This is a genomic window from Lactimicrobium massiliense (assembly GCF_900343155.1).
GTDB classification, from domain to species: domain Bacteria; phylum Bacillota_I; class Bacilli_A; order Erysipelotrichales; family Erysipelotrichaceae; genus Bulleidia; species Bulleidia massiliensis.
The window spans coordinates 115,344-172,881 of record NZ_OUNG01000003.1; the positions used below are offsets into that span (position 1 = coordinate 115,344).

Annotated in this window: 59 protein-coding genes and 3 tRNA genes (2 of these 62 only partly in view); 16 read left to right on the forward strand and 46 right to left on the reverse strand. The window is 48.0% G+C overall.

All coding sequences use genetic code 11. The features are described from left to right. From glgB (DHU66_RS06330) to DHU66_RS12540, 7 genes are all read right to left on the reverse strand, one after another. Window positions 1-702, reverse strand: the beginning of a protein-coding gene (gene glgB / locus DHU66_RS06330; RefSeq protein WP_108775037.1) for a 1,4-alpha-glucan branching protein GlgB. The gene continues 1,299 nt to the left of window position 1, outside the view; the window shows 702 of its 2,001 coding nt (coding positions 1-702); it begins with the start codon at window positions 700-702; its stop codon lies beyond the left edge, outside the window. 134 nt (window positions 703-836) lie between these two features. Further along, a tRNA-Leu gene (locus DHU66_RS06335) sits at window positions 837-918 on the reverse strand. 42 nt (window positions 919-960) lie between these two features. Further along, window positions 961-1,281 (reverse strand): branched-chain amino acid transporter permease, encoded by a 321-nt coding sequence (locus DHU66_RS06340; protein ID WP_108775038.1) that lies wholly within the window; start codon window positions 1,279-1,281, stop codon window positions 961-963. Further along, the gene (locus tag DHU66_RS06345) at window positions 1,278-1,964 is read right to left on the reverse strand and encodes an AzlC family ABC transporter permease (RefSeq protein ID WP_108775039.1); all 687 of its coding nucleotides are present in this window, start codon (window positions 1,962-1,964) and stop codon (window positions 1,278-1,280) included. Before DHU66_RS06345 ends, DHU66_RS06340 begins: the two co-directional genes overlap by 4 nt. A gap of 83 nt (window positions 1,965-2,047) precedes the next feature. Further along, entirely contained in the window at window positions 2,048-2,179 is a 132-nt protein-coding gene (locus DHU66_RS12535; protein ID WP_277009231.1) for a hypothetical protein, read from the reverse strand. Window positions 2,180-2,211: 32 nt separating this feature from the next. After that, entirely contained in the window at window positions 2,212-3,048 is an 837-nt protein-coding gene (locus DHU66_RS06350; RefSeq protein ID WP_108775040.1) for a patatin-like phospholipase family protein, read from the reverse strand. Window positions 3,049-3,205: 157 nt separating this feature from the next. Continuing rightward, on the reverse strand, window positions 3,206-3,328 hold the full coding sequence (locus DHU66_RS12540; protein WP_280952626.1) for a hypothetical protein: 123 nt from the start codon (window positions 3,326-3,328) through the stop codon (window positions 3,206-3,208). 176 nt (window positions 3,329-3,504) lie between these two features. Here DHU66_RS12540 and DHU66_RS06355 point away from each other — a divergent pair, with 176 nt between their 5' ends. Then, window positions 3,505-4,368 (forward strand): AraC family transcriptional regulator, encoded by an 864-nt coding sequence (locus DHU66_RS06355; RefSeq protein ID WP_108775041.1) that lies wholly within the window; start codon window positions 3,505-3,507, stop codon window positions 4,366-4,368. A 32-nt stretch (window positions 4,369-4,400) separates the two neighbouring features. Next, a complete protein-coding gene (locus DHU66_RS06360; protein ID WP_108775042.1) occupies window positions 4,401-5,372 on the forward strand; it encodes an MYG1 family protein in 972 nt (323 codons plus the stop codon). A gap of 41 nt (window positions 5,373-5,413) precedes the next feature. On the opposite strand, the gene DHU66_RS06365 is transcribed toward DHU66_RS06360, so the two are convergent. The 9 genes from DHU66_RS06365 to DHU66_RS06405 all read right to left on the reverse strand — a co-directional run bounded on the left by DHU66_RS06365 (window position 5,414) and on the right by DHU66_RS06405 (window position 15,695). Beyond that, on the reverse strand, window positions 5,414-6,262 hold the full coding sequence (locus tag DHU66_RS06365) for an ABC transporter permease (RefSeq protein WP_108775043.1): 849 nt from the start codon (window positions 6,260-6,262) through the stop codon (window positions 5,414-5,416). A gap of 1 nt (window position 6,263) precedes the next feature. Continuing rightward, window positions 6,264-7,220, reverse strand: a complete 957-nt coding sequence (locus DHU66_RS06370) for an ABC transporter permease (RefSeq protein ID WP_108775044.1) — start codon at window positions 7,218-7,220, stop codon at window positions 6,264-6,266. After that, window positions 7,217-8,203 carry an ABC transporter ATP-binding protein gene (locus tag DHU66_RS06375; protein ID WP_108775045.1) on the reverse strand — a complete coding sequence of 329 codons (987 nt, stop codon included), beginning with the start codon at window positions 8,201-8,203 and terminating at the stop codon, window positions 7,217-7,219. The genes DHU66_RS06370 and DHU66_RS06375 overlap by 4 nt, the downstream gene beginning before the upstream one ends. Next, window positions 8,196-9,176, reverse strand: a complete 981-nt coding sequence (locus tag DHU66_RS06380; protein WP_108775046.1) for an ABC transporter ATP-binding protein — start codon at window positions 9,174-9,176, stop codon at window positions 8,196-8,198. The genes DHU66_RS06375 and DHU66_RS06380 overlap by 8 nt, the downstream gene beginning before the upstream one ends. Window positions 9,177-9,241: 65 nt before the next feature. After that, window positions 9,242-10,861, reverse strand: coding sequence for an ABC transporter substrate-binding protein (locus DHU66_RS06385; protein WP_108775047.1), 1,620 nt, complete (start codon window positions 10,859-10,861; stop codon window positions 9,242-9,244). Between the two features lie 30 nt (window positions 10,862-10,891). Then, window positions 10,892-11,479, reverse strand: a complete 588-nt coding sequence (locus DHU66_RS06390) for a C39 family peptidase (RefSeq protein ID WP_108775048.1) — start codon at window positions 11,477-11,479, stop codon at window positions 10,892-10,894. Next, window positions 11,448-12,632, reverse strand: a complete 1,185-nt coding sequence (locus tag DHU66_RS06395) for a M20/M25/M40 family metallo-hydrolase (RefSeq protein WP_167836295.1) — start codon at window positions 12,630-12,632, stop codon at window positions 11,448-11,450. The genes DHU66_RS06390 and DHU66_RS06395 overlap by 32 nt, the downstream gene beginning before the upstream one ends. Window positions 12,633-12,839: 207 nt before the next feature. After that, window positions 12,840-14,318, reverse strand: a complete 1,479-nt coding sequence (locus tag DHU66_RS06400; RefSeq protein WP_108775050.1) for a C69 family dipeptidase — start codon at window positions 14,316-14,318, stop codon at window positions 12,840-12,842. A gap of 33 nt (window positions 14,319-14,351) precedes the next feature. Then, the gene (locus tag DHU66_RS06405) at window positions 14,352-15,695 is read right to left on the reverse strand and encodes an MATE family efflux transporter (protein ID WP_108775051.1); all 1,344 of its coding nucleotides are present in this window, start codon (window positions 15,693-15,695) and stop codon (window positions 14,352-14,354) included. 160 nt (window positions 15,696-15,855) lie between these two features. Between DHU66_RS06405 and DHU66_RS06410 the strand changes: the two genes are divergently transcribed. Next, window positions 15,856-19,338 (forward strand): ABC transporter ATP-binding protein/permease, encoded by a 3,483-nt coding sequence (locus tag DHU66_RS06410; protein WP_108775052.1) that lies wholly within the window; start codon window positions 15,856-15,858, stop codon window positions 19,336-19,338. A 78-nt stretch (window positions 19,339-19,416) separates the two neighbouring features. On the opposite strand, the gene DHU66_RS06415 is transcribed toward DHU66_RS06410, so the two are convergent. After that, window positions 19,417-19,815, reverse strand: a complete 399-nt coding sequence (locus DHU66_RS06415; protein WP_108775053.1) for a hypothetical protein — start codon at window positions 19,813-19,815, stop codon at window positions 19,417-19,419. Between the two features lie 93 nt (window positions 19,816-19,908). Here DHU66_RS06415 and DHU66_RS06420 point away from each other — a divergent pair, with 93 nt between their 5' ends. Then, complete coding sequence (locus DHU66_RS06420; protein ID WP_108775054.1) at window positions 19,909-20,997, forward strand: CobW family GTP-binding protein; 1,089 nt, start codon at window positions 19,909-19,911, stop codon at window positions 20,995-20,997. After that, a complete protein-coding gene (locus tag DHU66_RS06425) occupies window positions 20,997-21,938 on the forward strand; it encodes a TIGR03943 family putative permease subunit (protein ID WP_108775055.1) in 942 nt (313 codons plus the stop codon). The genes DHU66_RS06420 and DHU66_RS06425 overlap by 1 nt, the downstream gene beginning before the upstream one ends. Before the next feature lie 34 nt (window positions 21,939-21,972). Here DHU66_RS06425 and DHU66_RS06430 read toward each other — a convergent pair whose 3' ends face one another. The 6 genes from DHU66_RS06430 to DHU66_RS12180 form a co-directional block, all read right to left on the reverse strand. After that, a complete protein-coding gene (locus tag DHU66_RS06430) occupies window positions 21,973-22,230 on the reverse strand; it encodes a hypothetical protein (RefSeq protein ID WP_108775056.1) in 258 nt (85 codons plus the stop codon). Window positions 22,231-22,336: 106 nt separating this feature from the next. Beyond that, window positions 22,337-22,891, reverse strand: coding sequence for a TetR/AcrR family transcriptional regulator C-terminal domain-containing protein (locus DHU66_RS06435; RefSeq protein WP_108775057.1), 555 nt, complete (start codon window positions 22,889-22,891; stop codon window positions 22,337-22,339). Window positions 22,892-22,894: 3 nt separating this feature from the next. Beyond that, entirely contained in the window at window positions 22,895-23,458 is a 564-nt protein-coding gene (locus DHU66_RS06440) for a manganese efflux pump (RefSeq protein WP_167836296.1), read from the reverse strand. A gap of 251 nt (window positions 23,459-23,709) precedes the next feature. Further along, the gene (locus tag DHU66_RS06445; RefSeq protein ID WP_167836297.1) at window positions 23,710-24,336 is read right to left on the reverse strand and encodes a pentapeptide repeat-containing protein; all 627 of its coding nucleotides are present in this window, start codon (window positions 24,334-24,336) and stop codon (window positions 23,710-23,712) included. Window positions 24,337-24,400: 64 nt separating this feature from the next. After that, a complete protein-coding gene (locus DHU66_RS06450) occupies window positions 24,401-25,567 on the reverse strand; it encodes a DUF5011/hyalin repeat domain-containing protein (RefSeq protein ID WP_108775060.1) in 1,167 nt (388 codons plus the stop codon). 205 nt (window positions 25,568-25,772) lie between these two features. Beyond that, window positions 25,773-25,931 carry a hypothetical protein gene (locus DHU66_RS12180; RefSeq protein ID WP_167836298.1) on the reverse strand — a complete coding sequence of 53 codons (159 nt, stop codon included), beginning with the start codon at window positions 25,929-25,931 and terminating at the stop codon, window positions 25,773-25,775. Window positions 25,932-26,026: 95 nt separating this feature from the next. On the opposite strand from DHU66_RS12180, the gene DHU66_RS06455 reads away from it, so the two are divergent. The 3 genes from DHU66_RS06455 to ftsH all read left to right on the forward strand — a co-directional run bounded on the left by DHU66_RS06455 (window position 26,027) and on the right by ftsH (window position 28,200). Then, window positions 26,027-26,100, forward strand: a tRNA-Arg gene (locus tag DHU66_RS06455). A gap of 23 nt (window positions 26,101-26,123) precedes the next feature. Next, a tRNA-Pro gene (locus tag DHU66_RS06460) sits at window positions 26,124-26,197 on the forward strand. A gap of 146 nt (window positions 26,198-26,343) precedes the next feature. Further along, on the forward strand, window positions 26,344-28,200 hold the full coding sequence (gene ftsH / locus DHU66_RS06465) for an ATP-dependent zinc metalloprotease FtsH (RefSeq protein WP_425349071.1): 1,857 nt from the start codon (window positions 26,344-26,346) through the stop codon (window positions 28,198-28,200). A 114-nt stretch (window positions 28,201-28,314) separates the two neighbouring features. On the opposite strand, the gene DHU66_RS06470 is transcribed toward ftsH, so the two are convergent. From DHU66_RS06470 to DHU66_RS06495, 6 genes are all read right to left on the reverse strand, one after another. Beyond that, window positions 28,315-29,367 carry an IS1595 family transposase gene (locus tag DHU66_RS06470; RefSeq protein WP_108773885.1) on the reverse strand — a complete coding sequence of 351 codons (1,053 nt, stop codon included), beginning with the start codon at window positions 29,365-29,367 and terminating at the stop codon, window positions 28,315-28,317. A 143-nt stretch (window positions 29,368-29,510) separates the two neighbouring features. Next, the gene (locus DHU66_RS06475; protein WP_108775062.1) at window positions 29,511-29,822 is read right to left on the reverse strand and encodes a glutaredoxin domain-containing protein; all 312 of its coding nucleotides are present in this window, start codon (window positions 29,820-29,822) and stop codon (window positions 29,511-29,513) included. Continuing rightward, window positions 29,822-30,265, reverse strand: a complete 444-nt coding sequence (gene rpiB / locus DHU66_RS06480) for a ribose 5-phosphate isomerase B (protein ID WP_108775063.1) — start codon at window positions 30,263-30,265, stop codon at window positions 29,822-29,824. The genes DHU66_RS06475 and rpiB overlap by 1 nt, the downstream gene beginning before the upstream one ends. Continuing rightward, the gene (locus DHU66_RS06485; RefSeq protein ID WP_108775064.1) at window positions 30,262-31,017 is read right to left on the reverse strand and encodes a prolipoprotein diacylglyceryl transferase; all 756 of its coding nucleotides are present in this window, start codon (window positions 31,015-31,017) and stop codon (window positions 30,262-30,264) included. The genes rpiB and DHU66_RS06485 overlap by 4 nt, the downstream gene beginning before the upstream one ends. A gap of 82 nt (window positions 31,018-31,099) precedes the next feature. Next, window positions 31,100-31,726 carry a DUF308 domain-containing protein gene (locus DHU66_RS06490; protein ID WP_108775065.1) on the reverse strand — a complete coding sequence of 209 codons (627 nt, stop codon included), beginning with the start codon at window positions 31,724-31,726 and terminating at the stop codon, window positions 31,100-31,102. A gap of 87 nt (window positions 31,727-31,813) precedes the next feature. Next, window positions 31,814-32,563, reverse strand: coding sequence for an EFR1 family ferrodoxin (locus DHU66_RS06495; protein WP_108775066.1), 750 nt, complete (start codon window positions 32,561-32,563; stop codon window positions 31,814-31,816). Window positions 32,564-32,648: 85 nt separating this feature from the next. On the opposite strand from DHU66_RS06495, the gene DHU66_RS06500 reads away from it, so the two are divergent. Continuing rightward, window positions 32,649-33,584, forward strand: a complete 936-nt coding sequence (locus DHU66_RS06500; RefSeq protein WP_108775067.1) for a D-2-hydroxyacid dehydrogenase — start codon at window positions 32,649-32,651, stop codon at window positions 33,582-33,584. 48 nt (window positions 33,585-33,632) lie between these two features. Here DHU66_RS06500 and DHU66_RS06505 read toward each other — a convergent pair whose 3' ends face one another. Further along, on the reverse strand, window positions 33,633-34,535 hold the full coding sequence (locus DHU66_RS06505) for a phosphoribosylaminoimidazolesuccinocarboxamide synthase (RefSeq protein WP_245309423.1): 903 nt from the start codon (window positions 34,533-34,535) through the stop codon (window positions 33,633-33,635). A 26-nt stretch (window positions 34,536-34,561) separates the two neighbouring features. Then, window positions 34,562-35,098, reverse strand: a complete 537-nt coding sequence (locus DHU66_RS06510; RefSeq protein ID WP_108775068.1) for a TetR/AcrR family transcriptional regulator — start codon at window positions 35,096-35,098, stop codon at window positions 34,562-34,564. A gap of 133 nt (window positions 35,099-35,231) precedes the next feature. On the opposite strand from DHU66_RS06510, the gene glgB (DHU66_RS06515) reads away from it, so the two are divergent. Further along, window positions 35,232-37,019, forward strand: a complete 1,788-nt coding sequence (gene glgB / locus DHU66_RS06515) for a 1,4-alpha-glucan branching protein GlgB (RefSeq protein WP_108775069.1) — start codon at window positions 35,232-35,234, stop codon at window positions 37,017-37,019. A gap of 8 nt (window positions 37,020-37,027) precedes the next feature. On the opposite strand, the gene DHU66_RS06520 is transcribed toward glgB (DHU66_RS06515), so the two are convergent. The 7 genes from DHU66_RS06520 to DHU66_RS06550 form a co-directional block, all read right to left on the reverse strand. Next, window positions 37,028-38,914 carry an EAL domain-containing protein gene (locus tag DHU66_RS06520; protein ID WP_108775070.1) on the reverse strand — a complete coding sequence of 629 codons (1,887 nt, stop codon included), beginning with the start codon at window positions 38,912-38,914 and terminating at the stop codon, window positions 37,028-37,030. Beyond that, complete coding sequence (locus tag DHU66_RS06525) at window positions 38,911-39,126, reverse strand: hypothetical protein (RefSeq protein ID WP_108775071.1); 216 nt, start codon at window positions 39,124-39,126, stop codon at window positions 38,911-38,913. The genes DHU66_RS06520 and DHU66_RS06525 overlap by 4 nt, the downstream gene beginning before the upstream one ends. Beyond that, a complete protein-coding gene (locus tag DHU66_RS06530; protein WP_108775072.1) occupies window positions 39,110-40,030 on the reverse strand; it encodes a metallophosphoesterase in 921 nt (306 codons plus the stop codon). The genes DHU66_RS06525 and DHU66_RS06530 overlap by 17 nt, the downstream gene beginning before the upstream one ends. Beyond that, window positions 40,027-40,440, reverse strand: coding sequence for a hypothetical protein (locus DHU66_RS06535; protein ID WP_108775073.1), 414 nt, complete (start codon window positions 40,438-40,440; stop codon window positions 40,027-40,029). The genes DHU66_RS06530 and DHU66_RS06535 overlap by 4 nt, the downstream gene beginning before the upstream one ends. Before the next feature lie 108 nt (window positions 40,441-40,548). Then, on the reverse strand, window positions 40,549-41,538 hold the full coding sequence (gene pta, locus DHU66_RS06540; RefSeq protein WP_108775074.1) for a phosphate acetyltransferase: 990 nt from the start codon (window positions 41,536-41,538) through the stop codon (window positions 40,549-40,551). 117 nt (window positions 41,539-41,655) lie between these two features. Then, window positions 41,656-43,005, reverse strand: a complete 1,350-nt coding sequence (locus DHU66_RS06545; RefSeq protein WP_245309425.1) for an MATE family efflux transporter — start codon at window positions 43,003-43,005, stop codon at window positions 41,656-41,658. A gap of 35 nt (window positions 43,006-43,040) precedes the next feature. Further along, complete coding sequence (locus DHU66_RS06550; RefSeq protein ID WP_108775076.1) at window positions 43,041-43,853, reverse strand: hypothetical protein; 813 nt, start codon at window positions 43,851-43,853, stop codon at window positions 43,041-43,043. Between the two features lie 82 nt (window positions 43,854-43,935). On the opposite strand from DHU66_RS06550, the gene DHU66_RS06555 reads away from it, so the two are divergent. Further along, window positions 43,936-45,105, forward strand: a complete 1,170-nt coding sequence (locus DHU66_RS06555) for a pyridoxal phosphate-dependent aminotransferase (protein WP_108775077.1) — start codon at window positions 43,936-43,938, stop codon at window positions 45,103-45,105. A gap of 126 nt (window positions 45,106-45,231) precedes the next feature. Here the strand turns inward: DHU66_RS06555 and DHU66_RS06560 are convergent, their stop codons facing one another. Both DHU66_RS06560 and DHU66_RS06565 read right to left on the reverse strand, forming a co-directional pair. Then, the gene (locus DHU66_RS06560; protein WP_108775078.1) at window positions 45,232-48,024 is read right to left on the reverse strand and encodes a DUF3427 domain-containing protein; all 2,793 of its coding nucleotides are present in this window, start codon (window positions 48,022-48,024) and stop codon (window positions 45,232-45,234) included. A gap of 6 nt (window positions 48,025-48,030) precedes the next feature. After that, entirely contained in the window at window positions 48,031-48,462 is a 432-nt protein-coding gene (locus tag DHU66_RS06565; protein ID WP_108775079.1) for a GtrA family protein, read from the reverse strand. Between the two features lie 93 nt (window positions 48,463-48,555). Between DHU66_RS06565 and DHU66_RS06570 the strand changes: the two genes are divergently transcribed. Further along, window positions 48,556-49,821, forward strand: coding sequence for a methionine gamma-lyase family protein (locus DHU66_RS06570; protein ID WP_108775080.1), 1,266 nt, complete (start codon window positions 48,556-48,558; stop codon window positions 49,819-49,821). A 55-nt stretch (window positions 49,822-49,876) separates the two neighbouring features. Here the strand turns inward: DHU66_RS06570 and DHU66_RS06575 are convergent, their stop codons facing one another. From DHU66_RS06575 to DHU66_RS12465, 5 genes are all read right to left on the reverse strand, one after another. Next, window positions 49,877-50,635, reverse strand: a complete 759-nt coding sequence (locus DHU66_RS06575; protein WP_108775081.1) for an SDR family NAD(P)-dependent oxidoreductase — start codon at window positions 50,633-50,635, stop codon at window positions 49,877-49,879. Continuing rightward, window positions 50,635-51,192 (reverse strand): elongation factor P, encoded by a 558-nt coding sequence (gene efp / locus DHU66_RS06580; protein ID WP_108775082.1) that lies wholly within the window; start codon window positions 51,190-51,192, stop codon window positions 50,635-50,637. The genes DHU66_RS06575 and efp overlap by 1 nt, the downstream gene beginning before the upstream one ends. Window positions 51,193-51,364: 172 nt before the next feature. Next, window positions 51,365-53,086 carry an ABC transporter ATP-binding protein gene (locus DHU66_RS06585; protein ID WP_108775083.1) on the reverse strand — a complete coding sequence of 574 codons (1,722 nt, stop codon included), beginning with the start codon at window positions 53,084-53,086 and terminating at the stop codon, window positions 51,365-51,367. Window positions 53,087-53,366: 280 nt separating this feature from the next. After that, the gene (locus tag DHU66_RS06590) at window positions 53,367-53,969 is read right to left on the reverse strand and encodes a uracil-DNA glycosylase family protein (protein ID WP_108775084.1); all 603 of its coding nucleotides are present in this window, start codon (window positions 53,967-53,969) and stop codon (window positions 53,367-53,369) included. A gap of 264 nt (window positions 53,970-54,233) precedes the next feature. Continuing rightward, window positions 54,234-54,413 (reverse strand): hypothetical protein, encoded by a 180-nt coding sequence (locus DHU66_RS12465; RefSeq protein ID WP_245309427.1) that lies wholly within the window; start codon window positions 54,411-54,413, stop codon window positions 54,234-54,236. A 1-nt stretch (window position 54,414) separates the two neighbouring features. Between DHU66_RS12465 and DHU66_RS06595 the strand changes: the two genes are divergently transcribed. From DHU66_RS06595 to DHU66_RS06605, 3 genes are read left to right on the forward strand one after another with little or no spacing between them, the layout of a single operon-like run. Next, complete coding sequence (locus DHU66_RS06595; protein WP_245309429.1) at window positions 54,415-55,008, forward strand: class I SAM-dependent methyltransferase; 594 nt, start codon at window positions 54,415-54,417, stop codon at window positions 55,006-55,008. 4 nt (window positions 55,009-55,012) lie between these two features. Next, window positions 55,013-55,651, forward strand: coding sequence for a class I SAM-dependent methyltransferase (locus DHU66_RS06600; RefSeq protein ID WP_108775086.1), 639 nt, complete (start codon window positions 55,013-55,015; stop codon window positions 55,649-55,651). Continuing rightward, a complete protein-coding gene (locus DHU66_RS06605; protein ID WP_108775087.1) occupies window positions 55,648-56,445 on the forward strand; it encodes a hypothetical protein in 798 nt (265 codons plus the stop codon). Before DHU66_RS06600 ends, DHU66_RS06605 begins: the two co-directional genes overlap by 4 nt. Window positions 56,446-56,599: 154 nt before the next feature. On the opposite strand, the gene DHU66_RS06610 is transcribed toward DHU66_RS06605, so the two are convergent. Next, a complete protein-coding gene (locus DHU66_RS06610; protein ID WP_108775088.1) occupies window positions 56,600-56,824 on the reverse strand; it encodes a phospholipase D-like domain-containing protein in 225 nt (74 codons plus the stop codon). A gap of 113 nt (window positions 56,825-56,937) precedes the next feature. On the opposite strand from DHU66_RS06610, the gene DHU66_RS06615 reads away from it, so the two are divergent. Beyond that, on the forward strand, window positions 56,938-57,538 hold the 5' portion of the coding sequence (locus DHU66_RS06615) for an IS1595 family transposase (protein ID WP_108773885.1). Its footprint extends 452 nt past the window's final position; 601 of the gene's 1,053 nt are visible here — the first part of the coding sequence; its start codon is at window positions 56,938-56,940; the stop codon falls past the right edge of the window.

Below are 57,538 nucleotides of genomic sequence, written 5' to 3' on the forward strand. Positions count from 1 at the left end.
ATGACGGGATGTCGGTGCATAATAGCCAGATACCTGATAGCCCCAGGATCCATCAAACGGATGCTCGGCAATCCCCATCAGCTCCACATGCGTATAGCCCATCCACTTCACATAGTCCACCAGCTCTCTGGCCAGCTTGCGGTAGTTGATAAAACCATCCGGATTTTCCGGCGTCACTTCCTTCTTCCAGGAACCCAGATGGCACTCATAGATTGCCAGCGGCTGCCGGTACGTATCCTTGGACGCACGGTCTTTCATCCAGGCTTCATCATGCCAGATAAACGAATCAATATCGGCTGTTTTCGATGCTGTGCCCGGTCTTAATTCAGCCGAGAACGCATACGGATCTGCCTTGAAGATCGTATCGCCGCTCTGTGTTTCAATTGCATACTTGTACAGCTCACCAAAATCCATATCCGGCATAAAACCTTCAAAGATGCCGGATGTCTCCAAAGGCATCATGTAGTTTCTGCCAGGCTGCCATTCATTGCGGTCACACACAATCGACACTGCCTTTGCATGCGGTGCCCACACAGCAAAATGCATACCGGATACACCATTCAGCTTTGCCTTATGTGCACCCATCTTCTGATAGCACTTATAATTTCTGCCTTCACCAAACAGATACCGATCCATTTCCGTAATAAAAACAGGATCCAACGGTACTGCAGGTTTCTTGCCGGCTAATGATTTGTCTGCCATGATCATGCCTCCCTCAAGCACTCATTTATATTTCAATTTCTGAATATACTGTATCATATTTTGAACGGGAAAGAGAGGGGTTACATGAGACAAAAGCAAGAAAAAAGCGCAGCCACATGACTGCGTCTTTCAAGTGCACCGGACAAGACTTGAACTTGCACGGGTTGCCCCATACGCCCCTCAAGCGTACGTGTCTGCCGATTCCACCACCGGTGCGTGCCGAATCATTATAGCACGTGGTACGATTCCGTCAAGATGCTACAGCAGGTACAGCAGTGCAATGTATACTGCTGTTCCTGCAAAAACAGACAGAATCGTATTGTGCTTCCAGGCATGCAGTGCCATGACGCTGCCGCAGCCTGCAATTGTCGCAGCCCACACGGTCCAGTCCGCGCTTAATGTATCCTTAAGACCATAAACCACAAGCACTGCCATGATCGCAGCCGGCAGTACCATGGCCAGCCGTGAAAGGATCGGTGACATTTTGCCGTCACGGAAAATGGCAAATGGCAAAGCACGCAGGCTGTAAGTCACAATGGCAGAGAGCAGTATGGCAAACAATGCATAGGAATTGTTCATGCGTGCCTCCTTTCATTGCGTGCCAGCAGGATGCCGCTGGTCAGAATCAGGGATGGCAGAATGAAACGGGACGGACCAAAGGCAACCAGGCAGCCAATCGCACATGCAAAGCCTGTCAATGCCGGTATATGATCCTCTGCTTTCTGCCACTGGTCCATGACGATGGTCAGAAACAGTGCTGTCAGTGTGAAGTCAATGCCGCGGATGGAAATCGGCAGTAAGGAGCCTGCCAGGGCACCGGCAAAAGTGCCCAGAATCCACCAAAAATGAGACAGGAAAGCAATTTCCTTCATTGCCGCATACTTGTCCACATGATCCGGATATCGGTCAATAGAGCTGTACAGAGAGTACGTTTCATCGGTCAATGTGCCAACCATATAGGGAAACATCTTTCCGCAGCTGCGGAAATCATCCAGAAATGACAGGGAATAAAATACCTGACGGCTGTTCATGAACAGTGCTGTCAGAACAATGGTTAACAGCGGTGTGCCGGCAGACAGAAACGATGCCAGCACAAACTGAAAGGCACCTGTGTAGACAAACACACTGGCCAGTACGGCATCATACCATGGAAAGCCATTCTGGCTCATCAACAGGCCGAAGGACATTGCCACAAAAAAGTAAGAAACCGCAATGGGTGCGGTTTTCATCAGTGCAAATTTCAGTGTTTCATTCCGTTTCATTGCATCGATTTTATCAGGTATCTATAGTTTTTTCCTATATTTTTTCCTGATTACTGGCAATAAAGAAAAGGATCTTTCGTTCCTCACTTCTTCTCTTCATCGTTTTCAACGGCTGTCAATGCGCCGGTCCAGATAAACACGGTCATGATCACCAGCAGAATGATCAATGCAATGATGCCAAATACAATACCCAATGCAATTCCCTGTTCGCTCATCGTCTATTGCCTCTTGTCATTAGTATAGCATTTCATCCCGCAAAGTCCCAGATCGAATCCGCATCATGGAAGCCTTTGACATACAGATCCTTGATTGCTGCTTTGTCCTTGGTCAGTGTCTTCATCTGACCAATAGAATCCGGTGCCACAATCAGTACTTTGCCTTCCTTTTCCAACGCAAAGCATTCCTGCAGCTTCTTCTGATACAAAGGAATCCGGTTTCTCATGTTTTCTGCTGCCACCGGATACTTATGTTCCAACAGCTTTGCAAGCCGCACATCACTCTCATTGGAACGCACTTCATCCCGCGGTCTGGTCAGAATCACCACAATTTTGTCACAGCCTGCTTTAAAGCAGTGTTCATAAGGAATCGGATCACTCAGTGCTCCATCAAACAGCAGATGGTCACGGTATGGATACGGCTGATCTGCCACCGGCACACAGCAGGATCCCTTCAGGAAACCAAGATCATTGCGCTGATAATCCTTTTTGGCATAATACACAGGTTTCCCGGTCAAAGCATCCGTTGCCACAACCGCAAAATCTGCTGGATTATTCATGATGCCATCATAGTCAATCGGATACTCACCGCCATCATCTGACAGCGTTCCATAAATATAATCCAGGCCCAGATAGTCCTTTGTCCTGAGAAAATTAGCCAGACTCATGTATTCCTTCCGGAATGTGTATTCTGTATAGAAGGTATAGTTTCTGCCCATCTGGCCGGCAAGATAGCTCAATATATTTGCACTTCCCGCCGATACGCCGGCACCATAATCAAAGTGAACCCCTTTGCGCAGACAGGCATCCAGCACACCGGCACCATAAGAACCGCGCAGGCCGCCGCCAACATCAATCACACCAATCATGACAATCTCCTTTTGTTCACAAAATTATCGCAACTGACATGCACTTTCAACAACAAACAGCCGATTATGTCATCACTGATGCGATCTGCGGCATGAAGATCTCTGTGATTTCAGCACAGTGACATCAGAAAGAAGTCAGCACTGCAGATCTGCATCCTTACCACCAGATGATTGCGATACCGGAATACCTGTTATCCCGCAGCTTTCTGCAGGCTGCCACAGCCGCAAGTGAGAACAAGGCATAAAAAAATGCCGCATCTTCGGCATGAACTTTCCACATCACAGCCCTTTCAGCAATCCGGGCGGCTGGCTTCTCCCCTTCGCATATCAATCGTTTGTATCTCACGAAAGATGTTTCTCTTTCGGCACGAATTAGTATACGCAGATACTCCTCAACGCATTAGAACATTATAACCGGAAAAGTTGTAAAATATTGTCAGATTCGGGGGAGGAAAAATGAGTGAAATCAATGATGCACTGCTGCCGGCAGTGATGATGATCCATCATGTCAAGCCGGAAGACAGTACTGACTGGACGTGGCACGAAGAAATGGAAGTCGGCATGGTATTGGAGGGGACCATGACGCTTCATGTGGAAGATCATACCATACATCTTATGCCGGGGGATGGTTACTTTATCAACAGTCAGGCGCGCCACCGCTTTATCAATCAAGGAAGCACATATACGCTGCTGTACAATATCCGCTTTGCACCAAGACTGGTCGGCGGATCGCGTGACAGCATTTACTGGCTCAATTACATCAATCCGATTGTGCATAACCGCAATTATGCCTTTGAGCATCTGCACCATGATCAGGACGCTGACAAGGAAAGCATCACGCACATGGAAGCTGCCTTTGCCATCATGCAGTACCGCACAACCGGCTTTGAATTCCTGCTGCGCAATGAGCTTTCTTTCATCATACTTGACCTGTACGGCCGCCAGAACGTCGTTCATACTGGCCTGAGTCAGAAGGATATGCGCAATGAACTGCGCATCCGGCAGATGCTGGACTGCATTGAAAACAACTATACCCGTCAATTATCAGTTGCCCAGATTGCTGCAGCAGCAGATATCAGTGTCTCGGAATGTATCCGCTGCTTCAAGGCAACCATCCATACGACGCCTGTGCAGTATCTGCTGCAGTACCGCCTGCTGAAGGCAAGTGAGCTGCTGAAGCAGACAGATATGAATATTACAGATATTGGTACATCCTGCGGCTTCTCGGAAATGAGCTACTTTACCAAGTGCTTCCGCCGCCAGTACCATGCCACTCCATCCCAGTGGCGTAAAAATGCACTGGCAGCCAGAAAAGAATGAGATAGAATACATACAAAGATCGGAGAACATGCATGTACCAGAAAAAGAAACTATATACCCATGATGGCATTTTTCATGCGGATGATGTCTTTGCGGCGGCTTTGATTTCCCTGATGTGCCAGGAGATTGAAGTCACCCGCGGACCGGATACGAAGATTCCTGAAAACAAGGATGGCTGGATCATCTTTGATATCGGTGAAGGAGAACTGGACCACCATTCTCCCGAAAACAAGGAAGCCAACGGCACCCATCCCGGCACGGACATTCCTTATGCGGCCTGCGGCCTTGTCTGGAGGAAATATTACCGTGAAATTCTGGAAGCGCAGAACTGCCCTGAGGAATACTATGACCAGGTCTATGAGCGCCTGGAAAGCTCCCTGATCATGGGTATTGATGCGGCTGACAATGGCTATAATCCGCTCAAGGGAGCCCTGGAAAAGATGCCGAACATTCCGGCAGACCAGCAGAAAGAACTGCTCAGTGTCCAGGGAACCGGCTTTACAATCACCCAGATGATCAAGGACTTCAATCCAGCCTGGAACTCTGACTATGACTACTACAGTGCCTTTATGGATGCCCTGAGCTTTGCCAAGGATATCCTGCTCAACCGTCTGGATTCCATCATCAGTTCTCTGGATGGAAAAGATTACGTCCTGCAGTGCATTTCCTACTCTGCCAACCACATCATGATCATGAACCAGTTTGCACCATGGGAAGGCATCCTGACCAGGATGAAGAATGACCCTAAGGCAAAAGACATCTGGTATGTCGTCTATCCTGCCCTGCGCGGGGGCTGGAATGTGCAGTGTGCTCTCAATAACATCGATGACCGCAAGAGCTACCGCCATCCTCTGCCGAAAGAATGGTACGGCCTGCGCTATGAAGAACTGCAGAAAGTATCCGGTGTGGAAACTGCACAGTTCTGTCATGTCTCAGGCTTCCTGGCAGGATGTGAAACCGAAGCAGATGCGCTGCAGATGGCAGCCATAGCCTGCAGTCACTGATCAGAAGCATAAAAAAGAACGCCGCCGGCGTTCTTTTCATATTACTCAACTGCATTTGGATCCATCGCATCCCGCAGGGCATCACCGACAAAGTTGGTGCATACAACCAGGATGACAATCATTAATCCCGGTGGAAGCCATAGCCACGGCATACTTGTCAGTACGGTGATGGACTGGGCACCATTGAGCATATTGCCCAATGACGCCTGCGGAGGCTGGATGCCCATGCCAAGGAAGGACAGCGATGCTTCATCCAGGATGGAGATCGCCATGACGCCTGTGCCGAAGATCAGAATCGGTGCAAAGCAGTTAGGCAGGATTTCCGAAAACAGAATATAGGATTTCGGCATGCCGGCAATCTCAGAGCTGTGCACAAAGTCCTTCTCACGCAAAGAGAGCACTTCGCCGCGCACCAGTCTGGCTACCCCCGGCCAGTCGATCAGTCCCAGGATGATGATGATCATCCACATGCCCGGCTTGAAAATGACGCCGGCAACCAGGATTAACATGATGTAGGGAAATGACATGATCATGTCGGTAATCCGCATGATGATCATATCCACTGCACCGCCAAAGTAACCTGCCAGCAAGCCCAGCACGGTACCGATGGAGGTTGCCAGCAATGTACTCAATACGCCAACCGTCAAAGAGACTCTGGTGCCATACAGCAGCCGGGAGAAGACATCTCTGCCCATCTGGTCAGTACCCAGCCAGTATTCACCGGTCGGCGCACTGGAGAAAGCAGGGTTGATGGCATTGGGATCATGACGGGCAAGCACTGGTGCCAGAATGGCAGTCAGAATGATGATGCCAAGGATGATCAAAGAGACAACACCGGCTTTATGCCGCTTGAAGCGGCGCCACACACTGTGGGCAAAACTCTCGTGCATGTCAGTCCTCCTTTCCCAGCTTGACCGTTGGATCTACGACCGCATAGAGAATATCGGTCAGAATGTTGGCAGCCAGCACGACCACTGCTGATAAAAGACAGGTTGCCATGATGACCGGATAGTCTCTTTGCAAAATGGCATTCATTGTCATCAGGCCAAGACCTGGCCAGGAGAAGATCTGCTCAATGATGATGGAGCCGCCAAATAATCCTGGAATCTCCATGCCAAACACGGTCACAATCGGAATCAATGCATTGCGCAATGCATGCTTGTAAATCAGAATTCTTCTGCCGACGCCCTTTCCTTTAACGGTGCGCAGATAGTCCTGGTTCAATATTTCCAGCATGGCAGAACGGATGTAGCGGATATCATTGCCTGCCTGGCCAAGTGCCAAGACAAGTGCCGGCAGAATCAGATAGCGCAGCTGCACGCCATTGCCGGGATCAGACAGATTGCGCATACCGGAGCTTGGCAGGATGCCCAGCTTGACACAGAACAGATCAATCAGCAGCAGTGCCATGAAGAATCCCGGCACCGACTGGCCCAGAAATGCCAGTGAAACGATGGAATAGTCACGCTTTGTATGGGCATGAACCGCACTGTAGATGCCAAAGATGATTGAAATCGTCATTGAAATCAGCAAGGCGGTTCCCATCAGGATCAGGGTTGGTCCAAGATGTGAAAGCATCATGGAACTAACGGACTGATAAGATTTGTAGGAATAGCCGAAGTTGCCGGTCAGGATCTGCCTGATCCAGATGAAGTACTGCTGCCATGCCGGCTTGTCCAGGCCAAGCTGGGCAGCACGGATCGCCAGGGCTTCTTTGGATACTTTTGGTGAGCCGGCCAGAATCTCAATGGGATTTCCGGCCATATTCATCAGGATGAAGTCAATGACCGTAATGCCGATCAGGGTGATCAGGCCATAGAACAGTCTTTTGCCAATGTAGCGGATCATTTCAGCACCCCTTCCACCTTGAAGCAGGCAGCCTGATGGCCATTGCCATAGTCTTTCATTTCCGGCACCTTTTCAAAGCACATCTTCTTTGCAAAAGGACAGCGCGGCGCAAACTTACAGCCGATACCGGCATCCTGCGCCGCATCAACCTCACCTGCCATGATCTTGTCATCTGACATTCTCTGATCCGGATCTGCCACCGGCACCGCATCAATCAGGCCGATGGAATATGGATGCAAAGCATGGTGGAACACATCCTGGCTTGTGCCGATCTCCACAATTCTGCCTAAATACATGACCGCAATCCGGTCCGACACATAATGCACAGCACCAAGGCCGTGGGCGATGAAAAGATAGGAAACACCGGTTTCCTTCTGGATCCGGCGCAATAAATTCAGAATCTGTGCCTGAATGGACACATCCAGTGCCGATACCGGCTCATCACATACAATCAGCTTTGGCTGCAGAGACAGTGCTCTGGCAATGGAAATACGCTGTCTCTGGCCGCCGGAGAATTCATGGGGATATCGATATGCGGCATCTGCAGGCAGGCCGACCATATCCAGCAGATCTTTGACCTTCTGCTGCACATTGCTCTGATCCGCCAGATGATGGTACAGCATTGGCTTGCTGAGGATATCATAAACGCGCTTGCGGGGATTCAAAGAGGAATAGCTGTCCTGAAAGATCATCTGCAGTTGGGTGCGGATCGGAGCAAGCTGTTTTGCACTCATACTGCCGATATCATGGTCCAGGAAGGTCACCTTGCCGCCATCAGGCTTTTCAATGCCGACAATCATTCTGCCGGCTGTTGACTTGCCGCAGCCAGATTCTCCCACCAGGCCAAGCGTCTCTCCTTTGCCAATTTCAAAGGAAATCTGATCCACGGCCTGAATATATTTCCGGTTCTTTTTCAGCACGGCAGATCCTTCCGCTTCATACCGTTTGGAAAGATTCTCTACCTGCAGTACGGTCTCACTCATCCAGCTCACCTCTTTGTGACCGGATGCACGCTGCCCAGTGTCCCGGTGTCTTCTCAAATAATGACTGCTTTGCCTTGCACGCTTCTGTGGCAAAGGCACATCTTGACGCAAAACGGCATCCCGTCATGCTTGTATAATCCTGCGGCACACTGCCGGGAATGGAATACAGCTGACGATCCTGCTGGTCATGAATATCCGGCACGCTGGCAAGCAGAGCCCGGGTATAGGGATGCTGGGGGTGATGATAGAGCTCACGGACATCCGCAATTTCGACAAACTGGCCGGCATACATGACCATGACCCGGTCCGCATTCTGGGCAATCAGACCCAGATCATGACTGATCAGGATGACAGACATGCCCAGCTTGCTGCGAAGATCACGAATAATCTTCATGATCTGTGCCTGGATGGTCACATCCAGGGCCGTGGTCGGCTCATCCGCAATCAGCAGGCGCGGATGGCAGGAAAGCCCCATGGCAATCATGACTCGCTGCCGCATGCCGCCGGAAAACTCATACGGATAGCTGCGGTACGCATCCGCAGGATCCGGAATGCCGACTTTGTCCAGCCATTCCAGGGCAATCTGCTTTGCCTTCTTCTTGTCAGGCTCTACATGATGTCGGATTGCTTCAGACATCTGTGAACCGATTGTAAACACCGGATCCAGTGAAGCAAGTGCATCCTGATAGATCATGCAGATGTCCTTTCCCCGGATCTGGTCCAGTTCCTTGTCTGACATGGCGAACAGATCTTTGCCATCAAACATTGCTTTGCCTGAGATCACGGATCCATTCTTTGGCAGCAGTCCCATGACCGAAAGGCTGGTCACTGACTTGCCTGAACCGGATTCTCCGGCAATACCGAGAATTTCACCCGGTGCTACATGAAACGAGATATGATCCGTGACAATACGGTCGCCGAAATCACTGCGAAACCGCACCTGCAGATCTGACACATCCAGCAGACTATCCATAAGTCTCTCCTGTTCTAATAAGGCAAATGCGCCGGGGAAGTTCCCCAGCGCAGCATTGCCATATGTTATTGCGCAATCTCCCAGTCCTGGATATTGTTGAAGGCACCAAAGAATGTCGGTGAGGCATTCTTGATGCGGTTGTTCACACTGCCCGAATTGGACATGAAGTACAGCGAGAACAGCGGCACTTCCTGTTCCAGAATTTCATCCAGCTGCAGATAGATGCTTGTCAGCTCAGCAGTATCTGTTGTTTCCTGGGTCTTTGCAAAGAGCGCATCCACTTCATCATTCTTCCATCCGCCGGTCCAGCTGTCATCCGCATCAACCAGATACGTGCCATCGGCGTAGTAGTCTGACGGTGTGATTGTATACTGAACAGAGAAGATATCAAAGGAATTGCTTGCCGCAGTTGACATCAATGTCGAGAAATCAACGGTATTGATGTTTATGGTGACACCAACCTGAGCCAGTTCTTCCTTGATGACCTGAACAGCACGGGTCATGGATGTATCAGAACTGGATACGTACCACTCAAGAGACTTACTGCTGTCCCAGCCGGCTTCTTCCAGAAGCTTTTTGGCATTGTCAGGATCATACGGAATGGTTGGCTTGGAAGCATCATAATACGGTGAATGAGAACCAACGAATCCATCGACGATCTCACCCTTGCCGCCGAGAATCTGATCCAGAATCGTATTGCGGTCAATAGCCTCTACAATAGCCAGACGGACTTTGGCATCCGGTACATTCTTGGTATTGAAGAATGTCATCTCATCCGTGATCGGATCAGAATACGTTGTTGTCACATTGCTCAGACCTTCCAGCGTCTTGCGGTCTTCCACCGGCATATTGGAGAAAGCAGGATGTGTCAGATCAATCTCACCAGACTGCAGACCAGCCAGCAGAGAAGAAGAATCCTCAATGCGGATATTCATCTTGGCAATCTTTGGTGCACCGGCAAAGTAATTCTCATTTGCCTCGTAAGTGACATAGTGGGCAAAGTCTTCACTTGTTGCCTTGTAAGGACCGGACACAACCGTCGGTGCATTGAACCAGTCACTTGTCAGCAGCTCATCATCCGGTGTATCTTCCAGTGCATGCTTGGGCAGAATCAGCAGCCATGTACCGATGTTATTCAGGAATGTATTCAGGCCCATCTGACTCTTCATGACAATATCGAGATTCTTGTCATCTGTCTTGACCAGGCCTTCCAGAGAATCTGCACCCTCCGGGGACAGGTTGTCATCAGAAATACCCTTGACATTGGCAAAGCTGATATACGGATTGGCAACCGCCGGTGCTGTCATCTTCAGAATCGTCCAGATCACATCATCAGCAGTGATATCCTGGCCGTCAGACCACTTGGCATCATCCTTGATATGAATGTGGAATGTGAGATTGTCATCCGTGGTAATCGGATCTGCAATCATGCCGTACTGCTGATAATCCTTGTCCAGTGAGATCAGCGGCAGGAATTCAAAGCTTGTCGCATAGTAGTTCACAAAGGTCATGTCCATGTTCAGTGGATTCAATGTGCTCAGGGTATCGGTAACACCAATGTTTACCGTGTCTGATGCAGCAGCAGAGGCAGTTGCCTGGGTGGAAGCACTCTGGCCGCAGGCAGCCAGTGACAGCGACAACACTGCTGCCAGGGCACCTGTGACAACTTTCTTAAAACCTTTCATCTTTTTTTCTCCTATATGTTTTATATTTTGTTACGCATCACAACTGAATACAAGCGCGATGCGCTCATCCATCTTTCCAAATGACCACCATTCGGTGTCATTGCGATCCATATAATCTGCTTTGACCTCCACATTGTAAGAATGCGGATGATCATACGTCCATGTCACCCCTTCATGATGATACGGCTTCTCTGGGATATACGGGTCAAACAGACGCACTGTATCATCCTTTTCCCCCGTCATCAGCACATAGTGAGCCACGTCAACCATGACCTTGGCAACTACAGCACCGCCATTGTGCAAGGCATTCTGGATCAAAGCATTGTGCGTATTGACATCTGTATCCAGGACCACATCCACATGGTAAGGAAGATGATCCTTTTTGGCAATGTCATTGAACTTGCCGGCAAAAGTCATCATTGCATCATCTGAAGTGCCATGTACGGAAACCGGTTCCCTGGTACCGTGGGCATGATAGCCATCCAGGCAGATGTTCATGATGGCACAGAGTACTTCCTGCGGCATCTTTTCACGCTCCATCAGGAAAGCCATTGCATTGCGCAAAGATGTCGGACCGCAGTCATATTCACTGATCTGATACTGTAACGGCAGCTTCATCTTTCTCATCCTCCTCCATCGTCATCAGATTCATCACAATACGCGCCACCTGAACCATATCAGAAATGCGCGTATACTCATGCACGGTATGACAGTTGTACATCGCACTGGCAATCACAATTCCCCTTCCCCCATGCTGGGCAAACTGGTTATTGTCACTGCCGCCGAAACTCCCGCTCAATACAGGCTTGATGCCTGCTTTTTCACAGGCTGCTTCATACCGTTTCACAACTGGTTCTTTCTCATCGATACAATACTCATGCAGAGCGATCTCATAGTCTACAGATGCCTTTGCCCCAATCTTTTCAGCACTTTCAGCCGCATTGTCCTGAATCTTCTTCAGCAATGACAGTGCCTTTTCATGATTGCGGCTGCGCAGCTCACCTTTCATCACCACATGATCAGGTACTGCATTGACAGCTGTACCGCCGCTGATCATGCCGATATTCAGCACCGTAACCGGATCCACCCGGCCAATCGGCAGGGAATGAATCAATTCAGCCGATGCCGTCAAAGCATTGATGCCCTTTTCCGGATTGAAGCCGGCATGCGCGCTGCGGCCCCTGATATCCACTGTAAAGGAAATCAGCGTCGGCTCCCACAAAGAAGCTGTACCAACCGGTGCTTCCAGGTCCAGTGTATAAGCCTGTCTGGCCTTCAAAAGGGAGAAATCAAACTTTCGTGATCCCTTGTCAAAGGCTTCTTCACCAAAGGTGATCAGAAATTCAATGGTCCTGTGAGCTGTATGGCTTTCCTGGATACATCGGATGGCCTCGACGATCTCAGCCAGACCGCTTTGATCATCGGCCCCAAGCACCGTATTGCCGGCACTTGTGATCGTGCCGTCTTCATGCAGTACTGCATGGCGTCCATACGCAGGCTCCACCGTATCCAGATGGCCCATGAACAGAATGGGCTCACCCGGCAGAGTGCCCAGCCAGCAGCCATACAGATTGCCCGTCTGAGAACCATAATACTTGTTGGCATCATCCTCATGAAGCACAATGCCAAGATCCTGAAATACCTGCTTCACATAAGCAGCCATCTCACCTTCATGAAAGCTTGGCGAATCAATCTTTGTAAATGCCAGAAACTGATCTGTCAGACGATTTGCATCCGGTAATGTCATACCGCTCTCCCCTTTCTTTCCCATAAACATAAAAAGGCGGAAGCCTGCGCTTCCGCCTGAAATCTCCGTATCGTACGAATATCAGCCAAAAACCACGCAGAATCTTAGCGCGTCAGTTTTCATATTCATACAGCATGTACAGAGTCTGTTCGTTTTCATTTCGCTATTATTTTACTGGATTCGACTTCCATGTCAATGAAAAAGATACATGCATGAAAGAATCTTTTTGCATCAGTTGTCAGAGAGCGAGTAAGAATTTTTCATGCCGTTGCTTGCCGCATACAGTACCTTGTCCAGCACAGCATCGGTTTCCTTCTTTGCCATTGCCGCAATCTCTTCATTGGCCTTCTCATTCAGCTTCGCAGCCTCACCAGGATTCGAAACATCCTGATGCAGCCCGTCATACTGCTTGATCAGCTGGTGGCCAAGCGAGAGCACCTTCTCCTGATAACGCTCCACATGCACAAAGGCAGTATGGTAGCTGGCATCACACAATGCTGCGATCAGACGGTTGGACCAGTAGAAGTTGTCCGTGCTGACTGTCTTTGTCGTATTGGCAAAGTAATCCGGTGTTGTCTCCACATTGCCATAGAACGGCACAATGGCATTGAAGGCATTGGAACCTTCCGCAATCCACTCAATGCTCTGGTATTCCGCAGGCATGTATCCACGGATCTGGAACAGGCCAAGGAAATCATTGCGGTTGATGCCGATCGAGCGGTACGCACCCATGCGGGTACGATCCATATGGCTGCCATACGGATCATATTCCGTATTCTGATAGTGGCCGGACAGCACATATTTCACATCTTCCACCGTAACTTTTCTTTCCGGTACCAAAGACCACGGCAGATCATCGCTGGTCGGGCCAAAGTCTGCATCTTCTCCATCCCAGCGGTATGTATGCGGATTCAAAAAGCGTTCCATCCACCATGCCCGCGGCGTGTTGTAAACATGATCCGCATCACTGTGGGAACCGAAGGAAGCACGCGGATCAAAATTGCCATCCAGGCTGAGATCCAGGAAATTATCCTGCACAAAGTTCTGCAGATCCGCACTGCACATATAGTCCTTCTGCGCACCATAGGCATCCGCAAAGTCAAAGGCATCAATGCCAAACTGATTCGGCATGACAACATAGCATTCATCCGGCACCCTTCTGGCAATCCAGTGATGGCCGCCAATCGTTTCCAGCCACCAGATCTCATCATGATCGCTGAAGGCAATGCCATTGCTTTCATAGGTGCCATATTTTTCCAACAGGCTGCCAAGACGTCTGACACCTTCACGGGCAGAATGAATATAGGGCAGCGTTAACACAACAAGGTCCTCTTCGCCAATGCCGCCGGCGGTTTCCTTGCCGTCTGTCTTCTGCAGCGTAACCAGCGGATCAGCACCTAATACACGCTCATTGGACGTGATGGTCTCGGTGGCAGTCATGGCCACATTGGCCGCATTGACGCCAGCTGCTGCCCAGATGCCGCTGCCATCCACCGCATTGGGCATCGCCGTATAGCGCATCGGATCATCCGGCAGATCAATCTCGACATGAGAGATCACCGAACGGTAATGACGCGGCTGTTCCTGCGGATGCACAACCACAAACTTCTTCGGCATGAAAACACCGGAAGGTGAATCATCATTGCGGGCAATCATAGTTGACCCGTCATATGTTGCTTTTTTACCAACTAACAATGTTGTACAAGGCATTATTGTATTCCTCCTGAAAACAATGCAATTGTATCACGCACGCTGCTGTCCAAGGCCGTTTTTGCGCATCACAACATACATCACGGACATGATGGCAAGCGTCACAATCCAGCTCATCGGATACGCCCGCAGCAGAACATCAAATCTCTGATGACTCTGGAAATACGTATAGATCCAGGTAATACGCACCCCGCATACACCAACCAGCGTGACAATCGCCGGTTTCATCGATTCACCATATCCACGCATCGCCCCTGAAATCACATCAATTGCCCCATTGAGAATCTCATAGGGCAGAATTCCTTCCAGACGCATCATCCCATATTCAATCACCGAAGGATCCGGATTAAAGATATGCAGCAGAGGCCTTCCCAACGCCACCAGCAGCATCGATACAGAACCACCGATCACAATACTCTCCAGAAGCGACCACTTCAGAGATTCACGGCAGCGCTTCAGATCGCCGGCACCATAATTCTGTCCCACAAAAGTCGTGCATGCCTGGGCAAAACTGTCAACCAGATAAAAACCGATGATTTCCAGATTGGCAGAAGCGCTTGAGCCTGCCACAACATCGGTGCCAAGTGAATTGATGCCGGACTGAATAATGATGTTGGAGACGGAAAAGACCATGCCCTGAATGCCGGCAGGCAGGCCGATGCGGACCATTTCACGGATGATACTTCCATTGATATGGAAACGGCTGCGGGAAATGGTCACCGGCAGCCTGCCCCTGCACAGGCAGACAAACAGAACGGCAGAAGAAATGACATTGGAAATAACCGTTGCCGTTGCCACACCGTCAACCGTCATATGAACCACCAGGACAAAGAAGAGATTCAGGAAGACATTGACAATGCCCGAGGCAATCAGGGCATACAGAGGGGTTCTGGTATCCCCCTGGGACTGAAAGATGGCAGACTCGAAGTTGTACAGAAGAATAACCGGCATGCCAATCAGATAGACACGCAGATACAATACCGCCATAGAAAGAACATCTGACGGAACAGACATGGCACGCAGAATCATGCGGGCAAAGGCCTCCCCGAAGATGGTCACAATGACGCCGCTGATCAAGGCGACCAGAATTGCTGTATGCACGCTGTTCTCTACCTGTTCCCGGTTCTTCTGACCGGTAAAGCGGGATATGACAACATTGGCACCAAGGGCAAGCCCCATGAACAGTGTAATCATGATATTGATTACCGCCCCGTTGGCACCTACCGCCGCCATCGCTTCCTTGCCTACAAACTGCCCCACCACAGCCACATCTGCTGCATTGAACAGCTGCTGCAGAATGCCATTGAAAGCCAGCGGCATCGCCAGCAGCAGTATCTGCACCTTCAGATTCCCCTGTGTCAGATCATTCTTTTTCATTTTGTGCACCCCTCTCCTCGTAAAAAAAAAAAAAGCACGTTAAGTATATACCAGAAACATGTCAGCCGGCCGGATCTGCATGAGTGTTTCTGAAAGCTTTCTTAAGAACAAACCGGCTGTGAACATGCTACACTATGGAACGCAACAGGAGGTTTGGGGTATGCTGCAGATCAGAAATGTCAAAAAGGAATACAGAACCGGTGATTTGGTTCAGAAAGCACTGGATGGGGTCAGCGTCAATCTGCGCGACAATGAGTTTGTAGCGATTCTTGGTCCTTCCGGATCCGGAAAGACAACCCTGCTCAATGTCATCGGCGGCTTAGACCGCTATGACAGCGGCGAGCTGATTATCAACGGTCTGACCACCCGTAAATATAAAGATAAGGATTGGGACTATTACCGCAACCATATGATCGGCTTTGTCTTCCAGAGCTATAATCTCATTCCCCATCAGACCATTCTTGCCAATGTTGAGCTCGCTCTGACAATTTCCGGCATTTCCGGCAAAAAACGCCATGACCGGGCAGTCAAAGCATTGGAAAAAGTGGGTCTGGGAAATCAGATCCACAAGAAACCCGCCCAATTGTCAGGCGGCCAGATGCAGCGCGTCGCCATTGCCAGAGCCCTGGTCAATGATCCACAGATCGTCCTGGCAGATGAACCTACCGGCGCCCTTGATTCCGAAACAAGCATTCAGGTCATGGAACTGCTCAAGGAAGTTGCCAGGGACAGACTGGTTGTCATGGTTACCCACAATCCGGATCTTGCCCATCAGTATGCCACCCGCATCATTACCATCAAAGACGGACATCTGATCAAGGATACCAATCCATATATCATCGAGAATGAACAGGCCATTGTTAAAAAGACCGGTAAATCTTCCATGAACTTTCTGACCGCCCTGCAGTTGTCCTTCCAGAACCTGCGCACCAAGAAAGCCAGGACCCTGCTGGTCTCCATTGCCGGTTCCATCGGCATCATCGGCATTGCCCTGATCATGTCCATCTCCAATGGCGTCCAGATCTACATCCGCAGAACAGAACGCGAAACCATGAGTGAATATCCCCTGCAGATCAATGAGCTTGGCATGGATATGGATGCCATGATCAACGGTGCCAGGAGTGATTCCGAAAGTCAGATGAGTGCCACTGCCGATCCCGATGCCACTGGCGCAGAGGTAAAAAACACCCTGGCAAGGCAGAGCCAGGAAACATCTGACAATGACCTATCTTCATTGAAGACGTATCTGGAAAGCAATGAAACGATCCAGGATCATGCCAGAGCGATTGAATACAAATATGGCATCACCCCGAGAATCTATCTTGTCCAGAATGACAAGGACTATCTGGTCAGTGCAAATGCTTCTTCCAGCATGATGATGAGCTTCTCGGGCAGCAGTTCTGATTTTTACCAACTGCCAGCGGCCTCAGATCTTTACAGTGACCAGTACAATCTGGAAACAGGCCATTGGCCAGCCAATGCCAATGAAGCAATACTGGTATTGAACAATGATGGCTCCATCAACGATACACTGCTGTATGAACTTGGCATCAAGGATTACAGCGAGTATGAACAGATCCAGCAGGATCAGGAGAACAACAAAGCTGTTTCGATAACAGAAGATGACAACATTTACAGCTATGACAAATTCATTGGCTGCAGCTTCAAAGTTATCTCCCCAAGTGATCTGTATCAGTACAACGCAGAAAACAATGTCTATGTCGACAACAGCTCTGATGAAGAGACATTGAAAAATGCAGTAAACAATGGCATTGATCTCACGATCGTTGGTGTGGCAGTGCCTAAGAGTGATGTCAAAGTCACAAGCCTTTCCACCGGTGTCGGCTATACCAATGATCTGACCCAGGAAGTCATCAAACGGGCATCACAGTCTGATGCCGTCAAGGCACAGCTTGCCAATCCCAGCATCAATATCTTCACCAACAAGTCGTTCAATGATGAAAAAAACAGTGACTTCTCTCTGGAAAATCTGATCTCAGTAGATACCGATGCATTGACCAATGCCTTCAGTATCAATCCTGATAACCTGCAGCTTGACTTTGATCCAGGCCAGCTGAATTTCGATAACATTGATCTTTCAAATCTGATTGACACCAATGCACTGCAGAAAGCCACCCCGCAGTTTACAACAGATCAGCTCAACAACATCCTGAAAAAAGCCAATCTGACCATCACCCAGGATAATCTGAAAACATTATTCACAGATCTCTACCAAAGCTATACAAGCCAGAATCCCGATACACTTTCAGGCTTCGCCTCCTCCTTCTCCAGCTGGATCCAGTCGGATGAAGGAAAAGAGGCATTCAAACAGGCTGTGGCGGCGATCATTCAGAAAGATGCCAGCGGCACCTTACAGCCTGATAACCTGCAGAAAGTCATTACAAGCATCATGGAAGGCTTCCCGGAGTATGTGATCAAAAACAACCTGGCTGACAAAACATTTGCAGAGCAGTTAGAAGCATACCTCTCTGATGACAGCACCAGAAAGACCATGCAGGATGAAGGAACAAAGATGAAGGATGCCATCAGTAATCTTGATCTGAGTGATGATGATATCAAAAACATCATCTCAGCCTTCACCAACAGCTACAACGACTACGCTAAGAAAACTGAAGGTGCTGTATCAACAGATGATGTGATCAGCTCCTTCCAGACCTGGATGAGCTCAGAACTGGCATCAGATGTCCTGAAGAAAGACATTAACAAGTTCATCGATCTGGATGCTCTGCAGAATGCCTTTGTGCAGGAATTCAATGATTCCATGAGCAATTACAGCAATACCATTGCAGATCAGATCCAGAATGCAATGACAAATGTCATGAGCCAGGTTATGACACAACTGTCAGATACCATGTCCAGCAGCATGACAAGCCTGATGTCACAGATGTCCAACATGTTCAATATTGACACGAATGCGTTTGCCAACATGATCCATATCAACACAAGTGCATCCAGCCTGCAGTCAATGCTGTCAAGCATGCTGTCCACAACAAAGACAACCGCACAATCCAACCTTGCAACATTGGGATATGCAGATCTCAACAAGCCAACGGAAATTGATATCTATCCCAATGACTTTGATGCCAAGACCACAATCAAGAATGTCCTGAATGACTACAACCAGCAAATGAAAGACAGCGGCCAGAATGACAAAGTCATCATCTACACAGACCTTGTCGCCACCATGATGAAATCCGTCACCGACATCATCAACACAATATCCCTTGTCCTGATTGCCTTTGTAGCCATCTCCCTGATCGTATCCTCTATCATGATCGGTGTTATCACCTACATCTCCGTACTGGAAAGACGAAAAGAGATTGGCATTCTCAGAGCACTCGGTGCCAGCAAACATAACATTACCGAAGTCTTCAACGCAGAAACATTCATCACAGGAGCATTAGCCGGCATCATCGGCATCACTGCTGCCCTGCTCATCCTGATCCCAGGCAACAAAATCATCCACCATGTTCTCTCCACCACAGAAATCAACGCCTCCCTGCCAATTACAGCAGCCATCGGCCTCATCGCACTATCCATCCTGTTAACACTTCTCGCAGGACTGCTGCCATCACGCAAAGCCGCAAAGAGCGACCCCGTAGCAGCACTGAGATCTGAATAACCCATATAAAATAAGGGACTGATTTCCACTGAAGTGAACCCCCTAAGTTGTTGTCCAACTGAGGGGGGTTCACTTCAATCATTCCACACAGTCAAATTCTTTTAGTAATTCAGGAGATGTGTAGTGAAGACCATCTTTTTCCTGATCTCCATGTGCCATAGACATTGTATCTGTATAAGTCAGCCTGATAAGATCATCATTATTATCTGGAAAAGAAATTCTCACAACCCATTGCAGCAGTGTAGTGCTTCCATCCTGCACCAGAACATTATTATTTTCAGACCACTTGGCTACTCCAAAATGTCCATGAGAAATTCTTTCTTGATCTTTTGCCAAATACCTGTCATCTTCAGTAAAGGTATTTTCAACTGTGGCACTGTTTTTTCCATCAGGAATTTTCACATCATCAAATGGTGTCTGGTATGTGATCTGATATTCCTTTTTTTCAGTCGGTATGGATAATGGAATAACATGCATTCAATTTTTTGATTTTGTAAAAAACAGCACTTCATTTTGAGAAATTGACAGACTGCCTATAATAATAAAGGTTACTGAAAAGGAGTGAGTTACATGAGCAAAGTAGATATTATTTCCGGCTTTCTCGGCGCCGGCAAAACAACTCTGATACAGAAATTATTAAAGGAATCTCTGCAGGGACAGAAAGTCGTCCTTGTCGAGAATGAGTTTGGTGAGATCGGTATCGATGGCGGGTTCCTCAAGGAGGCCGGCATCATTATCAATGAAGTCAACGGCGGCTGTATCTGCTGCACCCTGCAGGGTGATTTCCAGCAGGCACTGAAGAAGGTTCTGCAGCAGTACAATCCGGACCGCATCATCATTGAGCCGTCTGGTGTCGGCAAGCTGTCTGACATCCTGCACATTGTCAACAGCGTTGAAGGCCTGGAAGTCAACAGCCGCAGCACCGTCGTGGATGCCAAGCGCTGTGCCATCTACCACAAGAACTTCCGTGAGTTCTTCGATGATCAGATTGCCTCTGCTGCCTGCATCATCCTGTCCCGCACCCAGCTTTGCAATGATGACACTGTCCAGAAGGATCTCGATATCATTCATGAACTGAATGACAAGGCCAGAGTCATCACAACGCCATGGGATGAGCTGTCCGGCAATGCGATTCTGGAAGCGATGGAAGGCTCTGCCAGCGCCATTCCTTCCGTACTTGCGGATGATGATGACGATGACGACGATGATGATGACCATGATCACGAGCATGATCATGAACACGAGCATGAACATGACGAGCACCATCATGAAGATGATGAAAGAAGAGCAGCTGCCAATGCCGGCTTAAGTGCAGGCAATGTCATCCATCTGGGTGAGGAAGAACATGGTGAGCATCACCACCATCACCATCACCACCATGGCGAACATGATGCGGATGAAGTGTTTGATTCCATCGGCATTGAAACCATCAACCATTACAGCAAAGAAGACATTGAGAATGCCCTGCAGGGTCTTGGCGACAATATCGTGCGTGCCAAAGGTATTGTCCCGGACAAGGACGGCGGCTGGCTGTTCTTCGACTATGTGCCGGGTGATACAGATATCCGCAAGGGTTCTCCTGCCTATACTGGCCTGATCACTGTCATTGGTGAAAAGGTTGATGTCGAGCTGATGAAGAAGTTGTTTGGAGTGAAGTAATGGCTGTTCCCGTCTATCTTTTTACAGGCTTCCTGGATGCCGGCAAGACAACCCTCATCAAGGACTGCATGAACGATACCGGCTTCATGGAAGGCATTGAAAGAACACTGCTGTTATGCTTTGAGCAGGGTGAAGTATCCTATGATGAAGCCTTCTGTAATGCCCACCACCTTTTTGTGGAATACTATGAGGACGCTTCTGTACTGACACCGGAAAAGATTCATGAACTGGATGTCATCTACCACCCTTCCCAGGTATTCATCGAATGGAACGGCACGATGCCCGTACCGGAATCCTTCCTTAACGGCCTTGGTGATTCCTGGCCGCTGGTTCAGGTATTGACACCGGTAGATGCCACAACCTTTGAACTGTACATCAACGCCATGCGCTCCATGCTGTTTGAGCAGCTGCGCTATTCTGATACAGTCATCGTCAACAGATGCACCGAAGATACCAATGCCCGCATGATCCGCGGCAACATCAAAGCCATTAACAGAAGAGCACAGATCTTCTGGGAAGGCCCGTTTGGTGCCCAGGTGAATCTCAAGCAGGGACTTCTTCCCTTTGATCTCAATGCCCCGGTCATTGACGTTGCAGATGATGACTACGGCATCTGGTACATGGACTGTGTCGAGAATCCAGACAAATATGCCGGCAAGAAGATCATTCTGCGCGGCTATTATGCTGAGAATATTCCCGGCTACAAGCAGACATTCATTCTTGGCAGAAGAGCCATGGTCTGCTGTGCCCAGGATACAAGCCTCTGCGGCATTACCGTCACGGGTGTCAAGATCTGGGAAATGAAGAAAGGCGACTGGATTGAGGTCGAAGGCACATTGAAGCCTATTGAGGGTGACAATGGCATGAAGACTGTTGTCCTGTATGCGGATCTTGTGCGCCGCTATCATAAGCCGGAACAGGAATACGTTACGTTCAGTTAAGCAAACAGGAGCTGGAAAACCAGCCCCTGTTTTTTTAGCGCATCCACTCCTTGTAGCGGATGCGCCAGGCATCCTTCTTTGCCTTTTCAATGACTGTCTCTGCCGCATCCTTTGAGCCATACAAACGGCTCTGGCGCAGACAGACACCGCCATTGCTGTCCGCAAAGCGGATCACATAGAAACCATCCCGATAATGCAATACCTTTGCCTGCCGCAGATACAGCTTTGACTGAATGATAAATACCGTCTGTCCCTTTGCATACTTCTGCTGCCAGTATCCTGTCTCTGTCATTTCTGCCCTCTTTCTGACTAAAGCGTAAAGCCAGAAAGAAAAACTGCTGTGCCTGTTCAGGTACAGCAGTCAAAAAGGCAAAAGAAAAAACTATGTCAGTCCATCGTCAGCGGCGGGCAACATAGTCAGAGAAAGAATGATTCAGAAGATCAAAGACCATCCGGCAGTAGGAAGATACACTGGCCCCGGTAGAGTCAAAGACAAACTGGCGGATGATGAACGCAAAGCCCTCAGCATAATACCGTGCCAGAATCTCATTGCTGTAGGCAGGCAGATAATCCATTTTCCGGTTTTCATCAAAAAACTGTATGATTGCATCGCTCAGATTGGAGCGGATCATATCCTCAAAGCTGTTCTGCCCTGTCACATTGTAGGCAGCACGGTAAAACTCTCTGTTCTTTTCGATGTTGTTAAAAGCGGAATTGATGAACAGGTCAAAATTGCCTGTCACCATTGCCTGCTTGTCTCCCAGCAGATCTGTATGCACAATCCAGTTCAGACAGTCATATTTATCATCAAAATAGTTATAAAACGTTGCCCGGATGACCCCTGTTTCATCACAGATCTGCTTGATTGTAATCTTCTCAAACAGCTTTCTGGTCATCAGAACCCGCAGGTTCTCTGACAGGGACGTCTTCATAATCCCTCTGCGATACTCCATCCATTACCTCATGATTACGTAGTTTGCAAGAATCCAGATGCTGAAGAAGATCATCAGCGTTCCTCCGGAAATTCCCACCGGCTTCTGGTAGCTTGCCCCTAGATTATATCCGATCGTCAAGGCAATGAAAACCGTCAGAAAACTGATCACCAGAACACTGATCATAGCATAGCTTAGATACAGCCCCATAAAGGAGAAACCAGCCATCAGAACCATCGTATCGATATTGGTAAATGCACTCAGACGTGCCATCTTCTTTCCATTGAAATCCGGATCCAGCTTTTCTACATAGCCGCTGCCATGCACGCTCTTGAAGATCACCGTCAGACCAAGGAAAAAGATGATCAGGCTCGCAGTTGCCATTTCAGCTGGTGCATTCATGATGTTCTTGAACATGGCGGCCAGAATATAGCCGACAAAGACTGCACATGCCCCTACGCCTGCATAAATCAGTGCATACCATGCCCGCTTGCCAAGGGAACAGTCACGCAGTGTGGCTCCTGTCTGCATCATAGCAATAAACCCATCCAAGGAAAGTCCAATCAATATTAACAAAGCTTTCGTCATGACCAGCAAGCCTCCTGTCATCGCTCATTAAGACAAGTGACATTGTATATGCCTGCAAATGTAAAGTGGCTATACAATCAAGTTTGATTGTTCATGATTTTGCCAAGGCAAAAGAAAAGGAGCCTGCTGGCACAAGCTCACAGTTTTCAAAGGGAGGGAAAGAAATCTAATCATCATTTTGTGATTACGCTTATAGTTTATGCATCAATGATGAAAGAATGATGCGTATATTGTGAAAGTTTTGTGAAATGTCATCTGACAATGATGCCAAGCAGACGGGCACAGGCAGCCGCCTGTTCCTGGCTCATGATCGCACCGCGCAGACATTCCGTATTCACGCTGAAACCATCGATTGTGTCATCCGTAAAGTCAATATCTTTCAAAGGCATCTGCAGAAACTCTGCGCCGGAAAGATCGCACCTGGTGAAATACAGATGATTCTGGCTGCCAAGTGAAAAAGCACTGTCCTTCATCATACACGCAGAAAAGCGCACCCATTTCAGCTTACTGCCACAGAAGTTGCCATAGCCAAGATGACAGTCCGCAAACAGAACATCCTGAAAGATACTGCTGGAAAAGTCGGTACCGGTCAGCCGGCAGTTTGAAAGGCGGCATCTGCGCAGCACTGTTTCCTGAAAGCTGGCATTGGAGAAATCACAATGCATAAATGTACAGTCCACAAACATGGCACTGCGCATGGACGGCGTGATTGTCACATGATCAAAAACACACTGGTAAAAGGCATGGCCTTCATGTTCCAGAACAAAGGCAGTATGTGCAAACGTTCCTGCATCAGTGCGGCTGCCCTCAATCTCTGTTTCTTTCATCAGCTGACATTCTGCATCAAACACCGGCTGATCAACATCTGTTTTCTTCATATGTCCCATGATAGCAAAAAACAGCGGCTCATCACCGCTGTTTGTCAAGATTCTTGTAAAAAGCTTAATTCCAGAAAGCGAACATCAGACCATTGCCATTGCATGTCTGTGTCACGAGGGAATAGCCGGAATGTACCAGACAGTTGGTGCCATCATCAGATACCCAGCTTGTATTGCCGGATTCATACTTGACAGCCTGGCATGTCAGATAGCTCACAGAACCATCCGCATGTGTCCACTTCATGACAGAGCCAACGGAGAATACTGCTTTGAATCCCTGGCTGGCATGATCCGCGATGTAGCCGTAGCTGGCATCATATGCAGCTGAATCAGCCGCATTGATCACCGACTGGATATCCCCAAACAAGCTTGCACTGTACAGCTTTGCACCATATCCGTTGCAGTCGATTCTGCCGGCTGTGCCAAGGGCATTTCTGGCTGCTTCCTCAGCGGCCTGACGGGCACTCTCCTGCGCAGCTTGCTGTGCGGCCTGCTGAGCACTTGCCTGAGCTGCCTGCTGAGCACTTGCCTGGGCTGCAGACTGTGCACTTGCCGCAGCAGAGGAAACATCTGATGTGCTGGCACTGTTTGCCATTGCTGTTGTCACAGCAGACTGTACTTTATCAGCTGTATTCTGATCATCACTCACCGTCACGATGAAGAATGTTTCTGCTTCATTGCCGCTGCTGTCTGTGGCCTTGACATTAATGGAATAGACACCATCCGTGTTTGGATCCACACTGCCATCCAGCGTATACGTGACATTCTGATCTACATTGTCTGTGACTGAGGCAATGTTGGAAGCCGGATCATAATCCGTTCCCTTCACCAGGCCGACTGCATCCTGATTCAATGTAATGACCGGAGCCTCATCATCCTCAACGGTAAACACCTTTGAGAATGTTCTTGTATCCTGCTGACCATACTGATCTGTGACAGTCAGTGTATATGTCACTGTTGTAGAGCCAAGCTTGGAAAGATCAATGCTGTCCGTATCCGCTGTCAATGTGTAATCATAATCTGTATTGACATAGGAAATGGCATCCATCGGATCCACACTGCCCTGCCCATACGAATAGGTATCTGCACTGTCTGTGTCAAACACCACATCCGCATTTTCATGCATATCTGCCAGCGATACTTTCTTCAGATGATTCTGATTCATCCGATACCCGCCGGTAACAGCCGCTGTCAATGCAGCAGCACCAATTCCAATCTTTCTGATATCCATATCTGTACCCTCCTACTTTCCGCACCTTTATACTAGCATTCATATTATTACTTTTTTGAGTATTATGTCGTATATTATTATTCATAGTGAGTAATATGATCGTATACTCACTATTTCTGTACAATGTGTCTGTATATATTCCTGATACCGCTTCCATAAAAGGAAAATGATATTACTCACAGCGCTGAAAGCAAAAAAAAGAGGATCATTTCTGATCCTGCTTCGGCGTGTCCAGCTTTGCCACATAGAAGCAGCCAAAGGCACACACAGCTACCACAACAGCTTTATTTACAGCGCTTAATCCTGATATAAGTGAGACAACAGCACAGATGACAAGCACCGCCATCAGAATGATTTTCTTCAAAGCAGTATCCTCCTGCAGGCTATTCTAGCACAGCCCCTCCCTCCTGAACACGGTTGTTGAAATCTCACTTTTTACCGGTATAATATATAAGCGTTGTCCTCATAGCTCAGCTGGATAGAGCGTCCGCCTCCTAAGCGGAAGGTCGGCGGTTCGAATCCGCCTGAGGACGCCTGTCTTATCCATTTATAGATCCGGGATATAGCGCAGTTTGGTAGCGCGCTTCGTTAGGGACGAAGAGGTCATGGGTTCAAATCCCGTTATCCCGACCTGAAAGGCTGTAAAGCCTTTTTCTTTTTTCTTTTCTCAAGTATCATTAATCATATATTCCGTGCACTGTTCACACAGAATTCAGGCAGAAAATTAGCACTCATGTAATTAGTGTGCTAATATGAATCTGCCCTATTGAAAGAAGGTGGTTCATATCAATAACGATCAGCACAAGAAACCTATGCTCTACTACTTCGCCATCATTATGTTACTGATGGTGATCGTGAACCTGTTTGCCTATCCTTCCTATAAGGAAGCCCAGGTTGTCTCGAAGAACTACAGTGAGTTCATCGATTCCACAAACAGTGATGATGTCAAGGAAGTAGAAGTACAGGAGAATCAGATTCTGTATACACTCAAAGAAGGCGACACTGTTTATAAGACCGGCAAGATGGATGATCCCAATCTGACCGAGCGTCTGTCAGAACACAATGTAACCTTCACAGCCGACATCCAGGAACAGACTTCTCCGATTGTTGAATTCCTGCTTGAATGGATCGTGCCTCTGGTCATTGCAATGGCCTTCTGGCGTCTGCTCATGCGGCGCATGACCGGCGGAGGAAATGGCGGCGGTGCCATGAGCTTCAACATCGGCAAATCCAATGCCCGTGTCTATGTCAAATCCCAGCAGGGTATCCGCTTCTCGGATGTGGCAGGTGAAGATGAAGCCAAGGATTCCCTGATGGAAATCGTCCACTATCTCAAAGATCCAAGCAAGTACAAGAAGATCGGTGCCAAGATGCCAAAGGGCATCCTGCTGGTAGGTCCTCCGGGAACCGGCAAAACGATGCTTGCCAAAGCCGTTGCCGGTGAATCCGACGTTCCGTTCTTCTCCATCTCCGGTTCTGAATTCGTCGAAATGTTTGTTGGTATGGGTGCTTCCAAAGTCCGTGACCTGTTCAAGCAGGCCAAGGAAAAGGCTCCATGTATCGTCTTCATCGATGAGATCGATGCCATTGGCGGCAAGCGTTCCGCCGGCAACATCTCCGGCGGCAACGATGAGCGTGAACAGACACTCAATCAGCTGCTCACCGAAATGGATGGCTTCGAAGCCAACACAGGTGTTGTCATCCTGGCCGCAACAAACCGTCCGGAATCTCTGGACCCTGCCCTGCTGCGTCCGGGCCGTTTCGACCGCCGTGTACCGGTAGAGCTGCCTGATCTCAAGGGACGTGAGGAAATCCTCAAGGTTCATGCCAAGAAGGTCAAGTGTGATCCGGATATCAACTACAACACGATTGCCAGAATGGCATCCGGTGCTTCCGGTGCTGAGCTTGCCAACATCGTCAATGAAGCAGCTCTGAGAGCTGTCCGTCAGAACCGTGATACTGTCACCCAGACGGATATGGAAGAAAGCATTGAAGTCGTCTTTGCCGGCTATCAGAAGAAGAATGCCGTCATGACCCCGCAGGAGAAGAAGATTGTTTCCTATCACGAGGTTGGCCACGCTCTGGTAGCTGCCCTGCAGACACACAGTGCACCAGTCCAGAAGATCACGATTATTCCGCGTACATCCGGTGCATTGGGCTATACGATGCAGATTGAGCAGGGCAATCATTACCTGTATACAAAAGATGAACTGATGAATCAGATTGCCACGCTGACCGGCGGCCGTGCTGCTGAGGAAGTCAAGTTCCACTCCATCACAACCGGTGCTTCCAACGATATCGAAAAGGCAACCAAGATTGCCCGTGCCATGATTACCCAGTATGGTATGTCGGATGACTTCGATATGGTTGCCATGGAATCCATCAATAACAAGTATCTTGGATCTGATGCTTCCCTGGCATGCTCGGATGATACTGCTGCCGTGATTGATGCCAAGGTCGTGGAACTGGTCAAATCCCAGCATGACAAGGCAAAGAAGATGCTGGAAGACCACATGGATGATCTTGACCGCATCGCTTCCTATCTGTATGAGAAAGAAACGATCACTGGTGAAGAGTTCATGAACCTGCTCAACCAGGGAAAGGACAATGCCCTGCCTGCTCAGGCATCATAATCAGGATTGATTCATACAAACAGTCATGAAAGAGATCATTCTCTCATGGCTGTTTTTCTTTTGGCAAACGCTATTTTCAAAGATTTAGTTGATGAGGCTGTAAACACCAAAATATCATGAGCTATATGCCTCATAGAGGTTAATTGGCATTTTAAGCTTTGGGATCTCCGCACAGGTAAATGGAATCTGTTCAAACATTGTTTCCATGTATGCTTCTGATTTCCATTTGCGCATGTCCAGCCTGTACTTTAAATATTTCTTCATGACGATCCAATTCAAATAACCCTGGAGATGTCTTGTGCTGATACCATGTTTCTGCCTGATCATGTTTTTTAGCTCAGAGTGAAGCTCGTTTACTTCAGATACTGTATTGCCCTTTGGTGTTAAATAACCGTTAGATGGAATAATGTCACTGTTGAAGTGATTATCGCCCACGAAAGTTTGAATGCTATGGCTGTCATCACTGATAATTGTTGAATGCGCTGCGAAGTGAGAGCTGTATTGATTCAGAATTTCTGCACTCTCTCTGCCTAATCCTCCAATTTTAAAGAGAATATTGTCATGCTCATCAATAGCTGTTACCAGGCAGATCTTGTGATGGCTGGTGCCAGGTAAAGCACGCTTGGTTGAATGACGGCGATGCTTTCCACGCTGTTTGCTGAATCTTGGCATTTTATCCTTCCTGGTCCCTTTCAGGTTGATTTTGGTATAAGTAGGATCCAATTCAACATTTCCACTTAAGACCACATTATTCTGAATCTTTGCTGCAGCCTGATATAACTTGTGACGCATGTTGAAGCAGGTAGTAACTGATAAGCCTGTAGCTACACTCTGCTGAGTCAGAGTCATTCCGTTAAGCTCGCCAGAGATAAAAGTAGTCCAGATATCAAAGCTTGTTCTGGAATGAGTAAACATCGTACCTGTTGTTGCCATAAAAACAGATTTGCATTTTTTACATCTGTATTTCTGACGATTATGTGGGTTAAAGCCATTCTTAACAAAGTGAGTTGAACCACAATGAGGACATTTCTCAACATGCAAAGAGAGATTCTCGTAATTTGTTGTCGTACAGTTTACTTTCTCTCTGAATAGCTTTTCTAAACCAACACGAATGAATTCAATTTCGACAGGAGATAAAGAATTCAGGAAATTCTGATTAACGAGCATATCATCACCTCAACTGAAGTCATGATAAGTTATAGATATTAACTTGATGTACTTGTTCGGGTACATCAACTATTTATTTGAAAATAGCGTTGGCAAAAGAAAAACGGTACAGGTAATCTGCATCTGTACCGTCATATATTTCTTCAGCAGTTTCCTTTGTGATCCAGAGAGCAGGCCTCCACCGGCTGCACAATCTTTCCATTGTGTGCCTTCATCCAGCCTTCCCAATCCAGTGTCATAGAGCCATCCTCATTGACCAGGCAGGGAATGCCAACACTGTGATTTGCCCTGACTTCATCAAACAGGCTGTTATTGTCACGGATTGCAAGAAATGCCTTCAGATTCGGCATGGATCCTGTCACATCCACAAAGTCATACGTAATACCGCTGGCATCCAGGCTTGCCTTGCATGCCCGGCAATCCGGACACAGCGGGCTTCCATATACTTTTACCATTACTGTTCTTCCTCAATAGCCTTGATCTTGTCAACACGGCGCTGATGTCTGCCGCCTTCAAACTCTGTCGTCAGAAAGACATCCACAATCTGCTTGGCAACACCCATGCCAATCACACGGGCACCAAAGGCAACCACATTGGCATCATTATGACGGCGGCCATACTCTGCGGAGAATGGCTCTGAGCAGTGCACACAGCGCACACCTTTGACTTTGTTGCAGACAATGGACATGCCAACGCCTGTGCCGCAGATGGCAATGCCGCGATCAACTTCACCTGCTGCCACAGCCCTGGCCAGCTTCAGGCCATAATCCGGATAGTCCACAGAGGCATCTGTATCGGTGCCATAGTTGACAACTTCATACCCTTTTTCCTGCAGATACGCCATCAGTTCTTTCTTCATTTCCGGCGCTGCGTGATCATTCGCAATTCCTACTTTCATGCCTTTTTCTCCTTCTTTCCAAGATAAATATACATGATGATGCCAGCCAGCAATACCCAGATGGCAATAAACTGAGATGTAGACAGAATCCCGATCTTGCCGCGGATGATATCACCGCGCACAAATTCGATCAGGAACCGGCCGATGCTGTAAAGAATCAAATACAGGGCAGCCACTCTGTTTTCCGTTTTTGGATTCTTGAGTGCCTGATACAGGATCACAAACAATACAAAGTCACCAAACGACGACAGCAGCTGGGTTGGTACAAGCGGTACGCCAGCCGGTGCCAGTGACCCGCCTGGGAATGTCAGGGCAAAGTGGCTGTGGGTTTCAACGCCATAGCAGCATCCGGCAAAGAAACAGCCGATGCGCCCGAATGCCTGCGCCAGGGCAACCGTCGGCATGACAACATTAAAGTATTTCATGAAGGCCAGATGCTTTGCACGACAGTACAGTCCGGCGCCAAGAATACCGCCCAGAATGCCGCCATAGACGACCCAGCCGGAAGTGCCAAGCACAGCGGCGGGATCCTTCAGAAACTGCGGGAACACAGTCAGGATATAGGTTACTTTTGAGAAAAAGAAACCGGAGATGACCCCCGAGATCGCAATGCCTTCAATCTTCGAGCCATCCAGTCCGTGCTGCTTGGCCAGTTTTTCCGCAAGCCATACTGCCACAAGAATGCCAATGGCAATCATGACACCATAGCCATGAATCGTAATCGGACCGATTGTCAGCCAGTTATTGTACATAAAAATCCTCCCTGCCCATTATCATACCCTACTTGTCAAAAAAGAAAAGCAGCGAGCCCGCTGCCTTCCCGTTCCGCATCCATTATTGATCATCGGAATCATCGTCATGTTCATCTGTTACTTCCGCATCAATGACCTTTGGCTCACCCATCTTTTCCTTCCAGGCCCTGATGAACTTCTTATATTTGCTGGAAAGGAAGCAGGTCACATACAGATCAGAAATACCAGAGTAGATCATGCCGATGCCAATGACGATAAACAGTGTTTCCGTTGCCACGCTGCCCGGCAGGAAGAACATGATGATCACGCCGAGAATGATGGAAATCACGCCAAGAATCGTATAGGCATTGGCACCATGATAGCCGATTCTTTTGGCAACCGAAGCACTCTGTACTTTGACAAGGCCTGAGATCAGAATCACCAGGCCGAAAATGATCGGCAGAATCTCTGCCAGCACATTTTTCTTGTATAAAGCCAGTAAGCCAAACAGGATCAGGAAGATGCCCATGACCAGATCATTGCGGTAAAAGATATCACGCACATCGATCATGCAGTAGTTGATGATGCACACAACACCGCCAATCAGACAGCCGATGCCGATCAATGTGCATACCACAGATGCACTGGCTTTCGGGAAACAAACAAGCAGAATCCCAAGCACCAGCAGAATAATGCCTTCCCAGATTGCACTCCACTTCAGTTCTTTCATATTCTTACCTCTTTTTCATTATTGTATTACACCTGCATGCATTGCAGAAAACAGATACAGATATCTCATTTCGTATGCAATTCTGCATCAAATGTCCGGATGGTGATACTGCCCGTGTTTTTTCGTACTGCCATCGCCATACTGAATTGCAAACTTAGGACAGTGATGCAGACAGCGAAGACACAGCACACACTGCTCCTTCACCCATACCGGTTTTCCATCTTTGATCTGAATGGCCTGCACCGGACAGTTTCTTTCACACAGATGGCAGCCAACACATGTATCTTCCACATGGAAATGGCTGGTTCTTCTAGCTTTGCTGTAGGCAGGATCCGCCAGACGGTGCATCAGATATGGTATTCTGCGTGCCATCTGATTGCCGGTAATGTGCGCTGCTATTTTGGCGATCACACGTTCAATCTCTGCATCTGCTTTCTGATTGATCTTCTTCACTTTCTCAGAGTCATGAAGATCAAACACAGGCGTCCAGGTATCCGGCATGTGCACACTGAACGCACTGCTCATATGAATGCCGCGGGCAGCGAGCAGCCTTCTGGCATCTTCGCCGGTAAAGCCCGGTGTTGTGCCATAGCTTGCCACCAGAAATACATACGGAGATTGGTGACTGCCGGCAAGCTGCAGACGTTCCAGGAATGCTCTGACAAATGATGGCAGCTGCCAGAAGTATGTTGGTGTCACAATGCCAAGCATCTCATCTTCCTGCAGAGACAGCACCGGATCACACTTCTCCATTGACACCGCATGGTCATGCAGGGCAGCTGCGATCTTCTTTGCCACATAAGCACTGTTGCCTTCTGCTGAAAAATACAGAATCATTTTCCCACCCCGTTTTCTATCTATATTTTACCATGGTGGCAGTGCAGAAAGATGCTGTGCTAAGATATCCGCAAAGGAGTCCACTATGAAAATCTTGTTTGTCACCGAAATACCGGAAGAAAAGAAGCAATGCTTTACAGACCTTGCCGGTGAAGATATCACCTTTGTTTCAAGGAAAGAAGTCACGGATGCACAGCTGATGGAGGCTGAAGTGATCATGGGCAATGTACCGCCTGCCCGTCTTGCCGGCTGCAAAAAGCTGAAGTGGCTGCAGCTGGATTCAGCTGGTGCAGATGCCTATGCAAAGCTGCCTGGTGATTTTGTCCTGACCAATGCCTCAGGTGCGTATGGCCCTGCTATTTCTGAATACATGCTTGCCTGCATGCTGCGGACATTGAAGAAACTGGATGACTATGAAGATCTGCAGAAAAGCCATGACTGGGTCAATCTTGGATCTGTCAGAACCATTTCGCAGCTGCATGTGCTGTGTCTGGGCATGGGGGACATCGGCACGCACTTTGCAAAGAAAGTGAAAGCACTGGGTGCCTATGTCATTGGTGTGCGCAGGCACATCAGGGAACTGCCGGAAGGCTTTGATGAGCAGTATGAAATCCAGGATCTGGACAGACTGCTGCCAGAAGCAGATGTGATTGCCATGTCTCTGCCGCAGACACCGGATACCATTCATATCATGAACAAGGAGCACCTGGCATTAACCAAACCAGGCAGTATCCTGATCAATGTCGGCAGAGGCAGTGCCATTGATGAGACAGCCCTGATCCCTCTGCAGAAGCACGATCACTTTGCCGGAGTCTGCCTGGATGTGTTCGAGCACGAACCGCTGCCAAAGAACAATCCGCTCTGGAATCTGCCCCACACGTTATGCACGCCGCACATTGCCGGAAGGTTCAATGCAGAAGTCACCTATGACAGGGTTCTTTCCATCTTTGCAGACAATCTGAAAAGATATCTTGCAGGTGAACCGCTGCACCATACGGTAGACAGAAAGCTTGGCTACTGATCAAGCCACAATAAAAGCATGGGATCATCCATGCTTTTTATATACCCTTTACTTGATTTCAAGACCTGTTAACAGGTGGTAGGCTTCCTTGTATTTGGCAATGGTCTTGTCAATGACATCCTGCGGCAGGTTGTAGTCACTGTCCGGATGAGCCTTGAGCCAGTCACGGACAAACTGCTTGTCAAAGGAAGGCTGGCTGCGGCCAGGCGCATAGCCATCGAGCGGCCAGAAGCGGCTGGAATCCGGTGTGAGCATCTCATCGCCAAGCACCACATTGCCATCCTTGTCCAGGCCAAACTCAAACTTGGTATCCGCAATGATGATTCCTCTTGTCAAAGCATAGTCTGCACATTTGCGGTACAGGGCAATCGTATAGTCACGGATCTTGGTGGCATATTCTGCACCATGGCCCGGGAACTTCTTCTCCAGAACATCGATGGACTGTTCAAAGGAGATGTTTTCATCATGATCACCGATCTCAGCCTTGGTGCTTGGTGTATAGATCGGCTCATCCAGCTTCTCGCACTCTTTCAGGCCATCACGCAGCTTGATGCCGCACACAGTGCCATTCTTCTGATAGGAAGCCCAGCCGCTGCCCGTGATATAGCCTCTGACAATGCACTCAATCGGCAGCATCGTCAGCTTCTCGCACAGCATGGAATTGCCATCAAACTGCGGCTGACGGAAGAATTCCGGCATATCATTGACATCCGTCGAAACCATGTGGTTCTTCACGATATCCTTCGTATAGTCAAACCAGAAACGGGACATCTGGGTCAGCACCGTTCCCTTCTTGGTCACCTTGTTCTTCAGGATCACATCAAATGCAGAAATGCGGTCCGTCGCCACCATCACAAGCTTGTCGCCAATGTCATAGATCTCACGTACTTTTCCTTCTTTAACCGGTGAATATTCTTCCATCTTCTTCTCCTTTGCCAGTTTTTGAAACATGATTATCCTACCACAACCTGATTCAATCAGGCGTTAAAACTGGATTCTCCAGCCAGATTTGAGATATATTCAATCTTCTCCATCTCATTCATATCCGTATCTTCCAGGAATGCATAATACGCACCATAAATCTTGTAGTTCAGGATCAGCCGCAGCCGCTGGGAATCCTCAATTTCAGGATGCAGGTGCTGGATCAGCTCCAGGATCTTGGCTTTGACCAGCATCGGCAGCCGGGAAGACTGTGAACCGGAAAACATCGTCTGGATCTGCTGCTTGTTGGCTTCATAGGCCATCAGAATATCACGGGTGAACTGCGCTGTATTCTTGATGACATTGTCAGGATCCGGCAGCGATGCCGCAATGCGGTCAATGATCTCCTGCTGCATCTGCCGGCTCAGATCATATACATCATGAAAATACACATAGAACGTCGACTTGTTAATATCTGCCCGCTCACAGATCTCCACCACTGTAATCTTCTCCAGTTCCTTCTGTGAACGCAGCTCAATAAAGGCGTTCAGGATCCGTCTTCTGCTTTTTGATGTCTGCTTTCTTTCTGTCATAATTCTCCAACTTTTTAATTGATATGTCTGATTTCAGACTATCGTTGCATTCTGGTGCTCGTATTTCTGATACACGAACATTATAGTTTTAGCAGAAGAAAAAACCAATCCATACAATGAGGAGGGATGCTTCATGGACTTTTACTATTTTTATGCCGGCAAGGAATTCGAAGCCTACAACTGGCTTGGTGCCCATCCAGATCATCATGGCACCACCTTCCGCACCTATGCGCCCAATGCCCGCAATATCTATGTGACCGGTGACTTCAACAACTGGCAGAAAACACCGATGAACCGTGTCTATGACGGCAAGTTTTTCGAGGTGCGCGTCGGCAATGCAAAACCGATGGATCTCTACAAATACCAGATTGAACAGGCAGACGGCCGCATCGTGGATCATTGCGACCCCTATGGCTTTTCCGCAGAGCTGCGTCCGGGCTGGGCCAGCCGCATTGTGGATCTGACAAAATACCACTGGCACGATGACAAGTGGATGCGCAATGCCACAACCCATAAAGATAAACCTATGAATATCTATGAGATGCACATGGGATCGTGGAAGAAAAAGGATGATACAAAGGAGGACGGCTGGTACCGGTATGATGAGCTGGCTCCCCTGCTGATCCCGTATCTGAAGGAGAATGGCTATAACTACGTCGAGTTCATGCCATTGAATGAATATCCAAGCGATCAGTCCTGGGGCTATCAGGCAACCGGTTTCTATGCACCGACATCCCGCTATGGCACGCCTGACCAGCTGCGCACCCTGATTGATGCCCTGCACCAGAACGGCATCGGTGTCTTCCTGGACATTGTACTTGTCCACTTCGCGGTCAATGACTATGCCCTGGCCAACTATGACGGTACGCCGCTGTATGAATATCCCTACAGTGACATGACCAAGAGTCAGTGGGGCTCCAACAACTTCATGCTTTCACGGCCGGAGGTGCGTTCCTTCCTGCAGTCGGCATGTGACTATTGGATCAGCCAGTATCACTTTGATGGTCTGCGCATGGATGCAGTCGGCAATCTGCTGTACTGGCAGGGCGATGTCAGCCGCGGCGAAAACCGGGCAGCCATTGAATTCCTGAAGGAAATGAACCAGGAACTGCGGGTGCGCCATCCTGCCATCATTCTGATGGCCGAAGACAGCACCACCTACCCCCATGACACCGATCCGGTAAGCAAGGGCGGCCTGGGCTTTGACTACAAGTGGGACATGGGCTGGATGAACGATACGCTCAAGTACTTTGCGAGTGATCCTGCCTACCGCAGAGATATCTATCACAAGCTGACCTTCCGGCAGTCCTATGCCGGCAGCGACCACTTCATTCTGCCCCTGAGCCATGATGAAGTCGTTCATGGCAAGGCCACCATCGTCAATAAGATGTGTGACTTGTACGAAGGCAAGTTTGACCAGGCAAGAGCACTGTATCTTTACATGTATACCCTGCCTGGCAAGAAGCTCAGCTTCATGGGCAACGAAATCGGCCAGCTGCGGGAATGGGATGAGAAACGCGAGCAGGACTGGGATATGCTCAAATATCCGATTCATGATGCCTTCCACCACTACATGATGAAACTCAACCAGATCTATCTCGAAAACAGTGCCCTGTGGGAGTGGGACTATGATGAACGCGGCTTCCAGTGGATTGATGCCGATAAAGTCAATGAGTGCATCTATGCCTACCGCCGGATGTCCTCAAAACAGACGATCGTGTTTGTGATGAACTGCGGCGCATTGGCCAACCGCTATACATGGCGGACCGGTGCGAAAATCAAACTGCTGTTAGCCAGTGATGAAGAATGCTGGCATGGCCATACTGATTTCAGGGAAAAAGAAAACGCACCGCTTGTTGCAAACGGTACGTGCACCATTACGATCCCTGGCAAGAGCGCCAGGATCTATCTGGAATACTGACAAGGATGCTAACGCATCCTTTTATTACACCATTGTTCAAACTCTGCCATCGGCACAGGCTTGCTGTAGAAATACCCCTGCAGATACGTACAGCCAATCTCTTTCATCTTCTGCACCATTTCAAATGTTTCCACGCCTTCTGCCGTAATCGAAAGATGATCATGCTGCAGAACAAGAACCAGTGCCGGCACAAGCTTACTGCCGGTCTTCATGTATTCTCTTACTACAGACAGATCCAGTTTGACATTTTCAAACGGCAGCTCCATCTGTCTTGAGGCATTGGAATACCCGGAGCCATAGTCATCCAGCGAGAATGAATAGCCCATGGCAATCATCTTATTCATCATCTGCCGCAATACAACGCGGTCAACCATGGCCTCTTCGGTGATCTCCAGATGTACCTGAGACGGACTGACATGATGCTTCTGCAAAACCTCATGCAGTTCATCAGGAAAGCTGCGGTTCATACAGTTCAAAGGACACAGGTTGATGTTGATCCAGTTAATATGGCAGCGTGAAAGACCTCCATCTTCGATAAAGGCACCAACCTTGTCGGCTACCTGTAACGTGAAATCATCAATGCGGCCCATCTGCTCTGCCACCGGAATAAATTCCATTGGTGATACCGTGCCCATCGCATCATCATACAGTCTGGACAGTGCCTCTGCACCAACCGTTCTGTCATCTGCGGCATTGACAACCGGCTGCAGATACACCTGAATCTCATGATTCTGCAGAACCCGCGCGACCAGACGCTGTACAGCATTGCGTCTCTCACTCATCCTGAAGACATCTTCATTGATGACAATCGGGCCATTGCCATGCTGGACAAGGGCGAGGTCCATGGCATCCATGAACTGCTCACTGTTTTTGAAATATACATCCGGACTGATCTCAATCCTGTCTGTATCCAGAATCAGATCTGAATTGTTGACATGCCAGTTGGACGCAAAGCGCTTCTGAATCAGGTCTGGCAGATCTGCCAATTCTTCCTGAGAGCCAAGCAGCAGGAAACGGCCGTGATGCAGATAGAACGCAGGCACATGCGGCTTGATCTGATGCAGCCACATACCCACCTGATGTAAGCCTTCATCAGACAGCCTGGAGCCATAGCTGGAGCGCAGATAGTTATAATTCTTGAGATAGAAGCCTGTGATATAAAAGCTTTTATGCTTGAACAGCAGTTCATCATACAGCTGCCGGAACGCAACGATGTTGAAGGTATTGGCACGTGAGGCAAGATAATGATCCGGATTCTCGATGCCGTCATATAAAACAAAGATGCAAAGCAGGAACACCATATTCATCATCAGCGTATGGCTGTAAGCACGTACAACGCCGCCAACAGACAGCATTGTCAGACACACATATGCTCTGACCCAGACCTGCTTTTCCAGATGATTTCTGTTTTTCGCCATCAGCAGAAAACCTGCTGCTGCAGTCACATACAGATGCACATAGACCAGGTTATACCAGACACCCTGATGGTAACCGGAGGAATCAACTGCAAATACAGCATGACTCCAGGGTGAAGACAGCACAATCACTTCACATGCCACAAAGAAGATCCTGGCTGCGTCAAGAAATACTTTATTGCCCGTGTGCAGCCGGCCGCATAAAGCAATGAGATAATTCAGGAAGATCTGCGTTCTGGCAATGAACAGTGCAAAGAACAGAACATTGGCAATCTGCAGTATGATACTGGAGAACAGCGATGGATTGGCATCGAGCAGCGTCGACCAGATATCTACGATACTGGCAGCCATATCCACCGCCAGCAGTTTCATATAGATCCGTGTGCGGTCGATCTTCAGCCTCGGCTGCAGCACATACTGCATCAGAAAGACAGTCAGCATCATCAATGTTGGAATGGAATAAGATGTATCCAGCTTCATGACTGTCCCCTTTCTGAATAAACATGCAGAATCTGATCTGTTTCTACCTGAAACAGATGAAGATGATGGTTATGATATGCCTGCACAAGACAAATAGCAAATCCTTCTTCCTCATCCTGGTTCTTCACCTGTATCACTTCACCATACAGGTGCGTATTTCCCTGCCGGAACATCACCAGCGCTCCGGCTTTGATTTCATTCTTCCCGGCCATATCCGGCAATATCTGATTCCTTCACATACGGAACCACAATGCCATTGACATTGATATCATAGACCGGCTGATCCTTGACACGGGCCTTTCCCCATGGATAAATACCCGTGATCATACCTTCCGTGTACTTTCCATCCTGGAAAAAACCGACTCTATTGTCACGGCGGTAAATCGGCTCACCAGCCCGCGGCAGAGAAGCTGATACAGTCTCACCAAGCTCCACCAGACGGTTGAATAATACCGAAATATTATGAGGCTGGTCCTGGTCAATGTGATAATGGCCGCAATACCAGTGCGTATATGTTGTGCTGGCCATGATCTGTTCCAGATATGTATTCAATGGATCAATGCCAAAGGCAGGCTTGATGCGCTGCTGCAAAGAGCCTGGCAGACAGTGCGTCACAATGTAGTCCACATGACTGCCATGGGCAGCCAGATGATCCAGGCCATGCTGCATCTCTGCTTCATCCGGTATCTCCTGCGGCCACCAGAAACGGCCTTCCACCGCTTTGGTATCACCAACAACAGGTCCCCGGTCATGACTGCGGGCACCGCCCATGGTAAAAATGGTATTGCCATCCAGGTCAAAGATCTCACCCCGCATCAGGTGCATAACATTATCACGAATGACGTGAACTTTGCCGCCATGCCATTTGATCTCTGGATAGTCATACAGACGCGGGAAGCATTCATGATTGCCATCCACAAACAGCAGTGTATACGGCTGGCGTTCAAACCATTTCAGCCAGCTTCTTTCCTTGCGGGATTCTTTCTTCCAGTTGTAAATAAAGCCAAAATCACCGCAGATGATGACATAGTCCTGCCGGCTCAGTCCCAGCAGTCTTTTATCTGTCAGCTTTCTTAAATCAATGCCGCCGTGGGTGTCCCCGGTCAGATAAATCATTGCTTTTCACTTCTTTCTGCAAGCCATTTCCGGTGTGAACAAAGCCGTGTCACATCGGCCGTGCGCTTTTCTTCAGGGAAACGGACCCGTCCGCCTTTGCCATCCGCCAGTTTCAGGATATCTTCGGCATCCTCAATATAATCTTCCACCGTCGGCTTGATCATCACTTTGAACGGAATCACATACAAAGGAATACGGTACTGCGTCTTGTCGGCTCTCACCTTCCACTCAATATGCGGCATGATCATGGCAATATCCACCTCATTCTGCCTTGCTGCAAGATTGATGTACGGAATGCGGATAAAGCTTGCCCGATCTTCCAGATGATGATCCTTCACTTCCTGTTCCAGGCGGTTAGCCAGAAAGCCGCTGGAAAATCCTTCACCACAGCTGATTGCAATCCTGATCATAAATGTGTCCCCTTATCGAGTACAGTTTAGCAATTTTGTGTAAAGTTTGGAAACAAAACGCAAAAAGGAAGCCTTTTTGGCCTCCTTGAGATGTAATGACTGTCTTTCTCAGGCAAGAGCTGCGGTAATGATTGCCATGGAATAGACTTCCAGAGCATTGCAGCCGCGGGAAAGATCGTTGATCGGCGCATTCAGACCGAGCAGGATCGGGCCGTATGCTTCAAAGTTGCCAAGTCTCTGGGCAATCTTGTAACCGATGTTGCCGGCATTGATATCCGGGAAGATGAAGGTGTTGGCATTACCTGCAACATCACTGCCCGGTGCCTTCTGCTTGGCAACACGCGGTGCCACAGCCGCATCGAACTGCAGCTCGCCATCGATCTGCTCGTTCGGATACTTTTCCTTTGCCTTCTTTGTGGCATTCTGCATCTTGGTCACGGAATCACCCTTGCCGCTGCCCTTGGTGGAATAGGACAGGAAGGCAACCTTCGGATCAATGCCGAATACCTTTGCACATTCAATGGTCTGACCGCAGATTTCAACCAGATCGTCCTCACTTGGATCAATGTTGATCGCGCAGTCACTCATGGCAATGACTTCATTGCCGCCGGATACTGCCGGCCTTACCAGAATGAAGCAGGAAGAAACGATGCTGCTGCCCGGTTTTGTCTTGATGATCTGCAGAGCAGGACGCACTGTATCTGCTGTGGAATATGTAGCACCGCCCAGCAGGCAGTCAGCCTTACCCATCTTGACAAGCATCGTACCAAAGTAGTTGGCACTCTTGAGAATGCCTCTGGCCTTTTCTGGTGTCATGCCCTTGTTCTTGCGCAGTTCCACAAACTGGGCAACCATCTCATCAAAATCCTCATAGTTTTCCGGATCAATGATCTGGGCGCCATGAATATTAAAGCCAGCCTTCTCCGATGCCTTGGCAATTTCTTCCGGATTGCCAAGCAGAATCGGCTTCAGGAAGTTGCTGGCCAAAAGACGGGATGCAGCCTCAAGAATACGCGGATCGCTGCCTTCTGTCAGAACAATCGTCTTGGGAGAAGCCTTCAGCTTCTCAATCATCTGACCAAATCCATAAACACTCATGTTAACTATTGCCTCCAATGCCATAAAAATGGCTCATGCATAAGAAATCATAGCAGGCATGAAAGCGTTTGTCCCACTTTTATAAAAGTTAAAAAATTAACTTATCTAACAATCACATCATGACAGCCGATACATCGTCTTTTTCCATGTACCTGCCTTATACCTGCCGACAAAGAACACAATCCGGCAGATCCAGTCGATGATCATGGCAATCCAGACACCAATTGCACCCATGCCAAAATGTAAGCCCAGAATCCAGGAGAATACAATCCGGTTGATGAACATGCTGGCCAGGGAGACAACCATCGTATAGCGGACATCATTGCACGCCCGCAGCATATTCGGCAATACAAAGGAAAGCGGCCACAGCAGGATTGCGCAGCCATTGTGGATCATAACCAGAATCCATGCCAGATGCAGTGTCTCTGTCCGCAGGCCATAAATCGAAAGCAATGGCTTTAAGAAAATCAGAATCGTGATATCCAGGAGGAACGTGCCGATGTACGTAATCTTCATCAGCTTCTTTGTATAGAACTGGATCTGTTCTTCATCCCGGGCACCGACACACTGACCGATGACCGTAATCATAGCCAGGCTCATACCCTTGCCAATGATGCAGCCTACCCCATCCAGATTGTTGGCAACGCCATTAGCCGCAATCTGCACAGTGCCAAAGGTCGCAATCAGGGACACGACAATGACTCTGCCAAGTTCAAAGATGCCGTTTTCAATGCCGGAAGGAATACCGATGTACAGAATGCGCCGGATCATATTGCCATCCAGATGGAAGCGTTCTTTCTCATAGTGCACAGGCAGTGTGGTGTCCAGCAAAAGAATTGTAACGATCACTGCAGCCACTCCTCTTGAAACAAGTGATGGCACGGCAACACCGGCGACGCCCATATGTAAAGCAAACACGCAGATGGCATTGCCTGCGATATTGATGATGTTCATGATCAAAGAGATACGCAGAGAAATGTTGGAGTTTCCCATAGAGCGGAACAAGGCAGCACCGGCATTATAGATTGCCAGAAACGGGAAGGACAGACCGGTAATCACGAAATAGATCAGAGCTGCCTGCATAACAGTGTCATCTATCGAGCCAAAGAACAGACGCAGGATCTGTTTTCTGAGCAGTAAAGATACAGCCATGAGTACAACGCCGAAGAAGATCAGTGTATACAGCAGCTGTTTGGCACTGCGGCAGGCATTTTCCTTCTGCTTTGCGCCAAGATACTGCGCAGCTACCACTGCACCGCCGGTAGCTACAGCAGCCAGGACGGCAATCATCAGATTATTGATCTGATCTACCAGAGAAACACCGGATACTGCCGCTTCACCAACCGAAGACACCATCATCGTATCGGCCATACCGACGGTGATTGCCAGCGTCTGTTCAAAGATCAGCGGCACAATCAGTTTCTTTAAATATGCATCCGAAAACAGTCGTTTTGTTTCTTCCATCATTCCACCTCAAAACAGCAGCTATGATAGCAGACATTTTACAAAACAGTCCGTTTTTTCATAAAGCGGAAAATCAGCAGAAACAAAGTACCACAGGCCATGCTTGCAAGACCATATACCATCCAGGCAGAGACAGACAAAGACATCGTCCTGCCCAGCCATGTGTTGGATAAGGCAGGAAACAGCAGTTTCAGCACCAGGCCCACAAGGTCATGCAGAGCCCCGCCTGCCAGCATCATCGTCCCCATGGACGCTGCCATCACCGCAGAACTCTTTTCACTCTGTACATACAGAATGGCAAGCACCGCTGCAGCCGCAACAGTCTGAAACATCCAGCTTGTAAAGCCGTTATAGACATAAATCAGGCCAAACAATCTGCCATTGCCCATCAGTAAGCCGCTGGCATAATCTGCCATGGCACCAGCCGCATCAGATACCGCCGCCTTCAATTCATCCTGATAGGCATCAATCTCATGACCGGCATACTTGTAGCAGATCTTATTTGTTTCTTTAACAACACGATTCACTTCTGCTTCGTTTGGATCAACCGGGATCAGACCTGTGCGATGTACGGTGTTGGAAACCACCTGCTGCATCATGTGATCCAACAGATAGCCAACTGCCCGTTCTTTCGTAAACTTTTCCTGCATTGTCACAGCCGTATCGATATTCAGATCCGGATAGGCTTCATCGACAACATCATTGATCCGCCATGCAACATGCAGGCCCACTGTTTCCAGCTGCATTGAGCGTGCCAGTGTATACGGCAGGCAGATACTTACTAAAATCAGCCACCATATGATGGCCAGCGGAACAATCTGTTTCCAGTGAATTGATGGCAGACGATTCATTTGATCACCACTTTCCCATGCATATCGTATCCATGCAGTGTAATATGATACAGCAGAATAATCAAATGAATTGGAGGATTGTATGAACTTCAGTAAACGCATGGAACGCTTTCCCGATGAAATATTCGCTTCTCTGAATGAAAAGAACATTGCCCTGCAGAAACAGGGCCGTACACTGTATAACATGTTTGTCGGTACACCGGACTTTGAAACGCCAAAGCATATCCGCGATGCCCTGTGTGAAGCAGCCAAAGATCCAGCTAACTGGAAATATACGCTGCGCGATTGCGACGAGCTTGTCCAGGCCGTCATCCACTACTATCACAAACGATTCCATGTGGACCTGACACCGGATATGATTGCCAGCTGCCCGGGATCACAGGAAGGCATGGCCCATATCGGCATGGTGCTGGCAGATGAAGGCGACACATGCATTCTGCCTACTCCCTGCTATCCAGCCTTTATCACCTGTGCCAACATGGCCGGACTGACACCGTTCTATTATCCGATGGCCAAAGAGACAAACTTCCTGCCGGATGTTTCAGCCATTCCGGATGATGTGGCAGACCGTGCAAAGTTTATGATTGTCTCGCTGCCTTCCAACCCGACCGGCTCCATCGGCAATGACGAAAACTACATGGAGATCATTGCCTGGGCAAAGAAGCACAATGTCCTGATTATCCATGATAATGCCTACTCTGACATTATTTTTGATGGCATCGAAGGCAAATCGTTCCTGCAGTATTCAGGGGCAATTGAAAATGGTGTTGAATTCTTCTCTCTTTCCAAGAGCTTTGATGTGACCGGGGCAAGACTGAGCTTCCTGGTAGGAAACCCGGAAGTTGTCCGGATGTTCAAAAAGCTGAGAAGCCAGTACGACTTCGGCATGTTCATGCCGCTGCAGAAAGCAGCCATCGCTGCACTGGAAGGACCTCTTGATATGGTCGATGAACAGAAACACAAATACCAGGAACGCCGTGATGCACTGTGCGGCGGTCTGCGCAGCATCGGCTGGGATGTACCGGACTCCAAAGGTACCATGTTTGTCTGGGCACCAATCCCTTCCTGGTACAAATCCTCCATGCAGTTCTGCCTGGACCTGATGGACAAGAGCGGCGTCATCTGCACACCAGGATCTTCCTTTGGCCCATTAGGAGAAGGATATGTCCGTTTCGCTCTGGTACTGCCTCCTGAAAAGATCAAAAAAGCAGTCCAGGCAATCCAGGACTGCGGTATTCTCAAGCACGACTGAGCATGGCACATGCCATGCTTTTTTGATAGTGATTCTGCTCTTCTCAGGTTTACAATGCAGCCAGGAATACAATGCGTTGATTCTGCCTGATTTAAGAAGCTGTTCGGCATATATTATTGCAGTTGATCATCCCTTTGGCAGCTGGAAGTCAAAATACAGATCCTGTGGTGCTCTCTGTTTCATCTCAACACGAAACTGCCAGGATCCATTATCCTGTCTTGAATTAGGAATCAGATGCATCTTTCCACTGCCAATATAGGTAAATGGCAGTGCAAGTCCATCTTCCGCCTCTACCTTGCGCACAAACAGCTCAATATGGGAAGCAGCACACAGAGAATCCAGCTCTTTTTGCTTCAGATTTGCCTTGGTTTCCCATAAGAAGGTCTGTGGATCCAGAAAGCCATCCGCATAACGCAGATCATCCTTGATATCAGATGCTTTATGGACGGTGACATAGGCATAGACAGTACCATCATAAATGTCCGTTCCCAGCATGATGTCATGTGTATTCTTCAACAATAGCAGCTTGATCTGATTCTTGCGGTACTTGCCCCAGATACAGAAGGTATCAGAAGGATCTTTGTCGCCAAACTCGTTTTCATATCTGGCAATGCCATACTGCAAAAGATCCTCCAGATACTGTCTCATTTCCACATTCAGAATGCCATCTGGAATGGATATTTCATTTTTCTGGATATAAACCAGTTTTCTGTCCTGCAGAACCAACAACACATGCTGGAAAATCGATGCAGTTGTATATGGCGCATTGTCATCCACATATTTTCGGACCTCTTCTATATCTTCTTTTCCTGTTGACAGCAGTCTCTGCAGCACCAGATATTCCTGTGGACGCACAAGCGGCAGAAATTCAGAAACGTCTTTGATATAGTCCTGCTGCTCTTCACTGAATGAAGGCAGATTCTGCTCATTGATTTCCTTTAGAAAACCATAATAGGATCCCGTTTCGCCATGGGCACCTTTCATATTCATGAACCGCAGCAGATCCGGTGCACACTCGTTATTGAGATAATCCATGTGGCAGGGATAAGAGCTTTCCCCAATATACTTCTTGAAATTCTCATAGTCCTGCTGCACAAACCGCTTGTTATGGAAGTTGATATGATCCAGCTGATCCAGGATCTCCTTCTTGGACAGATCATCGATATGGATCTCAACACGGTATTTCTCCATGCCAATCTGCCTGAAATCATCTTTGACAAGACTGCCAACCAACTGCTTTTCCAGCACAAAGTTCTGTGAAAGACTGCCCAAAGCAAAAGCAATCTGGCTGCTGCGCTGGTAGTCATTGCCAATAAAGTCCAGCACTGTGACATACGTTTTGTCCTGATACTTTCTCAAGCCTCTTCCCAACTGCTGCAGAAAGATGGTAGAAGACTGCGTAGGCCGCAGAAACAGCACCATGTTTACACCCGGAATATCCACGCCTTCATTGAGAATATCAACCGTAAACAGGATCTCGAGCTTTTCATCATCGCTCTGCAGATCATGATACGCACGAATACGCTCACCGACACTATTGCGGCCGGTCAGATACTGTGTGTCGTAATAATCAGAAAGTGCCTGTGCCATCATGATGGCATGAGAAACATCCCGGCAGAATGCCAGTGCTTTCAGCTTTTCACCAGGTTTACGGTGTTTTTCAATCTCATTGACAATCAGTTCACAGTTTTCTTCAGATGCGCACTGCTCACTGAACAGTCTTGCCTTGACTGCAGCATCGCTATAGGAAAGCAGTTCATCACGGATGCCATAATAATGAAATGGCACAACCAGCCCCTGTACAATGGCATCCCGCAGACGCAGTTCATATGGCACATTGTTGCCAAAGGAAGAAAACACATCATCCCCATCCATGCGCTCCGGCGTTGCGGTCATACCAAGCAGAAACTGCGGATGGAAATACTGCAGGATCTTCTGATAGGAAGATGCGGTCGCATGATGGGCTTCATCGATGATGATGTAATCAAACTCACTGGGTGAAAACAGTTCCAGATGAGCTGCCATGGTCACGTTGGTAGAAAACAGGAAATCACAGTCAAGTTCCCTGTGCGTGCCGTCATAGATACCAAAGCGCTTCCCGCTGCCAATGACATTGCGGAAAGAATCCAGCGATTTTCTTAAGATCGAGCCTTCATGCACAATGTACAGAAGACGCCTGGGATTGAAGTTGACTGCATCAAAGGCAGCCAGATACGTCTTGCCGGATCCTGGTGAGGCAATGATCAGTGCTTTGTCTTCTCCCATGCAGCGAAAGCGGTTGAGCTGTTTCAGTGCGTTCTTCTGCATGGCATTGGGCTGGATCTTTGCATTGGCAACCGCATAGTCCATATCCCATCTTTCCACTGCATAACAGAGTCTTGTGTGATACTGACTGATCAGCGTCTTTGTCAGTGGCAGTGTATCGTTCCAGAGTGTTTCAAAGTCATGGCAGGCATGTGCCCATGTCTGTGGATGGTCAGATTTCAGCGAAGCCAGGTCCCACTCCACATTCTTCAACAGTGCATACACGGTGATATTGGAAGAGCCTACCAGCAGCTCCGCATCATCCGCAAACGTAAACAGATATCCCTTGGAATGGAAACCAGCCACATTGCCACTCAGATCATGAAAACATTCATTGTCCAGACGACAGGCAAACTGATCGGGATACTGATTCTGCAGATGCAGAAAGTAAAGCAGTGAATTGACATCCGTGAAATTCTGATAGGTTGAGGTGATGATGCGGCCATGTACGCCGCGCTGCAGTGCCGCTTCGATATGGGACTGGATTAAAGACAGACCGGCACGCTTGATAAAACTGACCGTAAAAGAAAAAGAAAGACAATTGTCAATCTGCTGGCACAGATGATCCAGAAAACGCACCTTTGCATGATTTGTATAAAACAGACCGTCCTCCATATTCCTTTATCCTTCCCTGTGCCGGAAAATCAGGAGTTTGCTGGCGGCATAGTTGACAATGATCACCACAACATTTGAAATCGTCTTGACCCACACATCATTCCAGCCAAGCGTCTTGGCAAACAGGAACATGTTGAGCCAGTCAAGTGCACCAGTTGCCAGGCGGCATGAGAAAAACAGTGACATTTCCCGTAGGATCGCTCTGGCGGCAGCCGCATCACTGCGGAATACCCATTTTCGATTGGTCACATAGGCAAACAGGACAGAAAGCACCCATGACAGGACTGTACTGGTCATGATGGACATATGCAGAAAATGCGCAAACAGCCAGTATGTCGCGATATTGACCAGTGTTGTCAGCACGCCAAAGACCGTATACGGTATTACATCATGGTATTTTTCCACCAGGCCATGATTTTTCTGTTTATCTGAATCCATACATTGCAATTATACCCTTGTATATTGTCTTTTTGGTGCCTTATGGCGAATTGCAGAGTACAATAGCCCGGTATGCAGCTGGGAGGTTTTGCAATGATTACAGATCAGATTGATGCATCTCTGCTGAAAATGGCAGAAGAAGCAGAAAAAGAAATAAAGCCGCAGTTTGAGCGGATTGACAAGGTGGAACAGTATAATGCCGACCGCATTCTGTCCGCCTTCATTGAAAACCAGGTATCCTATTCCGACTTTGCGGATATCAATGGCTATGGCAACTATGATACCGGCCGTGACAAACTGGAAGCCATCTTCGCTACTATTCTTGGCTGTGAGGATGCCCTGGTAAGACCGCAGATCATGTCCGGCACAAATGCTTTGTACCTGGCCTTTTCTGCCATGCTCAAACCAGGCGACACCATGATTTCCATCACCGGCACCCCGTATGATTCCCTGCAGGAAATGATTGGTCTGATCGGGGATTCCACGCAGTCCCTGAAAGCATTCGGTGTGAAATATGAGCAGATTGATCTCGTCAATAATGAATTTGATCAGAATGCAATTGTTGAAAGGGTCAAAGAGAACAACGTCAAACTTGTTGAAATCCAGAGATCCAGAGGCTATTCCAGCAGAAAATCACTGACGATTGCCAAACTGGAGGCTATCATCAAAGCCATTCGGGAAGTCAACAAGGATGTCATCATCATGGTAGACAACTGCTATGGCGAACTGGTAGAAGAAAAGGAACCGGGACATGTTGGTGCTGATCTGATCGTTGGCTCCCTGATGAAAAATCTTGGCGGCGGCATTGCCCCGACCGGCGGCTATATTGCCGGGAGAAAGGATCTGATTGCCATGTGTGCGGATCGTCTGACATCACCTGGCATTGGCAAGGATCTTGGTGCCAACTTCAACATGAACAATGCCTTCTTCAAGGGTGTCTTCCTTGCTCCGGAAGCAGTTGCCAATGCCCTGAAGACAGCTGTCTTCTCTTCATACATGCTGGCAAAGCTTGGCTTCAAGAATGTTTCCCCAGCCTATGATGAATACCGTACGGATATTATTCAGACGGTTGAATTATCCACAAAGGAAAATCTTGTCCGTTTCACCCAGGGCCTGCAGTCTTCTTCCCCGATTGATTCCTATGTCAGAGTATTACCTGCACCAATGCCTGGCTATCCGTTTGATGAAGTCATGGCCTGCGGCAGTTTTACGCAGGGAAGCACCATTGAGCTCAGTGGAGATGCACCGGTCATTGAGCCCTATACCCTGTATATGCAGGGTGGTCTGTCCTATGCCTATGGCAGGCTGTCCATCCTGCTTGCCCTTCAGCATGTTCTGCATGGTGAACCACAGAAATAAACAAATCACAAACGCAGATACAAAAAGGAGAGTACCGCACACAGTATTCTCCTTTTCAAATACTTCCCATCTGTCCGCCATCAATGCGCACAATCGTATTATTGATATAATCCGCATCATCACTGATCAAAAACCTGACAAGATGCGCAACCTCTTCGGGCATGCCATAGCGTTTCACCAGAATCTTTTCCTCTTCTTCTTTGAGGAATTCTTCATCATAGCCATCCAGCTCACTCTCTGTCCCGATAAATCCAGGGGCAATGGCATTGACATGCACAAAAGGCGCAAACTGTACAGCCAGGTCATGGGTCAAAGAATTCAGTGCCGCCTTGGAGGCATCATAATCCACTGACATGGGATAATACGTATTCATGCCATTGGTGGATGAAATGTTAATGATACGGCCATATTCCTGCTGCTTCATATGCGGCCATACCCGCACAGCACAGTTATAGGCACCGATGACATTGACATCCATGGTGCGCCGGAATTCTTCTGCTGTTTTCAGATGAAACAGGTTGGAAAGATCCACCGCTGCATTGTTGATCAGAATATCAACACCGCCAAGTTCTTTCTCAATCCGGCTGACCATCGCATCCACTTCATCTTCCTTTGATACATCTGCCTGATAGATCAGACACGGTGTCCCCCATTTTTCCTGAATGGTCTTCTGCAGTGATTCTGCCTGCTCTTTGGAAGTGTGATAGTTAACCGCAATCTGATATCCACAGGCTGCCAGTTCCAGCGCAATGGCGCGGCCGATTCCCCTGGCACCACCGGTGATCAGAACGGTCTTCTTTTCAGCAGATGCCATTAAGCACGGCTGGAATACTTGCCATCAGCTGTTGAAACGATAACCTTTTCACCCTCAGAAATGAACTGCGGGATTCTCAGCTTCAGGCCTGTATCTGTCACAGCATCCTTTGTCTGGTTGCTGGCAGCACCCTTGATTGCCGGTGTTGTCTCAGCAATTGTCAGTGTTACACGATCCGGTACAGATACAGACAGCAGCTCGCCGTCAAAGAACATCAGACCAACTTCCATGCCTTCGATGATGTAGTACTTGTTGTCACCAACTCTGCTCTCATCCAGCTCATAGGTATCGAATGTTTCCTGATCCATGAAGTAGTATGTATTGCCATCCTTGTAGGAATACTGTGCTGTCTTCTTCTCGATCATGGCCGGCTCAAACTTCGTGCTTGCATTGAAGTTTCTTTCCTGTGTGGAACCAGTCTTCAGATTCTTCATCTTTGTCTTCAGAATCGCAGCACCCTTGCCCGGCTTTACATGCATGAAATCAAGGACAACCCACGGGTCGCCATCTACGATTACTGTCAATCCTGTTTTAAAATCTCCTGCCTCAATAGCCATTGTTATTCTCCTTTTTCTCTAGAAATACTATCTTATTTTATCTATCTCACGAAAGAGGTCAACGGCCTCTGCATGAAGAAAAGACAGACATTTCTGCCTGTCTTATTCTATCATCGCCATCTGCAATGTGAACAACCCCAGATGGATTTTTCACATAATTACAGCAGAATCTTTACTTTTCAAACAGTTTCTGGGTGTTATACAGTCTTGCATACTCACCATTCTTTGCCAGCAGTTCCTGATGCGTACCCATCTCAGCAATCTTTCCTTCATCAATCAGCACAATCCGATCGGCATCTTTCACCGTTGCCAGACGGTGGGCAATGACCAAGGACGTACGGCCCACGGCCAGCTTGTCAAAGCTGGCCTGAATCTTCTGCTCCGTGATGGTATCCAGAGCGGAGGTTGCCTCATCCAGAATCAGAATCTTTGGATTCTTCAGGAAGATACGGGCAATGGAGATGCGCTGTTTCTGACCGCCCGACAAACGCACGCCTCGTTCACCAACATACGTGTCAAATCCATCTGGCATCTCCATGATGTCATCATAGATTTCTGCCATTTTAGCCGCTGCGACAATCTGGGCATCGCTGGCATCCGGCCGGCCATAGCGGATATTCTCCTTGATCGTATCCGCAAAGATAAACACATCCTGCTGCACAACACCAATGCTGGAACGCAGAGAATGCTTGGTCACATCGCGGATATCCGTGCCATCAATCCGGATGGCACCGGAAGTCACATCATAGAAGCGCGGGATCAAAGAACACAGCGTCGTCTTGCCGCCGCCGGACTGACCGACAATGGCAAGCTTCTCACCACTGTTGACATGCAGCGTAATGTCAGAAAGGATCTGGCGGCTGCTGTTGTACTGGAACGATACATGGTCAAAATCAATCGCGCCATCTGTCACAACAAGATCCTTTGCGTCCGGCTTCTCTACGATATCCGGTTTCACCTGCATCAGATCATAGAAGCGGGACAGACCAGCAACACCATCTGTAAACACTTCAGCAAACTGGGCAAGCTTGCGGATCGGCGTGATGAAGCTGTTTGCAAACAGCGTAAAGGTGATCAGATCCACATAATTCATTTCACCCTTCATAATCAGCACACCGCCGGCCATGATCACAACCACAGGCGTAATGCTCATGAAGAATTCCTGCGAACTGTTGAAGTTGGCCATGGCCTTGTAATAGTTGCTCTTAGACCTGCTGTAGGCTTTGTTGGAGGCATCAAAGCGGTCATAATCAACTTCTTCGTTGGCAAATGCCTTGGATGTTCGCACGCCGGAAATACCGGATTCAATATCCGCACTGATCTCAGCAAGACGCTTCTTATTGGATACGGAGGTTGCGGCCATAGCCTTGCGGTTGCGCATCACAACCAGTACCGAGATCGGCAGAAGAATCAGAATGATCACAGCAAGCTTCCACTGCATGCGGAACATGAAAATCAATGCACCGACGATGGTCAGCACCGAAATGATCAGATCTTCCGGGCCATGGTGGGCAAGCTCCGTCATGGAAAACAGATCACCCGTCAGACGGCTCATCAGCTGACCGGTACGATTCTGATCATAGAAATCAAAATCCAGTGTCTGCAGATGCTGGAAGAGATCATTTCGCAGATCTGCCTCAACATACGTGCCAAAGGTATGTCCCCAGTAAGTCATGACATACTGGCATACAGAACGCAGCACATAGAAGCCGATCATCGAGATCATCAGGATGAAGAACAGGCGGTACTCCTTGTTTGGCAGCATATTCTTCATGGCATATCTGGATACCAGCGGGAATGCCAGATCAATCAGGGCAACCATCACGGCACAGATAATATCAATCACAAAAAGCTTCATATGCGGCTTGAAATACCGCAGAAACATCCTGAACATACAATCGTTTCCCCTTTCAGTAAATACAATCTTTAACAGGGGGTATCATACCACATAAGCCCCAGTGAGAAATGATTCCTGACCAGCACACTGCAGTTTCTTCCTACTGTACCGTATTCTTTCTATGACACTTTTTTCACAGTTATTTCCCAGCAGAAAGTTACCCGGGAAATAATTTTCATTGCCAGAAAAAGGAAGAATTCAAAAGCAATTTTTCCATGCCGGCATGGCTTCCTGTGAAACAAAGCTGAATGAAAAGAAAAAGCCAGACCATGCTGGCTCATTTCGTATGCAATGCCCTGTCAACTTCCTTCTGCAAAGCCGGAACAACCTCTTCTTCAAACCACGGATTGGCCTTCAGCCAGCGGTAGTTCAAAGGACTGGGATGTACGATCGGGAAAAAGGATGGCAGATATTCCTGATAGGCATGCACCGTCTCTCTCAGATTCTTCTTTTTCCGGTCCTTCAGATAATAGTCAATGCTGTATTTGCCAATCAGTACAGTCAGCTGGATCTCCGGCATCAAGGCAAGAATCTCTTCATGATACTCGCTCATGAACTTTCTGGGCGGCAGATCACCTGTTTTTCCTTTGCCCGGATAATAGAAATCCATCGGCATGATGGCAATCTTTTCGCCATAGAACGTATCTTGATCAATGCCAAGCCATGCCATTAGCCGGTCTCCGGATTTGTCATGAAACGGAATCAGAGATTCCTCGACTTTTCTGCCAGGTGCCTGACCGACAATCAATACGCGTGCATGGGCATTGACCTGCAGGATCGGCGGTATACCGCGCTCAGTATAACTGCGGTTCCGGGGATCCTGCATGATCTTTTCTTTGATTTTTTCCCAGCTGGATGCACTGCTGTTTGTCTCAGTCATATGTTCAATTGCCTGCTTTCTGCTCCATCATAGCGCGGACACTGCATCAATAACAGCCTCCCGCATTTTCAGTCTAACCCCTCATGCAGGAGCATCACAGTATGCAGCACTATTATTGTTAATTTATTTATTACATCTGTGAAAGCATATTTACTTTGTTTTTTCTGATTCAGAAAACCGTGAATATGATATAGTTAGATTGTACTAACCGATAAGAATATACATGATTTCTTATCTGTGAGAAGGAAATCTGATGAAACCTGATTACAAAAACTGGATGCCAGAAGGATTGGTCATATCTGTGATCGCAACCTTTGCCATCTGCATGATCTGCTCTGTCCTGGCATCACTGTACATGGCACCTGGCAGCCTGAAGTCAATCGTATTGACCATACTGCTATTGCTTTCCATTGTATTTGCATATCTTTCCTTGAAGGCTGTCATAATGTTCCGTGCTTTTTCCTACAATGGCAGACGGAAGCTGTCAAAAGAAGTGATTGATGGCATTGCTGCACGGATTTCTCTTTCCAAAGGACAGAAAGGACTGGATGTCGGATGTGGCAGCGGTGCGCTTGTCATTGCCTGTGCCAGAAAAAATCCCGATGCAGCATTTGTTGGCATTGACCGCTGGGGAAAGGAATATGCCTCTTTCAGCCAGTCATTATGTCAGCGCAATGCAAAAGCAGAAGGTGTATCCAATGTCACCTTCCGGCAGGGTAATGCCGTCAAACTGCCTTTTGAGGATGAATGTTTTGATGCTGTTTTCAGCAACTATGTGTATCACAATATTCCTTCTCATGACCGGCAGGAAATCCTGATGGAAACACTGCGGGTATTGAAAAAAGGCGGCACCTTTGCCATTCATGACATCTTTGCCAAAGGCAAATATGGTGACATGCAGGCATTTGTAAAGAAGCTGAAGGATATGGGTTATGAAAAAGCAGAATTGATAGATACGGCAAATGGTCTGTTTATGACCAGAAAGGAAGCAGGAAGACTGATGTTAACAGGGTCAGCACTTCTGACAGGAAGGAAATAGCCATATGGATTTGATCAAAAACTATCTCCAGCAGACGCAGAAGCCAGATGGGTTCCTCGGCAGTCTGATGATTTCCAGCATGAACCGTCACCATGCAAAACTGGCAGACTGGGGCATGTCCCATCTTGTCAATATATCTCCAGATACCGTTGAAGAACTGGGCTGCGGCGGTGGGAGAAATGTGAAAGTCCTGCTGAAAAAGTACCCGGGCGCAAAGATCTCTGCGCTGGACTATTCCACACTGAGTGTGCGCAAGACCATGCAGACGAACCACCGGGCCATCATGGCAAAGCGGTGCACGGTAGTACAGGGCAGTGTAGCAAAACTCCCCTTTTCATCAGAAAGCATGGACCTTGCAACTGCCTTTGAGACCATCTACTTCTGGCCTGATCTGGCAGAATGCTTCAAAGAGGTTTACCGTACCCTGAAACCAGCTGGCATTTTCCTCATCTGCAATGAATCGGATGGCACAGATGAGATGGGCAAAAAATGTGAAACCATTATTGATGGCATGAAATGCTATACGCAAGATCAGATTACAGCATGTCTGAAACAGGCAGATTTTTCCTCGGTTGAAGTAATTTGCCATGAAAGAAAACCATGGCTGACAGTAATCGCAATAAAAGGAGATGCTGTGAAATGAAATTTGAAACACTTGGAGAAGAGGACCATCCTGCCATATTGATGTTTCCGGGGATGCTTTGCTCCTCAAAAAGCATGATGCCAATCGCAGAAAGGCTGTCCAGACAGTATGATGTCATTCTGGCCGTTTACGATGGCTATGACGGCACAGGATCCGTGTATCATCATGCCCAAGAAGAAGCAGAACGGACACTGCAGTGGCTGAAAGAGCATGATATTTCATCACTTGCAATGGCGCATGGCACTTCCATGGGGGCAGAGGTTCTGAGGGCATTTGTACAGCTGGCCCAGCAGCAGAATTATGAAGTAAAACACTGCTTCTTTGACGGCGGTCCCTTCTTCCGCTTTTCATCCCTGTACAGGAAAATCATGTGTACAGTCTTTCGAATGATCGCGGGAAAAGTAAAAGGCCATGACAATGAAGCAGGCGTTCAGAAGTTCCTGCACAGCAGAAAGATGCAGAATGTACCAGATAAAGAAGCGTATCATGACATGATTGCCGATATGTTCCACAATGCACAGAATGTCAAGCCGGAGTCGCTCAAAGCAATGACCGAAACCTGCTATCATTTCACTTTTGAGCAGCTTCCCGAGCAAACACAGAAGAAATGCACCTTTCTGTGGGGCGAAAATGAATCTGCCAGAAAGTCAGAACAGGATATACGAAAAGCATATCCGCATGCATCCGTAATGATCAAGGAAGAATACAGGCACTGCGGCTATCAGGTCCTGGATCCAGATGATTATGTCAGGATGCTGATGAATATCATGAAGAATATGATTATGAAAATCTAGGATACAGATCATCAATCCAAATGAAAGGCGAATACAGCTGTGAAACCTGCCTGATCCATCGATGATTAAGGCCCGATTCATCCAATATACGGAGCTATTGGGATTGTGCTGACCAAGTTTGTCCTCCTCTATATTTGAGCTCAGATATCGCCATCTATTTCAAGGCTGATTCAAGAAGTTCTTCTGCGGCCTCAGGGTTAATCACTCGCATCACATTATCTTCTGCATCTTCTTTGCCAAGAAAATTAATACTTCCATACCACAATATTTCTTTATCAATTATTGAAAAATGCTCAGTCAAGCCGTCAACAAGACGAAGATCAAAACCTGAAGAACGAAGCTCATCTAGCAAATACATTCTCGCTTCATTGTTTTCCATGATTCCGTAATTTGTTTTCCAAGTCGCTATTTTCAAATAAATAGTTGATGTACCCGAACAAGTACATCAAGTTAATATCTATAACTTATCATGACTTCAGTTGAGGTGATGATATGCTCGTTAATCAGAATTTCCTGAATTCTTTATCTCCTGTCGAAATTGAATTCATTCGTGTTGGTTTAGAAAAGCTATTCAGAGAGAAAGTAAACTGTACGACAACAAATTACGAGAATCTCTCTTTGCATGTTGAGAAATGTCCTCATTGTGGTTCAACTCACTTTGTTAAGAATGGCTTTAACCCACATAATCGTCAGAAATACAGATGTAAAAAATGCAAATCTGTTTTTATGGCAACAACAGGTACGATGTTTACTCATTCCAGAACAAGCTTTGATATCTGGACTACTTTTATCTCTGGCGAGCTTAACGGAATGACTCTGACTCAGCAGAGTGTAGCTACAGGCTTATCAGTTACTACCTGCTTCAACATGCGTCACAAGTTATATCAGGCTGCAGCAAAGATTCAGAATAATGTGGTCTTAAGTGGAAATGTTGAATTGGATCCTACTTATACCAAAATCAACCTGAAAGGGACCAGGAAGGATAAAATGCCAAGATTCAGCAAACAGCGTGGAAAGCATCGCCGTCATTCAACCAAGCGTGCTTTACCTGGCACCAGCCATCACAAGATCTGCCTGGTAACAGCTATTGATG

Bases quoted from the DNA above. Each gene is read 5' to 3' on its own strand.
- DHU66_RS06340 (WP_108775038.1), bottom strand. From the start codon at position 1,281: ATGAACAATTCCTATGCATTGTTTGCCATACTGCTCTCTGCCATTGTG.
- DHU66_RS06345 (WP_108775039.1), bottom strand. From the start codon at position 1,964: ATGAAACGGAATGAAACACTGAAATTTGCACTGATGAAAACCGCACCC.
- DHU66_RS12535 (WP_277009231.1), bottom strand. From the start codon at position 2,179: ATGAGCGAACAGGGAATTGCATTGGGTATTGTATTTGGCATCATTGCA.
- DHU66_RS06350 (WP_108775040.1), bottom strand. From the start codon at position 3,048: ATGATTGGTGTGATTGATGTTGGCGGCGGCCTGCGCGGTTCTTATGGT.
- DHU66_RS12540 (WP_280952626.1), bottom strand. From the start codon at position 3,328: ATGTGGAAAGTTCATGCCGAAGATGCGGCATTTTTTTATGCCTTGTTC.
- DHU66_RS06355 (WP_108775041.1), top strand. From the start codon at position 3,505: ATGAGTGAAATCAATGATGCACTGCTGCCGGCAGTGATGATGATCCAT.
- DHU66_RS06360 (WP_108775042.1), top strand. From the start codon at position 4,401: ATGTACCAGAAAAAGAAACTATATACCCATGATGGCATTTTTCATGCG.
- DHU66_RS06365 (WP_108775043.1), bottom strand. From the start codon at position 6,262: ATGCACGAGAGTTTTGCCCACAGTGTGTGGCGCCGCTTCAAGCGGCAT.
- DHU66_RS06370 (WP_108775044.1), bottom strand. From the start codon at position 7,220: ATGATCCGCTACATTGGCAAAAGACTGTTCTATGGCCTGATCACCCTG.
- DHU66_RS06375 (WP_108775045.1), bottom strand. From the start codon at position 8,203: ATGAGTGAGACCGTACTGCAGGTAGAGAATCTTTCCAAACGGTATGAA.
- DHU66_RS06380 (WP_108775046.1), bottom strand. From the start codon at position 9,176: ATGGATAGTCTGCTGGATGTGTCAGATCTGCAGGTGCGGTTTCGCAGT.
- DHU66_RS06385 (WP_108775047.1), bottom strand. From the start codon at position 10,861: ATGAAAGGTTTTAAGAAAGTTGTCACAGGTGCCCTGGCAGCAGTGTTG.
- DHU66_RS06390 (WP_108775048.1), bottom strand. From the start codon at position 11,479: ATGAAGCTGCCGTTACAGTATCAGATCAGTGAATATGACTGCGGTCCG.
- DHU66_RS06395 (WP_167836295.1), bottom strand. From the start codon at position 12,632: ATGGGAAAGAAAGGGGAGAGCGGTATGACATTACCGGATGCAAATCGT.
- DHU66_RS06400 (WP_108775050.1), bottom strand. From the start codon at position 14,318: ATGCCTTGTACAACATTGTTAGTTGGTAAAAAAGCAACATATGACGGG.
- DHU66_RS06405 (WP_108775051.1), bottom strand. From the start codon at position 15,695: ATGAAAAAGAATGATCTGACACAGGGGAATCTGAAGGTGCAGATACTG.
- DHU66_RS06410 (WP_108775052.1), top strand. From the start codon at position 15,856: ATGCTGCAGATCAGAAATGTCAAAAAGGAATACAGAACCGGTGATTTG.
- DHU66_RS06415 (WP_108775053.1), bottom strand. From the start codon at position 19,815: ATGCATGTTATTCCATTATCCATACCGACTGAAAAAAAGGAATATCAG.
- DHU66_RS06420 (WP_108775054.1), top strand. From the start codon at position 19,909: ATGAGCAAAGTAGATATTATTTCCGGCTTTCTCGGCGCCGGCAAAACA.
- DHU66_RS06425 (WP_108775055.1), top strand. From the start codon at position 20,997: ATGGCTGTTCCCGTCTATCTTTTTACAGGCTTCCTGGATGCCGGCAAG.
- DHU66_RS06430 (WP_108775056.1), bottom strand. From the start codon at position 22,230: ATGACAGAGACAGGATACTGGCAGCAGAAGTATGCAAAGGGACAGACG.
- DHU66_RS06435 (WP_108775057.1), bottom strand. From the start codon at position 22,891: ATGGAGTATCGCAGAGGGATTATGAAGACGTCCCTGTCAGAGAACCTG.
- DHU66_RS06440 (WP_167836296.1), bottom strand. From the start codon at position 23,458: ATGACGAAAGCTTTGTTAATATTGATTGGACTTTCCTTGGATGGGTTT.
- DHU66_RS06445 (WP_167836297.1), bottom strand. From the start codon at position 24,336: ATGAAGAAAACAGATGTTGATCAGCCGGTGTTTGATGCAGAATGTCAG.
- DHU66_RS06450 (WP_108775060.1), bottom strand. From the start codon at position 25,567: ATGGATATCAGAAAGATTGGAATTGGTGCTGCTGCATTGACAGCGGCT.
- DHU66_RS06470 (WP_108773885.1), bottom strand. From the start codon at position 29,367: ATGCTCGTTAATCAGAATTTCCTGAATTCTTTATCTCCTGTCGAAATT.
- DHU66_RS06475 (WP_108775062.1), bottom strand. From the start codon at position 29,822: ATGGTAAAAGTATATGGAAGCCCGCTGTGTCCGGATTGCCGGGCATGC.
- rpiB (WP_108775063.1), bottom strand. From the start codon at position 30,265: ATGAAAGTAGGAATTGCGAATGATCACGCAGCGCCGGAAATGAAGAAA.
- DHU66_RS06485 (WP_108775064.1), bottom strand. From the start codon at position 31,017: ATGTACAATAACTGGCTGACAATCGGTCCGATTACGATTCATGGCTAT.
- DHU66_RS06490 (WP_108775065.1), bottom strand. From the start codon at position 31,726: ATGAAAGAACTGAAGTGGAGTGCAATCTGGGAAGGCATTATTCTGCTG.
- DHU66_RS06495 (WP_108775066.1), bottom strand. From the start codon at position 32,563: ATGATTCTGTATTTTTCAGCAGAAGGCAACAGTGCTTATGTGGCAAAG.
- DHU66_RS06500 (WP_108775067.1), top strand. From the start codon at position 32,649: ATGAAAATCTTGTTTGTCACCGAAATACCGGAAGAAAAGAAGCAATGC.
- DHU66_RS06505 (WP_245309423.1), bottom strand. From the start codon at position 34,535: ATGTTTCAAAAACTGGCAAAGGAGAAGAAGATGGAAGAATATTCACCG.
- DHU66_RS06510 (WP_108775068.1), bottom strand. From the start codon at position 35,098: ATGACAGAAAGAAAGCAGACATCAAAAAGCAGAAGACGGATCCTGAAC.
- glgB (WP_108775069.1), top strand. From the start codon at position 35,232: ATGGACTTTTACTATTTTTATGCCGGCAAGGAATTCGAAGCCTACAAC.
- DHU66_RS06520 (WP_108775070.1), bottom strand. From the start codon at position 38,914: ATGAAGCTGGATACATCTTATTCCATTCCAACATTGATGATGCTGACT.
- DHU66_RS06525 (WP_108775071.1), bottom strand. From the start codon at position 39,126: ATGGCCGGGAAGAATGAAATCAAAGCCGGAGCGCTGGTGATGTTCCGG.
- DHU66_RS06530 (WP_108775072.1), bottom strand. From the start codon at position 40,030: ATGATTTATCTGACCGGGGACACCCACGGCGGCATTGATTTAAGAAAG.
- DHU66_RS06535 (WP_108775073.1), bottom strand. From the start codon at position 40,440: ATGATCAGGATTGCAATCAGCTGTGGTGAAGGATTTTCCAGCGGCTTT.
- pta (WP_108775074.1), bottom strand. From the start codon at position 41,538: ATGAGTGTTTATGGATTTGGTCAGATGATTGAGAAGCTGAAGGCTTCT.
- DHU66_RS06545 (WP_245309425.1), bottom strand. From the start codon at position 43,005: ATGATGGAAGAAACAAAACGACTGTTTTCGGATGCATATTTAAAGAAA.
- DHU66_RS06550 (WP_108775076.1), bottom strand. From the start codon at position 43,853: ATGAATCGTCTGCCATCAATTCACTGGAAACAGATTGTTCCGCTGGCC.
- DHU66_RS06555 (WP_108775077.1), top strand. From the start codon at position 43,936: ATGAACTTCAGTAAACGCATGGAACGCTTTCCCGATGAAATATTCGCT.
- DHU66_RS06560 (WP_108775078.1), bottom strand. From the start codon at position 48,024: ATGGAGGACGGTCTGTTTTATACAAATCATGCAAAGGTGCGTTTTCTG.
- DHU66_RS06565 (WP_108775079.1), bottom strand. From the start codon at position 48,462: ATGGATTCAGATAAACAGAAAAATCATGGCCTGGTGGAAAAATACCAT.
- DHU66_RS06570 (WP_108775080.1), top strand. From the start codon at position 48,556: ATGATTACAGATCAGATTGATGCATCTCTGCTGAAAATGGCAGAAGAA.
- DHU66_RS06575 (WP_108775081.1), bottom strand. From the start codon at position 50,635: ATGGCATCTGCTGAAAAGAAGACCGTTCTGATCACCGGTGGTGCCAGG.
- efp (WP_108775082.1), bottom strand. From the start codon at position 51,192: ATGGCTATTGAGGCAGGAGATTTTAAAACAGGATTGACAGTAATCGTA.
- DHU66_RS06585 (WP_108775083.1), bottom strand. From the start codon at position 53,086: ATGTTCAGGATGTTTCTGCGGTATTTCAAGCCGCATATGAAGCTTTTT.
- DHU66_RS06590 (WP_108775084.1), bottom strand. From the start codon at position 53,969: ATGACTGAGACAAACAGCAGTGCATCCAGCTGGGAAAAAATCAAAGAA.
- DHU66_RS12465 (WP_245309427.1), bottom strand. From the start codon at position 54,413: ATGACAGCCTTCAAGGAAAGATATGCAAATACAATGGAAAGCAATAGC.
- DHU66_RS06595 (WP_245309429.1), top strand. From the start codon at position 54,415: ATGTTCCGTGCTTTTTCCTACAATGGCAGACGGAAGCTGTCAAAAGAA.
- DHU66_RS06600 (WP_108775086.1), top strand. From the start codon at position 55,013: ATGGATTTGATCAAAAACTATCTCCAGCAGACGCAGAAGCCAGATGGG.
- DHU66_RS06605 (WP_108775087.1), top strand. From the start codon at position 55,648: ATGAAATTTGAAACACTTGGAGAAGAGGACCATCCTGCCATATTGATG.
- DHU66_RS06610 (WP_108775088.1), bottom strand. From the start codon at position 56,824: ATGGAAAACAATGAAGCGAGAATGTATTTGCTAGATGAGCTTCGTTCT.